Here is a 57,671-nt window from a genome sequence, read left to right as displayed (position 1 = left end):
CATCATTAACTACCTGTTGCAAGCGCTTCATCTCGTTGATAAACCTCTCGACATTCTGACGAACCCCGACGCTTTCTGGGGACTTGCGGTTTCTACGGCCATCTGGAAAGAGGCGGGATGGTGGACGATTATCTTTCTTGCGGCACTTGCCGGTATCGACCCGTCGCTCTATGAGGCTGCGGAAATCGATGGAGCGGGGAGGCTTAAGCGAATTCTCTATATTACGCTGCCTGGACTGAAGAACGCAAGCATCGTCGTTTTGATTCTAACCATTGGAAGTATGCTTGGCGGCGGATTAGTCGGGTCGAACTTCGAACAGTCGATGCTGCTTGGCAATACATTAAACAGCGAGACGTCGCAGATCATCCAAACGTATGCCTTCACGATTGGACTCGCTCAAGGGAGATTCTCGTTCGCGACTGCAATTGACTTGATGCAATCCGTCATTTCGGTTATCCTGATTTTCACCAGCAACGCCATCGCCAAACGGCTGTCGGGAACCGGATTGTTCTAGCACGACAAGAAAAAAGAGGTGGTTCATTTTGCGCAGAAGAAAAACAGTCGAGGATCGCGTGCTGGATTCCATTATAGCAATCGTCCTAGTCATTATCGTTTTCATTACGGTATATCCGTTCTATTACATTTTGTTGATCACGTTTAACGCCGGCACCGACACAGCCGCTGGAGGCATGTATCTATGGCCTAGAAGCTTCACACTCGGTAACTATCTTTATTTTCTCGAAAATCCGAAATGGATCAAATCGCTAGGCATCTCGGTGCTCCGAACCGTCTTGGGGACAGTGCTTGCAGTTCTCTTTACTTGTCTGGTCGCTTATGGACTGAGCAAGAAAGATTTGATCTTTCGCAAAGGCTACTTCTTAATTGTCATCGTTTCCATGAATTTTTCAGGTGGATTGATCTCTTACTATATTGTTTTGAAGAGCCTAAAGCTGATCAATACATTCGGCGTATATGTGATTCCGAGCATGCTGAATCTGTTCTTTCTGCTGATTGCGATCTCTTTTTTCAGGGAAATCCCCGATGAGCTTGGGGAGTCAGCCCGGATGGATGGAGCTTCCGAGATTCATATTTTCCTGAAAATCATTCTTCCGGTCTCCATGCCGCTGCTGGCGACAATGAGTCTATTCTTGGGCTCAGGTCAGTGGAACTCATGGCTCGATTCGGCTTATTTCGTCCAGGACGAGAACTTACGTACGCTTACTTATCGGATGATGCAAGTCATCAATCAGTCAATGGTACCTTCAGGAGAAGCACAGATGGCCGCCATGTCAAGATCGAGTGTCACACCCTTTTCTATCCAGGCTACGGCTATGGTTGTCTCGATCGTTCCTATTCTCTGCGTGTATCCATTTCTGCAAAAGCATTTTGTATCAGGTATCATGCTTGGTTCCGTCAAGGGTTGAAAAAGAATGTTTTTATAGCATTTTGATTAGGACATGAATCAGGGTGCTCTAAAATAATAAGTAATTATGAAGGGGGAAAGAAAATGAATAAAAGAACTCAAATGACTACCAAACTTGTGGTTGCCCCACTCCTGATAGGAGGCATACTTGCGGGCTGCAGCACGAGTACGGATCAAGGAGGCAAAGTGAGCAGCACTCCAACGGCATCCACTGCCACTGTGAGTACAAGCGGGAACTCGAGTTCCTGTACATCGCCTGTTGAGTTAAACATGTTCGTCGATGCGACCTGGTATCCGTTTCAGGAATGGTCGGGCGAAATTCCGGAAGCGATTACAAAAGCAACCTGTGTGAAGCCAAAAGTCACTGTTGCTACTGATGACAAGCAGCTGGCTTTGATGACGGCTTCCGGTGATTTGCCGGATATCGTGGTATCTTTCAACTTCAAACTGATGTCAGATGCGAAACTCAGTCTTCCGTACAATCAAATCTTTCCAAAGTACGCTCCAGATGTAAAATTTGACCCGATTAAAGCGCTAGTTAGTACCGTAACTGACGGCAACTATTACGCTATCCGCAATGATTTCTCAACAGAAGCCGAATGGAAGGCCAATCCCTACGCACATATGATGGTACCGGGACTTGCCATGCGCAAAGATATTTTGGAGGAAATCGGAAATCCAGCCATCAAGTCGATTGACGACCTTAATAAGGTTTTCGCCGATGTTAAAGCTAAGCACCCTGAGATGACGCCATTAATCCTGAACCCGAATTGGCAAAGACCGTTCTTTGATACGCAGTTCGGTGCTCAAGGCGGGTTTGTCGACAAGAACGGCAAAATTGAATATTACCTCAGACAGGATGAGGTACGCAAGTCGATGCTGTATATGAACAGTTTATATCGCAACGGCTTTGTCACATCAGAAAATTTCGCGTATAAGAACGAGACGGAGACTGAACAAATGGTACTCGCGGGCAAAGGCTATGCATACACGTGGACCTATTCCGGCGCGGACCGCCTCAATGCAGACTCAAAAGATAAAAACCTCAAGTTCGTTCAACTCGCGGAGCCGCTCGGACCAAACGCATCCATTATAAGTACAGGGACTGGCGGACTCGGCATGTACGTAACTAAGAACAATAAGAATGTCGAGGCGACCGTGAGGCTTCTCAAATACTTATTTTCGGAAGATGGTTGGAGAACAGCGGAGTGGGGAATTAAAGATAAGGACTGGACTTGGAACGCAGCGGGATATCCGGAATTTAATTATGATGTCCAAAATGTTGAACTTCTTAAGAAGAAAGGTGTTTATTGGTGGGGCGTGCCTACGGAGAGCGGTGTTGGTATGGCACTAGGTTCCTACAAGAAAGGTTCGGAAACGACGCGACAAGGAGAAGCCTACTCGAAAATCACGAAGTATAACCCCGCGATCGGCATGATCAATCCAGATACCGATTCTCCAGAGCAGATTATTCGGGCGAATATCGATAATATGGTGAAAACGGAAGTCACGAAAGTGTATCTTTCTCAATCGGAAGCGGAAGCCGCAAAAGCTTACGATGACATGCTGAGCAAGGCTGAGAAAATTGGGATCGCCAAGCTGGAAGATTGGGCTACAAAGCAATACGGACCGTTGAAGGAAAAGTACGATAGTTTGACGAAAGCAAAATAAGAGATCAAACAAACTCATACGGAATGTCGGCATGCTTAAAACGTCGACCATTCCGTATGAGTTCGTTCATTTCGGAAACGGAGCTGTGATGAATATGCGCATGAGTACTAAAATGATAGTAGGCTATATCCTTCTGATCATTATTCCGTTTCTTACTTTTGCATATTTTGTTTATAGCCAAATGAATGACAAGTTTATTACGCAATATCAATTAGCTAATCAGCAAAACATTGAGCAATTGGCTGTTAATCTTGACGCTAGTCTAGTTAAGATCGAATCACTTTACTCGATATATCAGAATAATAACGCCTTAATTGAATTTTTACGAGGCGATTACACCAATGATCGAGATTTAATTTACGCCTATCTGAAAGAAATCGTACCAGCTATTTCATTTTCTTATCTTGGAGAGAAGTTTGTTCGGAATCTTACCATATACCCTAAATACGAAGAACGTTTATTGAACGTTACAGGTTTTAAGGCTTATCGCGAATTGGAAGATGTCATTAAAGACTCTGAGTGGAAGGAAATGGGGCCGAAAAAAGGGTTATGGACAATCGATTCCACCACTGAAGTACCAACACTGGCTTACTTTCACAAGATTTATAACGAATCGTACTCTAACGATCTTGGTGTACTTCAAATTACTGTCCAATCCATATTCTTTGAGGAGTTCCTCCAACAACTTCGGAGCCTTCACCCTAACAATTCAATCTTATTGGTGAATCAAGAGGGCAACATCGTGTATCAAAAAATGGACAATGCTTTTAAGAAAAATCAACTAACGGAGATTAAGTCTTCCGCCCTTGCGAATGGGAGCAAAACGTTTATGACTGATCGCAACCAAATGCTTATCAATTCAACGGGCTTGTCGAGACTGGGGCTTACGATTATTGAAATTAACAAGAAGGATGCCTTGTTTACGTTGCTCCGCCATAAGATCTGGTGGATAACGGGAGGCTTTGCCTTGCTTGCCTTGTTGACCATTCTGTATTACGTTTTTGTTTCTTCCCTAACCAAACGACTCATTCTATTGTCGCGACATATGCGCCGGGTAGAAGCGGATTCCTTAAATCATCCATACACCGGGCGTGCAGGAAAAGATGAGGTCGGATTTCTGATCTTGAATTACAATGGCATGATTAATCGAATTGATGAACTTGTAAACCGTGTCCAAAAAGTAGAATTGCTGAAGAAAGAAGCTGAGTTTAGAATGCTGCAAGCACAAATTCAGCCCCATTTTTTATATAATACACTGGAAACGATGCGTATGCTGGCCAGGGCGAGCGGTGACTCCACTGTTGCGGATATGGCGTATTCCCTTGGGGATCTTTTGCGTTACAGTTTGACCAAACAAGATGAAACGACTCTTCAGGATGAATTGAACAATGTAAAAAGGTACCTTTCCATCCATCAAATTCGGATGCGAGATCTTCACTATGAGATATCCCCCCAAGAAGGGTTGATGGCGTTGAAATGTCCGCGGTTTATTTTACAGCCGTTAGTAGAAAACAGTATCATTCATGGTCTATCGAAGCGAAGAGGAGCCAAACGAATCACCATACAATTTGCCATCGAGCAGGATTACGCGATCATCGAGGTATCTGACAACGGATCAGGTATACCCGAAGATAAGTTGATATTACTGCGACAAGCACTTGCAGGCGAAGCTGTTAGCGGTATTTTTGAGAAACAAGGAACGGGCATTGGCCTTACAAATGTAGCCGAACGGGTGAAAGCGTATTTCGGCGGGCATTCAGGCGTGATGTTTAACAGCGCTCCTGGTGAAGGAACAGTTTGCTCACTTAGACTTTATTTAAAGGAGAACGGCGATGCTGAAGTTAATGATCGTGGACGATGAACAGATTATTTTGGCTGGCATCCGGGACATGGTAGAAAATGAAAATACCGCTTTCACCAAAATTGTTACGGCTAACGATGGTATCGAAGCGCTTGAAATTATGGATTACTTTCGTCCTGACTTGATAATAACTGACATTCAGATGCCTGAAATGGATGGTTTGACTTTTATTCGCGAGGCTCAAAAGAAAGATGTCTCCCGCTTTATCATTCTCTCGGGATATGATGAGTTTAAATATGCACGTGAGGGAATTCGCTTGCAAGTCAAAGAATACTTGTTGAAACCTATTAATCAGTTGGAGTTAGCCGAATTATTAAAAAGAATGGCAATTGATATTATGGAAGAGAAACAAGCCATTCAGATAAAAACGCAAGAAGCTGGGGAACCACAAGGGACCTCAAATGACAATATCAGAATCTTAATTGACTATATCAAGACAAATTATATGAAGGATATTTCTCTTAATGACGCTGCCTCCTTATTGGATCAGCATCCCGTGTATGTAGGGCAATTATTTAAAAAGGAAACAGGTAACACATTCAACTTTTCTTTGAATGAAATTCGAGTGGAGAAGGCTAAACAGCTACTGATCGGAATGAAGGGAATGTCCATGGACAAGATTGCGACTCACGTTGGTTACGAAAACCGGCGAACATTTTATAAAGTCTTTCGCAAATATACGGGGCAGACACCAGGTGAATACAGGGAAGCAATCCAAGTTGGACAATGTTGACAATTCAAATGTGGAATGTGTATTAGCAGCCAATACGATGCAGGTTTATTGCAATTCAAACCCATCGAGCTATTGAGGCAGAGCAGCCCCGATTCCGATGCCACCAATACTAATCAGCATGATCAGTATCTCAGTGAATGAACGAATCCGTTTAAGAAAAGGCTTGTTGTTACAAAGAGTAAGCCACAAAAAGCAATCCATTTCATCAACTTCATGTTTCTTCCAATCGTTTTCCCAATAATAAAAGAAGCTAAGCATAGACCTCCTTGTGGGTATGGGAGTTCTGCCGCTTCAATTCATCGAAGGAATAAGCTGGAATGCACTTGGTCATACGGGTCATGAAACATTCGATATAACAGGCTTGAGCAATGATGTTCAACCAGGTTCAACAGCTATTGTAACTGTAACTCGTGAAGATGGTACAACGTTTAATTTTAACGTATTAGTACTTTTGGATAGCTTGGTCGATGTAGATTACTATCGCAATGGCGGTATTCTGCAAACCGTTCTCCGTCAGATGATCGCGGAAAATTAGAAGCTAAGAGAGATTGACCTTATTTTCATATTGAGGAGCTGATTATGGGTTGTATTAATTCAATAAATAACAGCGAAAAAAGTAAGAATACTGAGGATCAGGCAGAAGAACAGAATAATCAAAGAGAATGATAACGGATCGCTTCGGATTACGGGGGCAGTCGAGCTGTTGGACGCTGAGGGCAACCAGTTCGAGCACAAACAAACGTTCTCGTTGTGCCGATGTGGTGGATCAAACAACAAGCCTTTCTGCGACGGCACCCATAAGTCTATGGGTTTTGAGAACACACCAAGAGCGAAGAAAGAGTAAATAAACGTCAGGCGCATCCGGAGAAAGGACACTTTGTTTTTATACATGGTTGGCAGCTAAGCAATAAACAGATGGAGTATAGTTGATGTTCTTCCAGCAAAGGGATACCGCTGTAATTCAAATAAGCCAATGGGCTAGTTGACGAGTGCATCGGATGTGTTAATGTATTCCATGGCAGCCGTGGTGTAAAGCCCTAGCATGCTTGCACTCATGAAGCGGACCGCGGGCTCGAATCCCCTCGGCTCCACCATTCGAGCGAAGCCTCTATGACACTGCCGATGATCGGCAATTCTACGGTAGGAATCGAAGGAGCGTATCGGTAGGCTTCCTCGGTCAGTCTAGCCGTCTTCACCTCTTGCGCCACGACGCAAATGGACGGCTTTAATACAGATTCCAGTGTTTCTGACAATCGTTTGATACGCATTAGTGTCAAAGAAGGCACGGACGTTCCATTAAAAGATCTATAAACTCCCTCGCTGCTTTCTCCATATAGCGGTCTTTAAGATAAATCACTCCTATTTCCCTACGTAGAGAAGGATTCGTAATGGGAATCATACTCAAATCTTGATGAGGGTACATCTCTAAAAGTGTTTTAGACAAAATGGATACTCCTGCACCTGATCGGATCAGCATCAACAAGGATCTAATGGTTGAGGTCTCAATTTTTGGTTTTAAATCAAAGCCGAGGCTTGAACATGTCGAATCGATCATCTTACGACAACGATGAGTGCTTGGGAACATAATAACGGGTTCTTTCTTTATCTCTTCAAAAGAAATGGTTTTGTGGTCAGCAAAGGGATGATCAGACTTCACCACAAAATAATAATCTTCTACATAAAGAGGTACTATTCTTAATCGTTCATCCTCCACAGGTAGAATGGTAACAGCGAAGTCGAGTTTGTTTAGGATGAGTGGTTCTATAACATCTACTAAGCCATTTAGCTTGATTTGAATTTTTGGGTGTTTTTTATGGAAGTCGACCAGCAAACTGGATACTAACTCATTGATCTCTCCAATTAGCGCTCCAATAGACAGTGTACCACGCTCAATGTGCTGCAACTCAAAAATCTCTTCACGCGCTCCAGTCAAGGAACTGAAAATAGTGCTGCAATGATTGTATAAAATACTCCCAGCCTCCGTGATCGCGATTTTTTTACCGATTCGACTAAATAGGGGAATGCCCATCTCGTCCTCGAGAAGCTTGATCTGATAGCTTAACGTAGGCTGCGTAATTCCTAAACTCTCAGCTGCACGGGTAAAATGAAGCTCCTCGCATATCGCTTTAAAACACTCCAGTTGTCTAAACTCCAGGGAACCCCCCTCCTTTTACGCGTACGTCTTCTATTTATTGTAGGTTAAGAAAATTAATTTATCAATAGAGTGATTTTTATTGAAACGATAGAAGAATTCTATTAACCTGCGAAACCAAAACGGGTCGCACAATAAGCATCATTTAAATTTTCGATGGTTATTATTCAAATTAACATATTGATCTATTGATCCTTTTTTCACTACAATATTTACATGCAATCAAGAAAGGAGGATAGAACATATGAGATCAGGAGGTAGAACTAAATTTCTTCATATTCAGCAAGCCTGATTTTTAACAAAGAGTTTTCCTGTTGAGCCAGGAAACGCTATACGTCTAGCTCAAGGCGTCTGGATTGTACCGCACCTACATTATCGACAAAACAGAAGGGGTTAAATTATCATGTCCAAAATGCTTGTTATCAATGCTCACACACATGTAGATCGCAACAATCAATTAGTTACTGGGTACTGAACCACTTCTTAAGAGGTATATAATCAGCTAAATCCTAAGGAAACCGTGGAGCAAATCAACCTGTAGGACGAACAGATTCCCCTTGTGGACTGTGCTGTATTAAGCGCCAGAGATAAGCTTCGGAAGGGAGAGCCCCTTATCATACGAAGTCTATACGCCAATAAGAAGGAGATGAATTGCGGAGAGGTAGGCGACATTCGCGGTACTTCAAAATCGAATAATTCGTATCATTTACGCAATTTAAGGGAGGCGAAATTATCAAGGTACGAAAAGAATCTCAAACGAGGTATATGAGTATCGATAGGAAGACCTTTGAAACTTACTTACCCGGATTTCTGGATAAGTTTTAGAAAGAAATTCTTTTTTTGTTCACTAGTTCAATATTAATCGAACTATTAAAATAACAACAAAGGGTGAATAACATGAATAAATTAACAGCTTTATTTTTCGTCATCATGTTTCTTATCGGTACGGATACATTTATAATTTCTCCGCTTATCCCCACTCTTCAGGAATTGTTTCACATCCGGACCGAATATGCCGGTTGGATGGTGGGAGCCTACGCTTTAGGTTATGCCATTTTTGCACTCATTGCCGGTCCGCTTTCCGATGGGTGGGATCGCAAAAAAGTAATGCTTTTTGGGATGTTTTGCTTCTCGATTTCAACCATCTTATGCGGCTTTGCCTTTAATTTTTGGTCGATGTTTTTATTCCGAGCTTTGGCCGGATTCGGCGCAGCGTTTACAACGCCTCAAATCTGGGCTTCCATCCCGACTTTGTTTCCTGCGCAGAAGGTCGCCAAAGTATTCGGAATTGTAATGGCGGGCTTGGCTTCTGCCCAAGCGTTCGGCATACCTATTGGAGGTTTGCTTGCTGCAACTCATTGGTCTTATCCTTTCTATACAATCGGCGCATGTTCGCTGCTAGCGACGGTATTTATCTTTTACACTTTGCCCGCAATGAAACCGAATCAAGATCAAAGAACCAAGATGCCAATCTTTAAAAGATATGTCCTTCTATTGAATAGCCGAATGGCGAGAAGATCTTTCCTGGCTCATTTCTTGTTTCAATGCGGATTCATGGCTGCTTTTGCTTTCATTGGAAAATGGATGACAGACCGCTTTGAGCTTTCGGTCGATCACGTGGGGTTCGTGATGATTTTTCTGGGTCTTGGGAATATGGTGGGGAGCATCGGCGGTGTTTATGTGATCAAAATATTGGGTCGTTTGAACACACTGGTAATTGGCTTTGTTGTCTCCATTGCATGTTTTCTAGTTTTACCTCACTTGTCGTCGGTTTCGGCTTTCGAAGGTGCATACTTTTTCGTATTCGCTAACATGGGAATATCATTTCCGCTAATCATGGGACTTCTGACTTCATTAAATCCGACGATCCGTGGCACGATCACAAGCATGGCCAATTCAGCCATGTACGCTGCGACAACACTCGGTTCTTGGATCGCAGGCTTGCTTTATGCGACTTTTAACGGTTTTACCGCCGTTGGCCTATTTGCGGCTCTCTGCATTGTCGGTTCATTGTTAGCTTTTTTTTCAAGTGGCATTTTACCTGTCCAGGAGAAAACAAAAAAGGAGCTTGTAGAATCATAAATGCATAGTAACTCAAATGGATATTCTTAATCTTCCAAAATTCAACATCCTAAGTATTCGTGAGAATGAATTTGATTTTCTTATCCAGGTGGTGACGAACTCTCCACCTTTAACATGTCCTCATTGTGGATGCCTAACGAACCTCTACAAGCACGATAACAGGGAACAGATTTGTATGGACTTGCCTATTCGCGGCAAGCGTGTAGAACTTCTAATAAAGCGTCAGAGGTATCGCTGTAGAGTCTGCAATCGAACCTTTTGGGAACGCTTAGACCACACCATAGACGAGAAGCGAAGCTGCACCAAACGATTATTGTTTTATGTAGAGAAGCAAAGCCTTAAACGCACGTTTGTCAGCATATCTGACGATGTTGGATTGAATGAAAAAACGGTTCGTAACATCTTTCGTGATTACATTAATCGTGTTAAAGAAACGCTTCGGTTTGAAACTCCTAATTGGCTTGGGATTAACGAAATACACATTATCAAGCCAAGGTGCGTTTTAACCAACTTGGAGGAACATACTTTGTTAGACGTTCTGCCCAATCGTAACAAGGAAACCGTTGTAAACTTTCTCTCACGCCTTACAAATAGAGAACGAATAAAATACGTCGTAATGGATATGTGCAAACCGTATAAGGACGCTGTGAGGGCTGTATTGCCAAAAGCTATTATCATCGTCGATAAGTTTCCCGTTCTCTGTATGGCAAACCAAGCGTTAGAAACCATCCGCAAACAGCTTAAAAAGAGCTTATCGCCGAAGGAACGGCGTGGGCTTATGAACGACCGCTTTATCCTCTTTAAACGCCATAAAGAGCTTACAGTGATGGATAGGATACTGCTTGACCTCTGGACGAATCATTACCCGTCTCTCGGCCTTGCGTATAACTTGAAGGAATCTTTCTTTGACTTATGGGATAGTGACAGCAGACAAAAGGCATACCTCAAATATCACGATTGGAAAGCTAAGTTACCAAATGAACTCCATGCGGCGTTTGAGCCTCTTACAAAGGCTATGGAGAACTGGGAAGAAGAGATATTCGCCTACTTCGATCATCGCGTCACCAACGTTTATACCGAGTCACTGAATAACCTTATCCGTATCACTAACCGTTTAGGTAGGGGCTATTTATTCGAAGCCCTACGAGCCAAAATTCTCTTTACAGAGGAGCTTGCAAAGCAACGTAAGCCAAAGTATCAGTGGCGGACCGATACCTACGTTCCGGAAGAAAACTTCCCAATGTGCAAAATGCCCTACGTTACTCGTGAACCGGAAGAAACAACTTTGCTTGGTATTGATATTCTCACCTTAATTGAGAAATTGGAAAAGGGCGAATTATAAGCACTTTTCCACCATAAATTCTCCGATTTTGTTTGACAAATCAGTATCGCAAGATTTATTGAAGATTCGATCAATAGACGATTAAGTTATCGTTAATAAACCAAAAGGAATGATTATATAATGTCCAAAATGCTAGTTATCAATGCCCACCCCCAAGTGGAGTCGCAACAATCCATTAGTTTGCTCGTACTGAACCACTTCCTGAGCATATATAAGCAGCTAAATCCAACGGAAACCGTGGAGCAAATCAACCTGTACGACGAACAGATTCCACTTGTGGACCGTACGGTATTAAGCGCCAGTGATAAACTTCGGAAGGGAGAGCCCCTTACTGATGCCGAACAGCAAGTCACGGATCGAAGGAACGAGATACTTAAACAGTTCAAAGATTCGACAAAATATGTCGTTGCGATGCCACTGCACAATTTTAACATTCCTTCTAAACTGAAGGATTACATGGATACGATTATTATTCCGCGCGAGACGTATAAATTTACCGAGAACGGCTCCGTCGGATTGTTATACGACGGCCGCAGCATACTCGTTATTCAAGGGAGCGGCTCCGTCTATACGAACGATGATTGGTATACGGAGGTTGAATATTCGCACAAGTACCTTAAATCTATGTTTAATTTCCTTGGGATCGAGGATTATCAAATCATTAGGGCGCAAGGGACGGCCATCTTAAAATGGGAGGAAATTCTGGACAAAGCATACCGTGAAGCGGAGGAAGCGGCCCAACGTTTGACTGCAGTCAACCATAAGGTTACCGATTAAAGATAATGTCGGCAAAGGGTTCAATCCCCAGCGCCGGCATTTTTTCATCATAACAGGCGTTTAACCGCATATTCCATTCAGGTTCTATCGGTCCTTGACGGCAGCTAACTTCAAGTGGAGAAGAAGCGGCAGTAACTTTTTGGATATTTAATCGGCTCAAGCAAAACTACAGGTCCGTCGGAGTTATCGTCAGCAAAATCGTCATCCAAACTTCAAGGATTTCATCATGTAGAAGAATTTCTTGTTTGATTTTCATGACTCTCCTTACGTTATCGAACTCCACAAAAAAATGTATAAAACGTGCTCATTCTTCAACGAAAACAAAAAAGGAGCTGCTGCAAGCAACTCCTGCATGAAAAATTAAATTGACATGAACTTGTTTCCATAACTATTGTCCTGGTGCTCCGTGTTTACGAATTACCGCTCCCTTATGAGACAAAGGGGTCATGGTACGAAGCTACTCACTTTTAACCAATATTAAGCAGAATGTTACATAGTTGTTCTGGAGTTGAATAGAACGGCGAATGGTCTGTATCCAACGTGAATACTTCCTTGCAGGGAGATGCGGCTTGCATTTGCCTCTGCATGTCGATTGGTATGGCATTATCACGAAGGGCTTCAATGTAGTAACGAGGGACTTGACCAAAATTTTTTTGCGTCAGGCTCACCGGTGTCACAAATGGACTCGTGGCTTGCACCTGTATCCGAGATACTGCCCCGGCTACATCCTCATCTAGGCAATTGTTGAAGAACGTATCCTTTGCTTTGTCTGCGGGAACGGTAATTGTGCTCCCCTCTTCAGAGACCCGCATATTGGGATTAGGCGGAATCACGAGCATATTTTGACCATTCTGTAATAGAAATGCGGTTAAATAAACGAGCGATTTAATTCGATTCGGACGGTACTCGGCTGCTTGCGATACAACAATCCCGCCCATGCTGTGTCCGACTAGAATAACCTCTTGATCAAGTCCATCAATAGCAGCTACCACACGATTTGCATACAAGTCGAGCGTCACCTCTGAAATTGGGGTTTGGTCTTCTCCGTGTCCGGGTAAATCGATAGCAATTACACGATGACCGGCGGTTTCTAACAAAGGAACGATTTTTTCCCAACACCAAGCTCCGTGCCACGCGCCGTGAATGAGTAGATAAGTAGACAACGAAATCACCTCTGAATAATATGTTATAATACGTGAAGTTAAATTTCACACCTGATAACAAGGGACCAAGCCACCTCGCAGTCAGCAGGCAGACGACAAGGGTGAACTGCAGCAAATGAACTGTTTCAAACAGCAAAAACCCGAAGAGAAATAACCATTTAACTGCAATTATTTATGCATTTTGGCCAAGATTTTTTCTAACGATTTTTGAAACAACCCTCCATTTCTGCCGCGGGGAAAAAAATATTCTAAAGATTTCAGAACAACATAAATAGAGCTGCCCGGGTTAAGGGGCTCCATTTATGTTGTTAATTGCTAAAATTTAGTTTCATAGTTCAATTATTATTGAACTATTGAACAAAAAAGAATTTCTTTCTACAACGTATCCAATACCGTGAATATCTCCCACTTCCCCGCAATTCATCTCCTTCTTATTGGCAATAGAGTTCGTATGATCTCCAATCTGGTTTCATCAGCTAATGCCTTAAATATTCTCGCCCTATGCTCATCATTCATTATTTTTTGAGTTAGAGTAGTCATAAAGCCATTGTACTAAGAAATAGATACAGATCAAGTCTTTAGAGAAATACCACCATATTCTCCGATTTATAAGTGAAATGTTTTGAGTTTGTCTTCACTATAAAATCCGAAGACCCGAAAAATAAAACGCATTTACAGGCAAAGCGATGTCTTAGCAAGTGAAAGCCCCCGTCCCATCCTCAACATAAAGAGTCCACAATCAGAGGTCAGAAAGAAAAGCAATACATTCAGCGAAAAGTTTAACTAAGTACAATTGCTCAATAAACGGGAGCAGGCGCCGCGGCGATTTGCTCCTGTTCGTTGTAGTAACGGGAGTTTAGTGCGGATTAAATCAGGTACTAAAAAAGACCTCATAATACGAACGGGCAGATTACTTATAATACACCCACGGTATGGCACTTCTTTCTACAAAGTAGGAATACACGATTCAATCAGTTCTATCTAAAGTCCGTCTTACGGGCATTTTCCTGATTGATTTTTTCAAATCACATTAGAGTGCCTCTTCAAGCATGGTCACATAATTCCAGCACAAGTAATTCGATTTATTTCATCTATAAATATGATCGAAAAAGCGTTATTGATATATGTCTTGAATAAAATTAAAGTTAAGAAACAAAGTATGCAGGTTCAGATGTAGTAGAGATATTAGAGGGAAATGGGGATAATTATCAATTTGAAGGAGATGTTACATATGAGTCAGCTTACTGTAGTATCGTTGTGGAGATATCCCGTTAAATCCATGATGGGTGAAGAATTAAATGCAACCCATATCACAGAAAAAGGGGTTGTTGGAGATCGTAAGTTTGCTTTAATTGATACATCAACAGGTAAACTTGCGAATGCCAAGAATCCCTTAAAATGGCCGAACATGTTCGATTATCGGGCTGCCTATGTTGAACCGCCTCAAGATCCGGCGAACCTTCCTGTGGTTAGAATCACTTTTCCCGATGGCAATTGGGGTGTGACAACAGATGGAGACTTAAATCAAAGGCTGACGGACAAACTTTCCAGGCCGGTCCAAATAGCCACGCTTTCGTCTGAAACCGATGGTGTTCAATTTGAAGGATATATACCTGATATTGAAGGACTGAACAATCGGAATACCATTTTTACACGCAGTTCTCCGGAAGGAACTTTTTATGATATTGATATCATTCACTTATTAACAACGGCAAGTCTAAACCAATTGAGGGGGCTTATTCCGGAAAGCCGGATTGAAGTCAAACGTTTCAGGACCAATATTGTAATCGATGTACCGGATGAAGAAGGATTTGTTGAAAACAGTTGGATTGGCAAAAATATACGAATAGGCGATGAAGTTATGCTTCAAGTTACGCAACCTTGTATCCGATGCATTATGACTACCTTGTCTCAAGGTGATCTGCCTAATGACCCATCAATTTTGCGGGCAGCAGTCAAGCATAATGAGGGAGCCATGGGCGTTTATGCGAAGGTGATCCAAACAGGTCGAATTCGTCGTGGAGATAAAATCGTAATTGAATAGAATAGCCATTCATGGAATAAATCCGTTTTCGCGAGCATCGAGTAAATAAACGCCACCTAGTTGGCCAAATAAAAAAGTCCAATGGCTAAAATCAATTAGCTCATTGGGCTTTTTTGCGGGATTACTTCGGATGAAGCAGCTTCGTTTTCTTATCGGAAGCCTCGTAAGCGGACAGTATAGATGATAATAATCCGGGGAAACGTAATTCTAGATCCTCGGTTCTCAAGGATATGAGCCGCTGGGTGCCTTGTACGCGAACGCTTACGACGCCAGCTTCTCTTAATGTGCGGTAATGATGGGACATCGTGGATTTCACAACGGGTACTTCGATGTCTCCGCAAGGCCGTTCACATCCTTCGTGGAGCTCCGAAACGATTAACAAGCGTATGGGATCGCTCAGTGCATATAAAACAGTGGATAATTGAATGTCAGCACGGTCTGGATGATATAAATGCTTCACTCGAAATCCTCCTTATTTTTTTGAGTATATCATTCAATTATAACATAACCCGTGTTATTATTCTATTGTACTATTATTATCGAACTAACGAAATTAAGACGGGAGTGAAGTATTAACCATGCAAGAAGTGCATAATTCAAAGTGGTTAACATTGAATTATGAAACATGCTTTTTTTAAAGAAAGAAGGGATCAGCGTGGAGAAAGACAGATTATGGAGTCGGGATTTCGTAACGATAAGTTTAAGTCATTTTTTTATCTTCATGACTTTTTATATGTTAGTCGTGACCTTGCCGCAATTTGTACTCGATGAGCTTCATGGAAGTAAGCAAAGCATTGGACTTGTTATCACGTTTTTTGTCATTACTGCGGTCATTTCCAGACCTTTAACCGGAAAGTGGCTAGAAGAGATAAACAGACGAAAACTTTTAATTATTTCATTAATTATTTCTACATTATGTAGTTTGTCGTATATATGGATTGACAACTATTCTGTCCTACTCGTATTGCGGTTTATTCATGGTTTTGCTTTTGGAATGGTGACTACGTCCACTTCAGCCATTGTTCTGGATACTATCCCTGAACATCGGAAAGGAGAGGGAGTTGGCTATTTTAGTTTGTTTATGAGTCTCGCGATGGTCATTGGGCCTTTTGTTGGCCTATGGATAACAACGCATACTAGCTATGGAATCATGTTCTTTGCGGTTGTTGTATTTTCGCTGCTGTCCCTGTTGTTCGGGGTGCTTACAAGCTTCCCGAAATACGTGGACCGTTCAACATCAAACGCAGTTGTCAAAGGGTTTCGACGTTACATCGAGACGTCGGCGATACCCATTTCCATAGCCGGCTTTTTTCTTGCGTTTTCTTATGGTGCCTTATCTACATTTATCTCCGTATACGCCAAAACGCTTGGGCTGGAGCGTATTGCCAGCTACTTTTTTGTCATTCTCGCATTGATGATCCTCCTAACTAGACCTTTTACCGGGCGATTATTCGATCGAAAAGGAGAGCATGTCCTTGCTTATCCAGGAATCATCTTATTCATCTTCGGCATGATCTGGTTAAGCCAAGCTTATTCGGCACCTGTATTTCTTATTACGTCAGGAATTATTGGACTCGGATATGGTGCTATCTTCCCTAGCTTTATGACCATTGCGGTTAAAGCTTCACCAGGTCATCGCAGAGGAATCGCTATCAGTACGTTTTTAGTGTTTTTTGACTCAGGGTATGGAATAGGCTCCTATTTGCTCGGTATTCTTGCTGCGAAGACAAACTATCACATGATGTTCCTTATAGGTGGATTTATCATGATTTTAACTCTTGTAATCTATTACTTATTCCATCATCGGCGTCAGACAAAGGAAAGACTTAAATCTGAAATGTAGACCGAAGTGAAAGGCATATTAAAAGCCCTTTCTCCACCATAAATTCCGCATACCTTAAAAACATCGCCAAGCAAATTGTGGTGATGTTTTTGTTTGCAAGGGGAATGGTTGGGGTTACAAGACGGAACTGAACGATGTTCATGGATGAATCAAGATCGGCGCCGATCTTTTGTGAAGTAATGTAGAGTAATCATAATAGTCCGTATAGTTGTCCGCTGCAAGAGAGAAAATAAATCGAATTTAAAAATCAGGAAAGAATTGTGAATAATAATGGATTCAGTACCTCATGTATGGAAAGAGCTTAATGAATCATCCGATTTTGTTTATTTCTATCACAAAACCAACACGGAGCCTTATTTCATTGGCTATTTTAAATCACTCACTGAGTCAAAAGTCTTGAACGAACATATCCTTGGTTCCTTGAGCAAGGATTTGGATGTTTCTTTGGATGATTTGTACAAGTTGATCCCGGTTGCCGAAAAAGAAATGTCTTCCGATTGGAATTACATTCGATATAAATTATTGCGTGGATATGTAGCCATACAACATGGTCTTCAAAATACTAATTGCCTATTGATCAATGCCGTTTTATCAAAGGGCCGCAACGTAACCAAACCCGAAATCGAATTTAACGTGGAAGGACCGAAAGAAGCCTTTGTTGAATCGCTGGACACCAATCTTAACCTGATCCGCAAGCGAATTCCCATTCCCAAGTTAAGAATAAAAGAGATCATTGTAGGTAGTGTGTCCGAGTCGAGAGTGGCCATTTGTTACATGGATGGAATTACGAATGAACAATATGTAAATACATGTATCCAGCGTTTAGAGAACTTACAATTCGATATGGTGTCAGATATAACCTTGGTTCAACAAATGATCGAAGATAATTCAAACTCCATCTTTCCTCAGTTGCTTGGGACCGAAAGGACGGATCGCGTTGCTTGGAGCTTAACACTAGGGCAGGTTTGTATTTTGATTGACGGGTCCCCGACTGCGATTCTAGGACCTGTTACCTTGGGATTATTTTTCACCTCCTATGAAGATTATTTTCTGCCATGGATCATCGGCTCTATCATTCGGTTGATCCGCATTATTTCTGTTGTGTTTTCCGTCTTGGCCTCATCCGTATATGTTGCTGTTATGACATATCATGGTCACGGTATTTCAAATATTTTTTTGCCCACGATTATTTCCTCCAGGATAAATGTACCTTTTCCTCCTGTTGTGGAAGTGCTCATTATGGAGCTTGTCATTGAACTGTTACGGGAAGCAGGTGCTAGATTACCTACCAAAATCGGACAAACAATCGGTATTGTTGGGGGGATCGTACTCGGTACCGCGGCTGTTGAAGCCGCTCTGACCAGCAACTTTTTATTAATCATTGTGGCGTTGTCGGCTATGGCTTCTTTCACAACTCCCGTTTATCGCATGAGTACAACCATACGTATTCTTCGGTTTCCGTTTATTATCGCAGCACAAGTATGGGGGTTATTAGGTATTTTCATTTGTGCCCTTGCCGTTATTACCCATTTGTTGCGATTGACTTCTCTCGGGATGCCTTACCTAGTTCCTTTTTATCCTTTTCGGATTTCAAACCTGTACGATACGGTAATACGTCCTCCATTTTCAAAATTTCATCATCGACCAAGTTTTTTCAGAACGAAAAATTCAGTAAGATTCGATAAGAGAAATGCAAACTTAAAAAAAGACATCGACGAATGATTCAGTTTTGGGAGTGAAAATAGTTGAATTCAACAGTTAATGAAAGGTATACCGTATCACCCTATCTAATTTTCGTTGTGATTCAATCGATGCAGTTCGGGTTAGGATTTCTGTCCATGGCGATCAAGCCTATTCAATTGGCCGGCCAAGATGCCTGGGTTTCCGTCCTCCTTTGCGCAATCATTATACATGTCGTCATATATATGATTTATCGAATTCTCAACCATAATGAGGCGGACCTTATACATATCCATCAACAGTTTTTCGGAAAATGGGCGGGCGGTGGTCTTAACCTTATCTTTATCGGATATTTCCTGCTGAATTCTACTTATCAAATTCGGCTTTTTATTGAAGTTATACAAGTATGGATATTTCCTGATATGAAAACTTGGCCGCTGGCTTTAGTTTTACTCTTGCTTACGTATTACATGGTTGCAGGAGGATTTCGAGTTATCGTTGGCATCTGTTTGCTTAGCTTATTAAGCAATATTCTTTTTGTATCTGCACTTTTTACGGCACCATTTTTTCATTTCAGCAATTTATTGCCCATAATGGATCATTCGCCAAGCGATATCATCAAAGCATCAAAGGAATTGACCTTTTCTTATATGGGCGTGGAGATGATATTTTTTTGTTACTCTTTCATCAAAACACCAAAAAAGTCTCAAAGGTGGGCACATTGGGGAAATATAACCATAACAACACTTTATCTTGTCGAAATCTTCATTCAATTGTTACTGTTCAAATCTGAACAATTATCAACAGAAATTTGGCCGGCATTATCGAAATATAAATTTATTCAATTTCCTTTCATTGAACATTTTGAATTTATCGGCGCATCTGCAACGATATTACGGTTATTTCCTATCGTATGCTTATGTCTTTGGGCTTCAAGCCGAATGATGAAGTTAATGTTCACTATAAAACAATTGACAGTCCTACCGATATTTTTGATTCTGATTTTCATTGCCGTATGTTTGATTCCAGATCGAAACAGTATTGAAGTTGTTCAATCGTGGTTATCAAAGATCGGATTATGCATTATTTATGTGTACATCCCATTGATGTACATACTCGATATAGTCAGAATGAAAGTGAGAAGAACGGTATGAGTCGGGTTTTATTCGGACTACTGGCTGCCTGCTTATTGTTAACAGGATGTGTGAAACAACAAATTTTGGATAGAATAAATCTTTTTATTGTCTCTGCATTCGATGAGTCAACAAAGAATCAAATCGAAATTACGTTGGCGGTGCCCAAGTTTCAATCCGGAAAACCCGGTTCTGTTTCAACCGAGTTGTTCTCAAAAGTGGGTCATACAAGCTTGGGTATCAGAGAATTAATGAGTATGCAGTTAGATCGGCCCCTGAATCCAGGGAAACTTTCTGTGGTTTTGTATGGAAAAGATATGGCAGCAAATGGGCTGGCAAAAGAATTGGATGTGTTTTTGCGCAATGCTTTTTTTTCGCGCAGAATGTACTTGGCCGTTGTCGATGGAAGCGCAAAGAAACTGTTGGAAGAAAACTTCAGTTCAAAGGAAGAAAAAGGGATGTTTTTGTACAATTTACTCGATACAACTACACGTAAGGGGCTTCTTCCAAGCCAAAATCTTCACGAATTCGAATATTCCCTTATAGGTAAAGGAATGGACCCGTTTTTGCCGCTCCTTAAATTGCAAAACGGTCAAGTAATGATTTCGGGTACAGCTTTATTTAAGAATGATAAGTATGTAGTATCCCTCAATGAAAAACAGTCGCGGCTCATGAAACTTCTTCTTACTAATATGAATCACGGTACCCTTGAGGTAAAGCTTGACGATGAGTCTTACCTTGCAGTGGAGAACATCGGGTCAAAAGTGAGTTATCGAATCAATCCAGATCCGAAAAGTCCAAATGTGATGATCAACCTTGTCTTAAACGCTAAAATTAGAGATGCAAGGGAGGTTCGTCTTCCAAAACAAGAGCTCCAAAGAATCAAAGATAGTTTAGAAAATGATCTTCACACAACCGGATTGGATCTAATAAAGTTGTTTAAAAAAGAAGGGATCGATCCACTCGGATTAGGTGATTTCGTACGGAGTAAAACACGAAATTGGAATGAAGAAGAATGGAAAAAAGTTTATCCAACGATGAACGTTGGTTTGTATGTAAAGGTGAATCTCACGGAAACGGGGATCAAGAAATAGAGGACCCTTGATGAAGAAGATGAAAGCTAAAAAACACTAAGTTTCCAAGTATTATCATTGGCAGCTTAGTGTTTTTTTATATGCTAAGACATACGACGCTTTGTCATTTAGCTGCCATTATAGATTAGGATAAAAATCACTGCTCCTTTTTGTCTTTACCGCTAAAGTAAACGATAACAACACTGTATTAGCGTTTTGACAACATATTTCCCATATCGCACGACTGTCTGAGTTTTGCTATGCGGACATACAAGACCATCTTTATGCTTCTGCTCGGCTCTCGTTTTCCATAATCATCCAATGAGTCGGTAAGTTTTTTTAATTCCTTCAAATCTCACGGGTCTATCATCTCCGTGGTCCGGATCGCGGGGGCATATGACTCCGGAGATGATTTTGCCGCCGGTTATGCTGCCTCGAGCGAGGCGCCTGATCTTGCTTTCGGCCGCTTTGCTGCGCTAACGAACGCATCTTGTCAATTGTAAGACATTGACCGAAAATGGTGGTAAGGGTTTGGGTGGAAGTTGTCTTGGCTCTCGTGAAAAACCCCCTTGCAACGGCGAAATGAAGTCCGCCGTCGCAAGGGGGTTTTTCATGACGAGGATTGTATGGCATCCTCCAATCGGAATTAACGATTCTACAAGTTCGTCTCCCAATGCGTTTTAATCGGACAGACAGGTCCCCGACCCGATTATGGAGAAGGAGTTACAGACTCGGTAGAACTGTCTTGGACGAATATCGATTTGAAAATAGCGGTTTGGTCTTCTAATTCTCCCGTCTCTGGATTGAAACTATTGGCGATAATACCCAGGTTATAGTTGCCATCCTTAAGCTGCTTGATCACGTTGTCTCCTTCTGGTGATAAATACTCATCAACATACGTTCCGTCAAAGTCGGGAATCGTAATCTTTCCGGCAGGGAGATAGTTGAGTTTCTCCGTATCATCTTTTACCTCAATGTCGTTGAAATACGAAACATAGCCAAGGAATTTTTCATCCAACCCGTACAGGCCAATAAGGATGTAGTTCACGGTGTTGGAATGGAGCGTAAAGGAAATATCCACGGGCTTATCGGAAGTTACCGTATTATTCGACAGTTTAATATCTTGAATCGCAAAGCTGTTATTCGCGGAATCGTCCTCTCCTACGTGTATTACGAAAGGCAGATGCAAAGGCGGAATGCCGGATTTGGCATTCGTGAGAAGAACTTCACCCTCATAGACGCCCGGCGGGGCTTTCGCTTTCGTTTTCGCCGTCAACGTCAGTCGATGCCTGTCGTACGACCCGACGGTGATTTTGTTCGAATTACCGGTATCAAGCCCGTCCAGCGTCACCTTGATGTCTTTCACGTTCGGCGTAGGAATCGCACGGGTCGGATCCGGATCGGATGTCACTTTCGGATGCATCACGACTTGGGCCGTGTATGTCAGCGAGCCGCCTGACGTATTTTTGAGCTGCAACGGTTTCGACGCCTCGGAACCTGCTTGAATCATGCCGAAGCTTAAGTTGGGCGCTTCGCTGTCCATCGTAATGGGATTATATTGGTTATCGTAAATCGTGATCTTGTCGAGCGCTTGCAGAATAGCGGGTGTTTTCAGGGCGTTGACGATGTTCACACGTCCCGATCCTTGCGAATAGACATCGTACATGGTGCCATCTTTATTGATTTCGTCTGCGGTGTTCGCCAGAGCCGCGCGAACGTCGGCCGGCGACCAATCCTGGTGCTTTTCTTTCACCAACAAGGCGAGACCCGCAACGTGCGGCGATGCCATGCTGGTTCCGCTCTCTCTGGCGTAGGCGTGTTCATAGCTTTGACTAGGATTCACTTTCCCGTAAGCGGGGAAAGTCGAGTAAATGTTAACGCCAGGCGCGCTGACATCCGGCTTGATGCCGTAATTGCCGTCGGAGTTCGGGCCGCGCGAGCTGAACTCCGCAACCTTATCGCCTTTGAGCTGGATTACTTTAATGTCAGAAGCGAATGTAAACTGCAAGGTGCCCCACATTTGTAGCTGGCGGGCGATCGAGCGACCCAGTTGTCCTGGCATATCGATGAGCGGAATGTAATCATGACCGTCGCCGAGAGCGGCAATGGAGCCGATCGGGCCATTGCGTCCGGGAATGTTATCGTCAAGATTGGGAACGGAAACACCGTTTTCTACTTTGTCAATACCGTTGAAAATAATGATCGCTTTGGCGCCCATCTTTTTTGCGGTTTTGACTTTTTCCTCGAAGGAGATGAGTCCCCGAGAGATGAACACGATTTTATCCTTAAACATGGTAGGATCTGAAGTATAGTCCGTCTCTCTTCCCAAGCCGACATAGACGGCTTCCACAGGTTTCGTTCCGAAGATGGAGCCGAAGACCGTTTGGCCGGATTGCCAAGCGACAAGTCTTAGGAGGTTCGACTGGGCTAAGACCGAATCCTTGACCGACACTTCATATTGCACGCTTGGGCTGGTGGCCGCAGCGACGGAGATCGCAAGCTGCGCAGAAGCGGGAGAGCCCATGGAATAATAGTAGTGGCCCGAGCTGCCGTCGTTTCCGTTGGCCACTACGGCGATGACGCCTGCCAGCACGGCATTGTTTACGGCAATCGAATCCGGAGAGTTGGCGTCTTTGGCCAAGGCGCTTCCCAAAGACAAGTTGATGACGTCCATATGATCTTCTACGGCATGCTCAATGCCGTTGATGATTTGGGCCGACGTCCCGGTAGGCGCTTCGGCTGTGTAATCGTCATCCTTCACTCCCAAAACTTTGTACGAGTGCAGTTCAGCCTCGTAGGCAACGCCTTTCTGATTGAAATCGCCGGTTACGTTTACCGCTCTGCCGACGATGGTTCCCGAAACGTGCGTGCCGTGCGCGGAACCGGCATAGCCGCCAAAGTAGCCTCGCGGGAGATCCTCATAAGGATCCAGATCTTGGTTAAAAGAGTCATAGCCGTAAACTGGACCGTTTGAACTTTGTTGGAACGCGCCCTTCAAATCCGGATGAGCGTAATCCACGCCGGTGTCGAGGACGCCCACCTTTAGTCCTTTTCCTGTAAAGCCCATCTCCCATGCTTTGTCCACACCGATCTGTTTCAGCGGAACCATATCATTCTTGTCAAGGGTTTCGGAAGCGAGGGAATCTGGTTCGGAAATCGGGTGATAGATGAGGTTGGGATGGATCGCCTGAACCCCCGGGATTTTAGCCAATTTCTGAATTTGATTGGCGTTCACCGTCACTTCCATTCCGTTCAATACGGTATCGAACTTGTAATTAACGGAGAGGTCGATGCCTTGCGCTTTGGCGGCGACCAAAAATGCCGTTTGTTCATCGGCGACCTTCTCCTGCGTGAACTCTTGGGCCAACATGCGGTTGCCTTGCTTGGCGGCATAAATGCCGACAGCAGCAGGTTGTACGCTCAGACGGACGATGACTTTGATTTTTTTCGACGAAGAAGTGTCGATGCCCGGTGCGATGAAGGCGCTTGCATCCGGTTTGGAATTTTTGTCCGCGATACGCTGTAAGGAGGCTTCCAGCAGTCGCTTTTGCAAGCTTTTCAGGTTATCCGACTGGGAAGATTGAGCAGGGCCGGCAGCAAAAACGCTTTGGCCCGCAAGGCTTCCGATGATTACGGAAGCGGTAAGAATAGCGATCGTTTTTTTAAATGATTTGATCAAGTTCAGTACCTCATTTCGAACAGGATAGTCATCTTGTCTAAGCGGCTGAGAGTGAGAGTGCCGAAAATCAGTTCAGCACGTTGATCGCGTCGATCGTGACGATTTGGCCGGAAGAGCTGGCATTTCGATCTCCGATATTTACGACTTTGATTGTGTGAATGCCCCAGTCAAGCTTATCTGACGTAAATACCGGAACTTGGTATTGAATGGACATGCTATACAAATCTACCGTCTTAACCGGATTGCCGTCGATAAAGATTTGCGCTTTCCCGCGATTACTGCCTGTGTTGGACATCAGCGTTACGCGGGTTCCGGTAAAGACGAACTCTGCCGCACTATTCTTCGACGACGTAAATCTCTCATTGCCTTTTGTAAATCTTGAACCGAACATCGTACCCCATGCGCCGTTATAACTTACGTTGATATCGCTCGATGCAATCAAGTTCGAGACGACGAAGGCATCGACGTTAATCCACGAGCCTTTGGCTGCCGAATCATGCTGGCCGGTCCATTGGATTTTGATCGTATGACGTCCCGCAGGCAGCCATTTCTTGAAAAGCGATTGATGATGCAATACGGTCGTGCTATAGAGCGACGGCGAAGCTACTTTGACATCGTCGATATACACATCGGCAATCCCCTGACTCGGGTTTTTGGTACCGATCCATTCGATCAGGTTTCCTTTGAAGCCGAACTCCACGCTGCCTTCGGATTGAATCTGTTTGATCGTTCCGCCCGAAAACGGTGAATCCGAAAGGGTTGACCAATTTCCGTTAAAGCGAAGGGCGGGATTCGAATCTTGGAACGTACCCCATTGGTTGCCTGTCGTTACACTTAGCTTATAGCTGCCTGAGCCGGCCGTTGCCATGACATTGACGTAATATGTCCCCGCAGCTGGTACAGTGTACACGATTTCTTCCTTCGAACTGCCAGGAGACTTGGACACCCCTACTAATCCATTTTTGGTAGAAATGGTTGTGGCAGCAGGACCGAATAAAGCAAGGTCGAAGTCAGTAGTTGCTCCGCCCGAGAGGGAGAGGGTGATGGTCTCGCCTGCCTTCAGGTCGAGGGCGTAGACAGCATTCTTTCTATTGCCCGCGCCAAACGTCTTTCCGTTGGAGTCAAGCGTCCCGCTTGTCATGGAATCTTGCAGCGGCGTGCCTGGGATGTCGGTGTCCCAAAGGGCCCGGAAAGCGTTGATCATCCTGCCGCTTACGGTGATGTTGCTCAAGGAGCTAAGCGGCGTGCCGCTGTTCATTAACCGGCTCTTCACTTCACCGGCGCTCATCGAGGGGTTATAGCTCCATACGAGAGCAGCCACGCCCGCAGCGTTAGCAGCCGCGAAAGGAGTACCCGTTTTATACCGGTAATAGCCTTCCGGATATTCCAGGTTGATCTTCGTAATCGAAGGATCGCTAGACACGGTTAAGTCGAAGAAAGCATTAATACTTGTTAGGTAATAGGGTTGAATACCAGGTTTCGTTCTGTAATCATAAATTGTATATTCTACCGGGAGAATGGTGCCGGTATCATGATCGAAGCCGGTCTGCCCTTGTTGGACGAGATGCAGCGTCTTCGTTACGAAATCGGAATCTTTAATGTGATCGATCGCATTCTGACCGGATAGGAGCAGATGACCGCCGCCGTTCAAGTAAGCCGTCAAGTTCCGTTGATCTGAATCCAATAAAAAGTTGGGATTTTCGGTCTCGAGAGTTCCCGTAGACCAAATGACAACATCGTATTTATTGAGCGTAGCTAAATCAGGTCCCACTTGAGCTTGAGTGTCCGTCTCAAACAAAGAGTAGCCGTCATATCCGCCATCGTGAAGCAGGTTCTTATAAACGTTCTTCACTCTCGTCGTTTCGTCGACTCCATCTTCATCGTAGACAAGGCCGGTTACGCTGACATTGGCAGCACTTGTACTAAATGGACCAATCCCAAAGTTCCCGGTGATATTGTCTTGTACAAGAAGGATGTCCGTTTTCCCGTTACCGTCGCGGTCTTGATTCAAATAGTTCATGGCCGTATCGAACATATCTTGTCGCTGCTTCGGATCATAAACGATTTTCGGATCATCCGCATTAAAGCCTTTGATCGGCACTTGCTCGAAGCCCATGCCGTTATAGATCGCTTTGTATGTTCCATTGTTAATCTCTGCGGCAAAACCGATCCGTTGGTCGGGGGATGCAGCAGCAACATAATCTCCCGGCGCAGCCACGTCTACAGACTGTTTGCCGTAGCCGGCGAATTCTGCCAAATTTCCGCCTCTGTCGACGGCGGTCAAGTTCAGAACGTTTCCGAACTTGAAAGAGCCCGGATAGGTCGGAAAGATATCCGTATTGGCTCTATCATGATAAAATTGATCGCCCGCGCCCGTCACGAAGAGCATGGACGAATTTTTGACCGCTTCGCGCAACGATTCGCTGTAATAACTGCTCGTGGCGCCGAAAACGGCAATCTTTGCGCCCTTGTTCTGCGCATACTCAATCGCTATGATCGCATCTTCAATCGTTCCGCCTTGTTCATCCGTAACGAATTTGAGCGGCATCACTTTCACATTCGGCGCAATGCCCGTGATCCCGGTGTTGTTCATCTTAGCCGCGATGATGCTGGCGAGCCAAGTGCCTGCGTAATCGGTATATTTATCGGAAGTATCGAACAATGTGTTGTCGTTATGGAAGAAATCCCAACCGTACACATCGTCGACAACGCCGTTGCCGTCATCGTCCGCACGGTTACCGGCGATTTCTTTGGCATTGATCCAAATATTATCCTTCAGATCGGGCAGATTCGTATCGACACCCGAACCGATCAAGGCCACGATAAGGTCGTTGCTGCCTTTCGTAAGGGCCCAAGCTTCGGGTGCGTCCATATCGATGTCGGGTGTGCCGCCGGGAGCATTTCCATTCAGGGTCTGACCTTGGTTATTCAGCGACCATTGATCCTGGTAAAGTGGGTCGTTAGGAGTGATCGGGTCAGGCGCATTGTTGTATTCTTTCGCGTATGTAGTGATCGCCTGATTCACTTCGACGGCTTTTATGGTTTCGGGTGAATGCACGTAATCGACTTTATTCTTGATATTATCGGATTTGATATTAGGGGATTGCACGTAATAATCGGGCTCGGCGTACAGAACATCCGGATTGGCGGATAGTTCTTCGACCACGCTTTTTACATCCGCTCCGCCCGAGAGGTTCCATACCTCGGCTTGGATAAGCGAAAGTGGCTTAACGCTCACAATTTTGTCTTTCATCGCGCTCAATAGCGATTCGTGAGATTTCGTACTAGATTTGTATTTTACAATAACACGGTTCGGTGCAAATGCTGCGGGATCCATCGAAGTTGTTGTTGATACCTTACTGGTTGGATATTGCGCTTGATCGGTTGCGACTGTGGCTGAACCCATACCGAAAGCGGGTTGAACCGTGCCTAGCAAGCAAAACATAGACACGATCATAATGAAAAGCTTTCTTTCTTGCCGTCTCAAGGCTGTCACGTCCTTTATAGTAAATATATACGCTTGCACTTCAATCGAACCCATAAAACATTAGAACTCCATTCTCATATTCATTGATCACGCTGCTATATCGTTATTTTTACACTCTATCACCTACTCTCTCGTAATGATTGCGTTTTCATTTTGTGGATTTTGCGCAATATAGTTTGGGTGTCTCAAAATATAATTCTATATTTAATTTAAATTAACATTATGTAGTTTGTGTGTATTAATCGTTATTTTTTTAATAAAAGAAATAATATTCCGTATTTCATTTCATGTATTGTTAGCAGCATTCACATCTCGTAACCCATCATTAACAAAGGAGGTACTCTTTGCATCCTCTCTTCTAGGAATTGTACACACTGAAGTTAACTGAGGCAGTACACAGGAAATACACATCCTTCAAATAAAATCAATTTTGAATATGAGAGCGAGGTTGTAGGGCGGAGGGCTCAATCGGTCAAATGGATGGCTTTCTCGCGTGCAATGGCATATTAGACTATAAGTTTGAGGTAAATAGATGAAAGAACTCTTTTTCCTTGTTCTTAGGTATGTTCATGGTAGGACAAACTCTATTCTACGCAAAGGGTTCCAGATGGATAAGCTGGTTCTGTTTGCTTATGCGCTAACGTATTTTTGAAAATTTGGATTGTTTATTTCATTTACAAAAATATCATATAATTCTTTTTTGTATAAAATAATTATGTATAGGTATTTTTGCCCATTTGCAAATATATACAATCTGGCTCATACCGTTTGAATAAACGAATTAGAATCACATGGGATGCTTTCCAAATATAGACATAGTGAACTAGCACATTTGAGATCTATAGGTAGAAGTGCTTATTGTTTTATTTTTCCAACGCGGAATATAATCAGTTTTGCAACTGGACGACAAAAAACGACTAGGCGTTTCGTCACAGTTGAACCCCTCGGGGGCAACAACTTAGGAGGAAAATTAAGAATGGGTATACCAGTTAAAAGTATTCGCAAGAAATTTGGTCAGATCATTTCTTTATCCATTGCTGTATCCATGGTGCTTAGCTTATTTGACATGGTACCTACCCCACAGGCATCAGCCGCAAATGCCGCCAACCCTTCTCACTTACTATCCTATGAGGGAGCAACTTACGCTTCATCGATGGAGGGAGGATTAACGCCCGACAAAGCGGTGGATGGAGACATGAACTCCCGCTGGGGCAGCGCCTTTAGTGCAGACCCGCAGTGGATTTATATTGACCTCGGTGCTGCAGCACACATTGACCAGGTTATTCTCCGTTGGGAGAACGCCTATTCCAAATCGTATAAGATTCAAGTATCCGACGATGAGGCACAGTGGAAAGATATTTATGCAACTACTACTGGAGACGGTGGTGTGGATACGATTGCCCTGACAGGATCCGGACGTTACATTCGTATGTTGTCTCTCGAGCGTGCCGGAAATTATGGAGTCTCGCTCCATGAATTCGAGGTATACGGTACAGGCGGAAGCAATCCCCAGCCGATCGTTCTTGGTGAGGATGTCGCTCTAAATAAATCAGTTGTCGTCTCCTCCTACCAAATAGCCAGCAAAGATAAACCCCTCTTGATCCCGCAAAATGCCGTAGACGGGGATAAGGACACGCGTTGGTCTTCCAAAGACACCAGCGATGAGTGGTTGTATGTCGACCTGGGCAGTGTTCACACCGTAGGTCGCATCAGACTGCTGTGGGAAAACGCAGCCGGCAGAATCTACGACCTCCAAGTATCTGACGATGCCGTCAACTGGAACACGATTTACAGAGAAATGAACGGGAAAGAAGGTTTAATGGACACTCCCGTTTATGCCAGCGGCCGTTATGTGAGAGTGAAAGGGATCAGCAGAACGACAAGCTTCGGCTACTCCCTATTCAATTTTTCCGTTTACGATTACGTGCCAGGGGATGCCAAACCGACCTATACCATTCCGACACTGCCAACCGCTTCTACAGTTGCCGTCGGTCAGGGCAGCTACTTAACCAGTGATATTACAATGCCGCAGCCTAGACCTCCCGTTAACAAAACGGACAATATCGCTGCACCAATTGCCTCCAACGATTGGTGGCAATCCGTCTTGATTAAAGATTTGAGTGACAGTCTCATCACACTTCCGCTTAAATCCAAATATACCAATCAAGGCCTGAGCATCTTGAACCCCGGCGCGGGCTGGGTGGACGAAAGCGGAAATTCGCAGTATGCAGGCGGAGATCCTGATTTTTACTTGATGTCCGGTAACATCAGTGCATCCCGCATTAAGAACAAAATTTCCGGGTATAGCGACTGGTCCGCCACTGTCATATTAAGCGACAACGAGACAGAAAAAATGAAAACGACTTTTGTCAAAGGCTCGCCGTATCTTTACTCCGAGTTTAGCGATCCTACTACGCCTGAACTTTATTTCCCAGCTGCTACTCAATTTTTTGATGACAGCAACAATGCGATCTTAACATCCGAAGGTGCTATTATAACGGCTGACCATATCGGGTTTACCGTGACGAACGTGGACGGTGCTCCGAAACCACAAACAGTGATCAGGTACTACGGTGTATTCGCGCCTGAAGGCTCCACCTTCACAAAAGTCGGCGGTAAAATCAAAATCCGACTAGGCAGCGGACAAAATTATTTGTCATTGTCTACGATTCCCACTGCTGGCGACTTGAACTACTTCTATAAACATGCATATGCGTTCGTCACGAATACGACGGTCACTCCGGGCTTTAACGAGCAAACCTCCGAGGTCACGACCAAATTCGATGTCACGATCGATCAAAAGCGTGCAGATCTGGCACCCACAACCTTGATGGCACTGCTACCACATCAATGGAAAATTACCACTTCATCGCTTACGAATCTGACATACCCGTCCATTCGGGGTGCGTTGAAGCTGCATGAAGGAAACTCCTTTACCACGGTAGACAGATTTTATGGGATCGTTCCCCAATTTACCGAACCGGGAGACCCGACTTATTCACGAGAAGCCTTATTAGAGCAATTGGACTTCCTGGATGAGTCGACTTCAAAAAATATCATGGCTGGGGATGCATATTGGCAAGGTAAAGTGCTTCATCCGCTGGCTATGGGCGTTTTGATCGCTGATCAAATCGGTGATACGTATTATAAGAATGTTTTCCTAAGCAGAATGAAAACCATATTAACCGACTGGTATACTTACACGAAGGGCGAACCGGAATACTTCATGTATTACGATCCGACCTGGGGCACCATGTATTACAAATCGAGTGAGTTTGGTGCCAATACTGGCCTGACGGATCACCATTTCACCTACGGCTATTTTGTGTTTGCTTCCGCCGTCCTGGCGACTTACGATCAGGATTTCAAGGACAATTACGGCGACATGGTTGAGCACCTTATTCGTGATTACGCCAACCCGTCGAAAAACGATCCGCTCTATCCATTCCTCCGCAACTTCGATCCATATGAAGGTCATTCATGGGCTGGTGGGTATGGGGACAATAACAGCGGGAATAACCAAGAGGCAGCCGGAGAGTCACTGTTCGGTTGGGTCGGGGAATACATGTGGAGCCTGCTTTCCGGCAACACAGCCAATCGCGATATCGCCATTTTCGGCTTTACGACCGAACTGAAAGCTGTAGAGCAATACTGGTTCAATTATGACAACGACAACTGGCTGCCAGGGTTTAAGCACAAATCGGTCGGCCAAGTATACGGAAGTGCGTATAACTTCGGCACTTTTTTTAGCGGAGATCCGGTTCATGTGTACGGCATCCACTGGCTGCCAACCGGAGAATATTTGACAAGCTATGGCTTCGATCCAGCAAAAGCCGCCACGTTGTATAACGGTATGGTTGCGGACAAAAAAGGCCCTGAGGATACGTGGTATCATATCGTATGGCCGATTCAGTCGCTAAGCGATCCGCAAGCGGTACTTAACAAATGGACGCTTGAAGGTACCCAGAAAAATGAAATATTCGACACCTATTGGTTCGTACATAACATGGCGACTTTGGGGCAGCGATCCAATGACATTTGGGCGACCGGTTGGTCAAGTGCCACGGTATATAAAAAAGGTTCAATCTACTCTTCCGTGATCTGGAATCCGACGAACGCTCCTGTTATGGTCACTTTCCGCAACGCAAATGGAGTAACAGGCTCTGCCATCGTAGGTCCGAAAATGTTGGTAAAAGTTGATCCGACGAAAGTCAGCGACTTGAATCAAAAAATAGCTCCACAATTAACGCCCGATTCTTCACAGAATACGACGGGTCAACCCATCGAATTGACCTATGCGGACCATGCAGCATGGAGAAGCACAATCAACGAGGTAAAGGTGAATGGGACGAAAGTGGATGCTTCGCAATACAGCATAGTACCAGGTAAAATCACCTTGCATGGAGCATTATTTTCAAATGAGGACCTCTATACGATTACCATCGTGTCGGACGGGTATCCGGACGCTACGATTCAGCAAAATGTGATCACGAGTTCAACTGTGAACCTTGCACTGAACAAAGCGACCGTTACTTCCGAAAATCCGGTTAAAGCTGGAAGCTACGCTGTAGACGGGCTGCTAGATACACGTTGGGAATCTGAATTCAGCGATCCGCAGTTTATTACAGTCGATTTAGGCTCGGAATACAAATTAAGTCATGTACATTTGAACTGGGAAAATGCCGCTGGCAAGAGCTATACCATCCAGGTTTCTTTGGATGGCGTAACTTGGAAGACCGTTTATTCCACAACAAGAGGACATGCTGGTATCGATGACATCACATTCCCGGCTGAGAATGCAAGGTATGTGAAAATGAACGGTACAACACGGACAACGCAATACGGATTCTCACTCTTGGAGTTTGAAGTATACGGAAGTGCCTCGGGCAAGCAACCCGCACCGGTATTAACGGCAGATTCAACGATGAATACGATTGGTCAAGCGATCGACATCACCTATGCGGACAATGCGGCATGGAGAAACGCGATCTATGCAATAAAGGTGAATGGAATGAATGTGGACGCAGCCCAATACAGCGTAACACCAGGTAAAATCACCTTGAATGCTGATTTATTCACAGAGGAAAACAGCAGCTACGCGATTACCGTTCAGGCGACCGGATTTGAGGAAGTGACTGTTAGGCAGGATATCATCACCAAATCGACTGTTAACCTTGCGTTGAACAAACCGACGACCACATCCGAGAACCCACTGCGAGGTGGAAAAGAAGCGGTGGATGGAAATAAGGGTTCACGCTGGGAATCCGCATTCAGCGATCCTCAGTTTATCACGATTGATTTGGGCTGGGAGCACAAGGTAAATCATGTGCTTTTGAACTGGGAAAATGCAGCCGCCAAGAGCTATACGATTCAGGTTTCCTTGGACGGAGCAAATTGGAAGACAGTCTATTCGACAACGACAGGTGACGCAGGAATCGATGATCTTACGTTTGCTCCTGAGAGCGCAAGATATGTCAAGATGAGCGGCACGACACGGACAACGCCATATGGTTACTCGCTTTGGGAGTTTGAAGTGTACGGTACCTCCACGGGTACACCAACAATACCAGCACCACCAACACCATTAGCAGCACCTGAAATGCATGCAGATACGATATTGAACATGATCGGTCAGCCAGTTGAGATCACCTATGCAGACGATGCGGCATGGAGAGAGGCGATCAACGCGGTGAAGTTAAACGGAACAATATTAAACGCTGGGCAATATAGCGTAACACCTGGGAAAATTACCTTGGTACCCTCCTTATTTCCAGAGGCTAACAGCTATACCATCAGCATTCAGGCAACTGGCTATAATGAAGTTTCCGTTCAGCAGGATGTCAGCAAGAACACGAACGTGGAAGTTAATCTTGCTTTGAACAAACCGACGACCACGTCCGAGAACCCACTGCGAGGTGGAAAAGAAGCGGTGGATGGAAATAAGGGTTCACGCTGGGAATCCGCATTCAGCGACCTGCAGTTTATTACGGTTGATTTGGGCTCAGAGTACAAGGTAAATCATGTGCTCTTGAACTGGGAAAACGCAGCTGCAAAAAGCTACACGATTCAGGTTTCTGTAGATGGCTCAACTTGGAAGACGGTCTATTCGACAACGACGGGTAAACCAGGAATCGATGATCTTACGTTTGCTCCTGAGAGCGCAAGATATGTCATGATGAGCGGCACGACACGGACAACGCAATACGGATATTCGCTTTGGGAGTTTGAAGTGTACGACAGCTCAACAGGCACACCAACACCAACGCCAGAACCATCTGCTCCACTAACACCTGTTTTAACTGCTGATACAGTAGTGAACACAACTTATCAGCCGATCGAAATTACCTTCGCAGACGATGGGATATGGAGAGATGCGATCAACGCTGTGAAGTTAAACGGAATTACATTAAATGCCGAGCAATATTGCGTAACACCTGGAATGATAACCTTGTATGATTCCTTGTTTACAACGGCCGACATGTATACGATCAGCATCCAGGCTGCTGGCTATAAGGATGTTTCCATTCAGCAGAATATCACCATGGACTTAAAAGTTAATCTTGCTTTGAACAAACCGACATTTACGTCCAAGAGTCCGCTTCAGGGCGGCAATTATGCGGTCGATGGAAACAAGAGATCCAGATGGGAGTCCGCATTTAGCGATCCGCAATGGATCAGCGTTGATCTGGGAACACCCGTCTTGATTAGTGGAGTGCTTCTTAACTGGGAAAACGCTTCTGCAAAAGCGTATTCAATCGAAGTTTCCGCAGATGGCGAGTCCTGGACGCCCGTGTATTCCTCGACAACCGGTGATGGTGGCATTGATCAAATAGACTTTAGCCCCACCAACGCCAGGTTTGTAAAGATTAACGGCACTAAACGTAATACCCAATACGGCTACTCATTATGGGAATTAGCAATATATCAATAAAGAAGAGCGTGTGTGTAAAATTGCAAGGTATATAGCTAAGGTCGGGGGGCACCTGTAACAAGGGCTCCTCTGTCCTTTCTTAAGGTCATAGGATGGATATTATTCCGTTGGTTTCATTCCCCCCTCATTGTGATGGCTTATGCTTCAATTACGTGTTTACAAAAATCATACCTCCGCATCCACAAGGACGCGGAGGTTTTCTTGTACATCCCGACTCAGCCCGCCTTTTCCTCCGCGATGGTGCGGGCGATCCAGACGTCCGCTCCAGTCCGCGAGTCACCCCAGCACCGTCTCCGCCGCAATAGAGGACGGCGATTTTCGTCTCCACCGTGTCGCTCAGCTTCGGCCGGGCGGATGTCATTTATGGGCTAATGTTCTTGTTATCCGACAAGTCTTTCTGTCTCTATAGAACGTTTTGTGGTGAGCCGCGATAATAAACATCCTCACAAAATAATGCAGTCGTTTTTTTTGTTAAAAAGAAAATAAAATATTTCATGTAAAATAATGTGACATAGCAACCTTGACACACTTTAATCCGTCTAGAATTGTACAAGAGGTACTCTATGTGAATAGTATGTTATTAACGTAGGTTATTTCTTGAGTACGAGAGCGAGGTTGTTCAGCATGAATAAAACTATTCTTTTAGTTGAGGATGATATACGAATGAGGGAGATCGTAGTAGACTATTTTTCAAAAGAAGTTTTTCGAGTTATTGTAGCTGAGAATGGTAGAGAAGCGATGGAGCTTTTTGGAATAGAGGCAATAGATTTGGTCTTACTAGACATTATGATACCTGAGCTAGATGGTTGGTCGGTTTGTAAAAAGTTAAGAAAAATTTCGGACGTACCTATCATCATGTTAACCTCGCGAGCAGAAGAAGAGGATAAATTAATGGGATATGATCTGGGTGCAGATGACTATGTAACCAAGCCCTTTAGCCCAAGGGTATTGGTAGCCAAGGCCAAAACACTTCTAAAAAGGGCGGAGGGCTCAATCGGTCAAACGGATGGTTTTATTGCGTACAAAGGCATAGAAATAAACAGACTCTCCCGTACCGCAAAAATGGACAATGAAAAAATCGATCTTGCACCAAAGGAATACGAGTTGCTAGTTTATTTATTGGAGAACAAAGGGATTGTATTAACGAGAGAAAGCATTATGAGCAGGGTTTGGGGCTATGACTTTATTGGTGATTTAAGGGCTGTTGATACCCATATTAAGAAGCTTAGGAATAAGCTTGGGGAAAAATCAAGCTATATCTCCACCGTAATAGGATCTGGCTATAAGTTCGAGGTAATTAGGTGATAAAACGAAGCGTAACTTTTAAGCTATTTATCATTACTCTGTTATCTTTTTCCTTGTTCTTAGGGATCTTCATGGTAGGACAGAGTCTATTCTATAAAAGCTTCTATTTATATATGAAAAAATCCAAATTAGAAAATAGTATTGAGAAATTCAGCATGATGTATGAAAATGAAAAATGGGATAGCGAAGCTAGCACTCGAAACGTTAACAAATTTGCTGTCCAAAACAATTCTCAGATCGCTATATTGGATGAAAATGAGGACATAAAGTTTAGTCCTGCCTATGGAATCGTTGTGGAAACGATGGACAAGACGAAACTAAAGATTCTCCTAAACAATATTGTTTATTTGGAGGGTTTTCAAAACTTAAAGCTGACTTTGGGTTCTCAAATAGAGGTAGAGGATATTTTTCATGATAAGCTAAATCAAATCATTTACCTTTCTAGTATAAAAAATGATAATGTCACAACAGGTGCTCTAATTGAAGGTACTTTAACAAGTACAAGTCAAACAACGATTCCACAACAAGCAGTAATAAATAAAGAACTGATTACAGCAGAAATGAGTGAGTTGCTTTCTCTTAAGAAAATTAGCGGGAAAATAATTGCTTTGGATATCCCAACTCAAATATCACAAATGGGCAGTTATAGTAGAGGATTGTTGGAGTCATCAATTGACTATTGGAAGGGACTCCAACTGCTGAATAAAATTAAAATAGAGCCTGGAAAAACCAATCAGTTTCACTATACTAACCCTTTAAATGGCATGGATAATATCGTGTTTGTTAGACCTGTAAGCAAAGAAAATGGAATTTCGTCGGAATATGTTTTTGCGGTATCTTCCCTTCAGCCTGTTGGAGAAGCTGTTGATGTGCTGAGAGATTACTATTTTTATGCATTTCTAGTTGCCTTATTATTTATTGCGGTGATGGCTTTACTTTTCTCCAAAATCCTCTCAAAGCCATTCATTAAGATGAATCAAGTTGCTACCAGAATGGCGAATTTGGATTTTTCGGAAGAGGTTCCTGTAAAATCGATGGATGAATTTGGAAATATGGCGGTTAGCTTAAATCGTTTATCTAAAAATCTCGGTACTAGTCTAAATGAATTAAAGATTGCCAATGAACAGCTCCAACGTGATATCGAAAAAGAAAAACTGCTTGAAGTCATGCGCAAAGAATTCGTGGCCAGTGTCTCTCATGAACTCAAAACACCTCTGGGAATCATCAAGGGATTTGCCGAAGGGGTTAAGGATCATATAGCGGAGCATAAAAGAGAGCATTACATTGATGTAATACTTGATGAGATTGATAATATGAATGAATTGGTGCTGGATTTACTGGACTTGGCCGAGCTTGAATCCAAATCTTACAAGTTAGATTTGGGTTGCTTTCCTATCATGGATCTTATTCATAATGTGAAAGATAGGCTTACCAAACCAATTAACGAGAAAAAGCTCAAATTGAACCTTGAAAATGAAGGAGAAGATCTTAAAGTCTTTGGGGATTTAAGAAGATTAGAGCAGGTTATAACAAACATTTTGAGTAATGCGATCAGACATACCTATTACGAAGGATTTATTCAAATAAATGTGCAACAAATACAAAATTCTGTTTGTATCTCTGTGGAAAATAGCGGAAAGCAAATTGGAGATGACGATCTAAAATTAATCTGGGATCGATTCTACAGGGCAGAAAAATCTCGAGATCGAAAAACAGGGGGCACCGGACTCGGCTTATCCATCGTAAAGAATATACTTGAGATGCACGGAAGTAAGTTTGGTGTTGAAAATACAAAGCATGGTGTTCGGTTCTATTTCACTTTAACGAGTCCTTCATTTACCTCTTTAGACTTGCAGAAGCAAGTAAATCTGGTCTTAGGATAACTGTCCCAATTTATTCCATCTACTGCACGCATTCTCCACGCAGCCATTGGAGGTTTTCGCTCCCATTAAATTTAACGACCAAGATGTCCTCATCCCGGTCGGGTTCATGAAATATGGGGGATAATTATATTGGCAAAGGAACTCAGTTTATTAAAGTAACGAGGAACGATAGTGAAGGAGCAGCTCGCCGCAGCTCCTATTTTTATTGTCCCCGCCTGGTATGAGAGCGATGTCAGGTATTTGAAATGAGCTACTAAGACACGATGCCTGAGTTGGCGAATAGGATTGCCTCGGTGGTTTCCCAGAGCTTCGGTAGGAACTGCATGACGTCCTCTGCACGGCGGATGAAAGAGTCGGTGGAGGTGATGCCGAGGTCGACGATGATAGCCTCAAAGTCTGGAGCGAATAAACGTTGTAGGTCCGGTGAGGCGTCTGCGACCAAAATCTTGTGGCAGCGCGCAAAGGTTGCGACGATCCAGAAGACCGCCTCACGGTGGTAGCCGGCCCGGATGAGTTCACGGCTTCCGTCGATTGCAATTTGTCGAGTTGTGGCGGTGATGTCGGTGCTAAAGAAGAAAGGTGTTTTGGCCACAGCTGCAGCGGTGTCGAATGCCAGGGCGAGCTTGTCGAGATGATGTTCGACGCGCTGGGGGGTCAGATGAGCGCAGCCAAGCAGTTTCAGCAGATCTGGGTAGAGGTCAGCGTGGCCGTATTTCGTAAGAACGTCGCGTGCGGCGAGGTAGCGGAGCCGCACAGTAGGGTTGCGAAGTGCGGCCACAAGGAGGACGTGCGTTGTTATGCCGGTCGGGAATAACCACGCCGTCACCAGGTCGTGAAACGGTGCAGAAGTATCTATAGCTTGCAGCGCGTTCTCGATCTTCTGCCGAGCGTTCTCACATCGGCGACGTACCCACACCCGCTCAGCAAAGTGGCGAGATACCTGTGTTTGCAGTCTGCGCAGATGTCCGGTGGGGTCAGCAATGATCGAATCCACGCGGAAACTGCTTGCAAGGTGATAGGACGTCAGAACCTCATCGACCGAGGCGAGTTCGTTCCAAGACAAATACATGGCCTCCAAAAGGATGCCGTCGTAGACGAACTTCCCAAGCTTGAGTGGGGGCTCAGCATGTGTGGTAACGATCACGACATCGATATCGGAGGCTGCCGACAACTCAGCGTCATCAGGCAGCCCTACCGTCGAGCCGCTGAAATACGCCCCATGGAAACAAGCTTCTAGGCTGGCGTGGTGCATGACCCATTTAGCCGCTGCAGTTCGCGCGGACCCGACTTTCACGGAAGCTTGTTGAAGCTTATGACTTATCTTTATTTCATTATGTTTCGCCAAGTGAATTCCCCCAACAACTGATTTTTTGAACGTCTTCATGCAAGTCTAACTTTAAAATGAGGATTGGGCTGCTCCTATGAATAAGTCATTAGCTTATCTATTTAATAATAAGAGTTTAGCACCAGAATATAGAATATGTGATAGAGCTCCTTTTTATAATGTTTAAAAGTCAAAGTTCCATTGTAAATGGAGTATAAATCAATTTCATATTCTTAAGGTTAAATTTTTTGACATTGTTTTCACAGATTTTGTCGAATGATAACAAGTGAAAATTCCGCATTTATCGGCAAAATACGACGATAATAGGATGTGAAAAATAATAGATACTAGATCAAAAAAATCCATCTACTATTCGGGAAAGTTCATTGAAAACGCTATCATCGTAATTTAAAATATGTTTAACTCATAGCAGTCCAATTTATTCCAGTAGTGATATATCTAATTATGTGAGAGGAGTCGATTGGAAGAATGGTAATGAAAAAAACATGGGGGCAAACAACCAGCTCCGTCCTGATGCTAACGATGATTCTAACTGCTTGCAGCTCTTCTGCACCGGCAGGCGGCAAGACAGATGCAACGAAGGGACCAACGTCTAAGGCTGGAAATGGAGAGGTTATCAAATTAAAGTGGAGTACTTGGGGTAATCCGGGAGAATTAAAGCGCTTTTACGAACTGACAGATCAGTATAACAAAGATCATCCGAATGTGAAGTGGGAGCTGGTAGCCGTACCAAACGATGGCTACGAAGAGAAGATCATTACTCAACTTCAGGGTGGTACGGCGCCAGACGCCTTTTATGCTGGAGATCAAACTGTCGTTAAACTCATTAGTAACGGTTCAATCGAAGAATTGACACCGTTGATGAAAGTAGGCAATGGCCCAATCAAAGCCGAGGATTTTGCTGAAGGACTATGGGGCGGTTCGAAGAAAGGCGATAAAATATATGGAGTTACAGTTGACTGTAATCCGTTAGTCATGTACTACAACAAGACAGTATTGACTGAAGCGGGTATCACCGACGATCCACAGAAATTGTACGAATCAGGGCAGTGGAACTGGAAGAAGCTACAAGAGTTAACGGAACAGCTAAAGTCTAAAAATAAATATGGTCTTGTACTTGAAGATTGGTCATCCCCAGTCTATTCATGGGTAACGTTAAACGGAGGTAAAGCTTACGATAAGCCTCAGGATGGCAAATTCATTGGAGATCAGGATCCGAAAACGGTAGAAGCATTCCAATATCTTGCGGAAAACACAAAGAACAAAAACTTTGTATTTTCAGGTTCACTTCCTAAAGGACAAGGCCCAGATGCTATGTTCATGTCGAACCAAGTCGGATTTGGAATTGCTGGTCGTTGGTGGGTTCCGCAGTTTAATGCAAACACTTCTTTAAAATACGATATAGTCCCACTGCCAACTAACACAGGCAAAAAAATGGAACCAGCTGGCATTCCAACAGCGTACATGGTTATGAATAAAAAGACGGCTCATGCTAAAGAGACTTATGAGTTTCTATCTTACTTTGTTTCCAAGGATGGTCAAAACTTCCGTCTTAAAGGGGGAAATGCAGTTCCTTCGATTAGCGGTGTAGATGATCTCGTATTGGATAAGAATGCACAACCGGCACATGCTCAATATTTCCTCGATGCTCGTGAGGTTGGTTATGCTCTATGGCCTTCCGAATCAGGTGTTCCTGGAGCTTCCGATATTGTGAAAGATAACTACGACCTCTTGTTGTTAGGCAAACAGGATGCTCAGACGACATTAAAGAAAATAAGCGAAGGTGTTAATAAGAAGATCGACGAAGTAAAAGCGAAAAAATAGGATGCATGTACGGTAATGTGAGGAGGGAAGGATGTTTGTATTCCGTCCCTCCTTTTTATTTTTTTGAAACCATTTAAATGGGAGGACTTGCATGAACCGTAAACGTGCTAATACATTCTGGGGGTATTTCTTTATTGCCCCACAATTAATCGGACTGCTTTCCTTTTCACTTATCCCTCTGATCACAACCTTTGTTTTAAGTACATTAGATTGGGATGGATTTCAGCCTGCGACTTTTATTGGATTTAATAATTTCAGTTACGCCTTTCATAATCCCGATTTCCAGAAGGCACTAGTGAATACCCTTTATTATTCCTTATTAACGGTCCCAATGGGTATTTTTCTTGCGATATTGGTCGCTGTTGCTTTGAATAAAGTGAGATATCGTGTTATGTATCGGTTGTTTTTCTTCATGCCAGTAGTTACAAGTTCTGTCGCTGTCGCGATTGTATGGATGTGGCTGCTCAATGGTGACTTCGGTATCATCAATTTTCTGCTGCATAGCTTGTTCGGCATTAAGGGTCCACAATGGTTGACCAACTTGAACCTCGTCCTGCCATCCTTGGCGATTGTGAGCATTTGGCAAAAATTAGGTTTTAACATGATCATTTTTCTGGCTGGTTTACAAGGAATATCCAGAGATTACTATGAGGCTTCCATGATCGATGGTGCATCAAGGTCACAGCAATTCTGGAAAATTACTGTGCCCCTTTTGTCGCCAACTACCTTGTTTGTTACCATTATTGGCATTATTGACTCGTTTAAAATCTTCGATACGGCTTTCGTAATGACGAGCGGTGGCCCAGCAAAAGCTAGTTATACGATTGTATATCATTTGTACGAGCTAGCCTTCAAAAATTTTCAATTCGGACGCAGTGCGGCAGCGGCTACTATGCTTTTTGTTATCATTTTGACTTTCACCATTGCACAGACCTATATTTCACGCAAATGGGTCCATTACGCGGATTAAGGAGGATTTCGCATGAAAACGGTATATCAGAAATTAGTTCCGGCAGGAACAGTACCTAGTAAACGAAAGAGCAACCATATAGGTAGTAAAGTATCAACCATCCTTCTGCATGTTCTGTTAATTCTAGCCTCTGTAGTCATGTTTGGCCCGTTTTTATGGATGGCATTTAGCGGGTTAAAAGACTTAGCCCAGATCTTTCAAGTGCCACCGACCTTATTTCCGAATCCATGGAGATGGGAGAATATTAACCGATCTCTAACAGCTATGCCATTTGATAAGGCTTACATAAACAGTGCTTATATTTCTGTGATTGTGGTACTGAGTCAATTGTTAACATGCTCTATGGCTGCTTTTTCATTTGCTAAAATTGATTTTCCCTTTCGTAATGTTCTCTTTATCCTGTTTCTTTCCATGTTGATGGTTCCCGAACAGGTTACGATTGTTCCACTATACATCATTTTAAAAAATCTGGGCTGGCTCGATACGCATTTATCGCTCATTGTTCCGGATGCATTGTTCAGTGCTTTTGGTGTATTTTTATTGAGGCAGTTTTTTATGGGTATCCCACGTGATCTATCAGAAGCAGCCTATGTTGATGGTGCGAACATGTGGAAGATTTACTGGCGTATCATGGTTCCCCTCATTCGTCCAGCTCTAGCTTCGTTAGCGATAGTTTCATTCTTGGGAAATTGGAACAGTTTTTTTAAGCCCGTCATTTTCCTGAGCTCAACCGACAACTTCACCGTACCTTTGATGCTTAGTACGTTTAAGGGACTCTATGTGACTGACTGGACTTTAATGATGTCCGGTTCTGCTATTGCCGTCATGCCCGTACTGCTCGTTTATCTTGTTCTCCAGCGAAATATTATCGAGGGCATTTCTATGACGGGTATTAAGGGTTAATGTGAAAATAAACATTAATCGGATAATTTTCTTCCAAGCGTTCGTCAGGAACGATGTGTTGGACACGTGGGTCAGCGTATTCTTGGCGGTATTCTGTCGCTGTCATACCGTAATAGGCGGTAAAAGCTCGTGAAAAATAATGATTCTCAGCATATCCACACTGCGAGGCGATTTCTTTAATGCTTAGTGTACTATGACGAAGCATATGAGAAGCGCGTTCTAGCCGCAGTTGAATGATCATTTGACGCAATGGAATTCCGATGACACGCACGAAGACTCTAGTTAGGTGTTCATGAGATATCTGGCAATGGACTGCAATTTCGGCTACTGTGATAGGCTCAAGGAGTCTATTACGAATATAGGTTAATGCTTTGCTCACCACGAGCGGATAGGAGGGGTCGGATACGGCCTCTTTTTTATTTTTTAAATATTTCATAGAGGGGTTTGAAGTGTTTTTGCTTTTATTGCTTACGTATTCAAGTTCGCTAAGCAGAGCTGACAATAAGATATTGCACCGATGGGTAGCTTTCTCTTCATGAGAGATGTGGAGGATCTGGCTGATTATTGCCGATAGTAGTCCACCCTCCCTAACCGGTATTACATCACAATACATCGTACTAAAAAGCGTAGGCGCAAACCATTCACCGCCACTGAAATGCATAAAAAGATGACGAGTAGCTGCAGTCTCCCCGAAATGATAGCTGTGAGTTTCCCCTGCCTTTGTAAGGACCCAACTGGGCTGATTCAATGTATAAACTTGATCTCCATTTCGGTAGATGGTTCCATTTCCCTGAGGGAAAAACACCAACTCGTTATCGTCTAAAATACGTGGTCCCAGCTTCCAGTTACGTCGAACAATAAAGTCACCGCAGTAGTGTAAAGTAGGCAGTTTTTCATTCAATTGGAGGCACCCCTTCTGATCAAATAAATCCATTGAAATCCTTTCTTAATCTATTGTAAACGAATTCATATTAAGAGAAAATGAAAATATTCAGCGCTCGTTATAGGAGGGAATAAAGTTGGAAATTTCATTTACAGGAATTGCTAATCCACATTCAATTGGTGCTTTTGGTGTTGATGCGAACGCTAAGATACTGCAGAGATATAGATTCATTCATGAGCGTCTTATGTTTATAAGTGCAGCTCAGCTGCCTGCACGACATAACTGGGATATCAAAACTGCGATGGGACGACACATTTATGAGGATGCAGAAGCAGCGGATCAGCTTCGTACTCGTGTGAGCCATCTGCGTACGCCTCTTGCTAACGTTGGGCAGGAACCAGATCCAGCTTTAACGCTGCTTATGGACGAAATTCTTCATGCTCGTACAGATTCCGAATGGTTAGCTGGCGTGTATACAGTGATTAAACCAGCGCTTATTGAAGCCTATAGGAGCCATATACAACGTACACAACAAATTGTAGATCAACCGACTATTCGTATATTACGCTCAATCCTTCTCGATCTGGAGGAACAAGTAAATTGGGGGGAAGCGGTAATTGCTCACCTGAAGAACGAGGGGGAGTGGGAAGAGGCTGGTTCAGAAGAACTGTGTACGTTATTAAAGCGATGCATCCTTGCAGCAGGTGGAATGAGCAACGAAATGAAAAGGTCTTCTGAAATACCAGAACGTATAAGATCATTCCAGGTCTATCAATTGCCCAAAAAATCGCAACGAGAAGCAGGTATGGGTGAAACAACCCTTTACCGTACAAGCATGGGAATGAAATTCGAGAAGCCGAATGAGGACAGACTTGTCGGTATGATGAGAGTACGTCAGGAAGAGATGACGGCGGCGGAACTGATTGCGGCTGTGTTATGGTCACAAAAAGGAATGCCATGGGCATTCTATCGGGACTTAGCAAGGCACTTGTGGGATGAGGTTCGGCATGCGTTGTTTGGTCAAGCAGCACTGGAGGCTGAAGGGTTGAATTGGCGTTCACGCCCGCAATATACGTCTGATTATGATATCAATATAGAAAAAATCCCGAGTGCGCAATACGCGTGGCTAAGTATTGGGATCGAAGAAGGGGCGATGAAGCGACCGGGGAAAGTAGGGGAATATGAATTCTGCAGAGATCAAGTGAAGCATCCATTAATGACGCAGTTCCAGGATTACGATTGGGCAGATGAGGTGGTTCATGCATCCTTCGGCCGTACATGGACTCCGGAGCTATTTGGTGAAGAACTAGGGTTTATACGTGAAGTTGCTAAGCATGAGTTAGATCATTTTTTCAGTGAAGTTCGAAAGGCAGAAGAGATAGCTGCTGCCGAAGATGAAATATAGAGATTTTCAAACCAACTGGAGCAGTCTAAATGCGCATTATTCTAACGATAATCTATAGCTCAATAAACATCAGGAGGGAATAACATTGAAAATTGCTCCAGACAGGTTTGAGTTTGGAATCGAAAAAGAATATGCAATCGTTTATAAAGAACGTGACTTCGTAAGTTACTTATTAGCATCACAACAGATTACAAATAAAATAAAGTCTATGTCGGATATTCATGAAAATCTAGTAAAAAAAGTGGGTTATTTGTTTAGCAAAGGCTGGGAGATTCATCCTGAATATTCCAATGCCTTAATAGAAGTCGTATCTCCTCCTTACACATTGGATTGTTTTGATGAAATAATAGATGGTTTTCAAGTTTTTGAGGAAGTTGTATGTCATTTGTTAATAGACTTTAAAGAAAAAAACACAAATCTAAAAGGAGAGATTTTATTAACAGATAAATTTAGTTCTTCGACAGATACATTCATTAACTTTAAAAAAGAAAAAATCACTGATATTAAACAAATTATTCTTACGGATGAAGTTGTTACTTTTGTAGGAATTGAAAATCTAATTCCCAGTTCCTTTAAGAAAATTAATGATTTAAATTTACTTTATGCGGGGTTTATTTCTACTCATGTTACACTACATCCTAAATATAGTTCAAGATGGGACATTAAACATGAGGCAGAATACTTTTGGAGCTTATTAGATCTTCTGTTTTCGTCTGAATATGATATAAATGACAATACCTTTTATTATAAAGGTAAAGAGGAAATCCGGTGTTCAACAACACCTCGAAGCGAACTAATATCATGGGCGGATACGACAAGTATCTTCTATGAAAAAAGTATTAAACAAATAATGGAAGGTGATGCTCAAGAGAAAATTGATGCGTATAATCTTTTTTTAAATGAACAACACAAAGGAAACCGAACTTATTTAGCAAAAATAAAACATATTGAAGAATGGACATTATTTGAAATTAGAAGGTTCCATAGTGGAATATCAATTAACTATATGAAAGAGTTTTTATTAAATGCAAGTCAGATTATAATAAATCCATAAAAACAGACGCCTCTGCGAGGGAGTTGCAGAACTTGCTCTGGAACACCCAAAAAGACACCGGGCATCACAAGAGTCTACACGCTTGTGATGCCCGGTGTCTTTACATTAATTAGTTGTTAAGGAAGTTAATCAAAGCGGTATTGAATTGTTCAGGGTGAGTCGCGTTCAAACCATGAGGTCCACCTTCAATTACGACGAGTTGACTGCCTGCAACAGCTTCGTTGGAAAGTTGACCGCTTACCTCAAGCGGCACAACCGCATCGGAATCGCCATGGATAACAAGCAATGGAATATCAAATTTCGCCAAATCGCCACGGAAATCCGTTCGGCCGAAGGCAGCAATGCAATCCAGCGTCCCCTTTGGAGAAGCGTAAGTAGCAATATCAAGGTTGTAAACACGGAAGGACTCGCTGACCAGGTCGGTTCTATCCCCTGCTTTAAAGAAATTGTGAGTGAAGCCATCAAGGAAGGCGATGCGATCTTTTTTCAAACCGTCTTGGAAGCCCTGAATGGTGCTTTCATCCAGACCACCTTCCGGATGCTCAGCGGATTTGTAGAAGAATGGAGGAACCGCAGCAGCCAATACGGCTTTTTTGACACGGCTTGTTCCGTATGTGCCAACGTAACGGGCAACCTCTCCGCCACCCATCGAAAATCCGACCAGTGTCACGTCCTTAAGGTCCAGATATTCAATCAGCTTATGGAGATCCGTCGCAAACGTATCATAGTTGTAACCGTTCCATGGTTGGGAGGACTGTCCGAATCCACGGCGGTCATATGTAATTACGCGGTAACCTGCATCGATGAGCGCTGGAACTTGGCTCTCCCACGAGCGCCCGCTCAGCGGCCAGCCATGGATCAAAACGACAGGTTTGCCTGCGCCAAGATCCTCAAAATATAATTCAATGGGTTGTTCGTTTTCTGTTCCGACTGTTAATTTAGGCATGTTTCATACTTCCTTTCGAATTGGTGTTCCACAAACGGAGAGAGTGAAAATTAATTGACTGTCTTTTTTGGGATAAGTCGCTTATCCTCCGTGGCCGCCAAACATCGTTTGCGCATAAACAATACCCGCACCGTAGGCGCCACTGTGTTGCATAGCAATCTCCAGAACGGCATCATACGTTTCTTGACGCGCCCAATCGCGCTGATACTCAAGAAGAACAGACAGCCAAGTCACGGGAATGGCTCCTGCTTGAATCATGCGTTGAACGGACATGTCATGCGCTTCTGTCGTCGTCCCGCCTGAAGCATCCGTTACGATGTATACTTCATATCCATCTTTGATGGCTGAAACTACAGGGAAAGCAAGACAAACTTCTGTCCACAGAGCTGCCATAATCAGCTTCTTGCGACCTGTTTTCTTCACTGCTTCCACGAAGTTTTCGTCTTCCCAGGAGTTCATTGTTGTTCGGTCAATCGGTTTTTGATCAGGAAATACAGCTTGAATATGCGGATGAATAGGGCCAGAAAACGATTCGGCAGCAACCGTTGTAAGAATAATAGGTGCATTGAAAACTTTAGCTGCTTTAGCAAGTCCAACCGTATTGTTAATGATCGTTTGGCGATCGGCGCTTTGTACGCCAAAAAGCATTTGAGGCTGATGGTCTACTAGAATAATAGCGGAATTGTCAGCTGTAAGTAGATCGGTCTTTCCGTTAAACATACAAAAATCCCTACTTTCTATATATGATTACAACAGATCCACAAATTTGAAAACCTGCTGCATGTAATTAGTCTATTGAAATGCAAACAGACGAACAATCTTCATTTTTCTATAATACCCATAGACAAAAACTATATACTTTAAAAATATTATTAAAATAATATATAAGTGATTCCTATGGCTGGTATAGAGAAAGCCTTATTGATAGAAAGAATCCTGACTTATAGACTTATATAGAAGGTAAACGATTGAACAATCAGTCGAATGGAGTATATGGGTGAATACTTGTAGGAACATCATCATTGACCAAATTGAAGGAGGAAAACTAGTATGTGGGGTTCAATATTTCTCGCTTTAGCTGCTGGTATTGTCATTGGCGTTGTTTTTCAATCGCTTAAAATTCCCTCTCCGGCGCCGCCTTTTTTGGGATTGCTTGGTCTCTTTGGCATGTTTTTAGGACAACGGTTGATACCATGGATACAACTTTGGTTAAGCCGCAAATAACACCTAATAAATTTCAAAGGAGAAACAAAAACATGTCTGAGAAAACGACGATTGTTGAAGCAAACCTAGTTCCTAATAAATGACAAAGGAGAACAAAATCATGTCTGAGAAACCAACGATTGTTGAAGCAAGCCTAGTCATTCATAATGCCCGTATCGTGACGATGGACGACGCTAATCCATCAGCCACAGCAGTTGCAGTTAACGGCGACCATTTCCTGGCCGTGGGGGATGATGCCGAAATCATGAAATATGTTGGGCCTTCCACGCAAGTTGTGAACGCCAACAAACGAATGTTAATTCCAGGCTTGAACGATTCTCATATTCATCTTATTCGAGGCGGTCTCAATTATAATCTCGAACTTCGATGGGATGGCGTGCCATCCGTTGCGGATGCCTTGCGGATGCTGAAAAAGCAGGTGGATCGTACGCCAGCACCTCACTGGGTTCGTGTTGTTGGCGGCTGGACAGAATTCCAATTCGTGGAACGCCGAATGCCAACTTTGGATGAAATCAATCGAATTGCTCCGCATACACCGGTATTTATCCTCAATCTTTACCGTCAGGCTTTTTTGAATAAAGCGGCCTTGCGAGTCATCGGATATACGAAAGATACGCCGAATCCGCCAGGTGGAGAAATCCAAAGGGATAGCCAAGGGAATCCAACAGGAATGCTCATCGCTAGACCTAATGCTACTATTTTGTATGCGACCTTAGCGAAAGGACCGAAGCTTTCATACGAGGATCAAATCAATTCAACCCGATTGTTCATGAGGGAATTGAATCGATTCGGAGTCACAAGCGTGATTGACGCTGGCGGAGGCTTTCAGAACTATCCCGATGATTATCAGGTTTTTGATGAACTTGATAGACGCGGAGAGATTACGGTTCGCACGGCGTATAATTTATTCACTCAGCATCCCAAAAATGAATTGAGTGATTTTAAAGCATGGACTGCTACGACGCAGCCGTACACAGGCAGTTCCTACTATCGTCATAATGGTGCAGGTGAAATGCTTGTTTATAGCGCAGCAGACTTCGAAGATTTTGTTGAACCCCGTCCGGAACTTCCCGCTGTACTGGAAGATGATCTCTTCGGTGTTACCCAGCACCTCGTAGAGCAGCGTTGGCCATTTCGTCTTCATGCCACTTATGGGGAATCGATATCGCGTTTTCTCGATGTATTTGAGCGCGTGAATAAAGAGGTTCCGTTCAAAGACTTGCGCTGGATTCTGGACCATGCGGAAACGATTCAGGAGAAGGATTTGGAGCGCGTCGTCGCATTAGGCGGTTCGATCGCTGTTCAAAGCCGAATGGCTTTTCAAGGTGAATATTTCGTCGATCGATACGGGGCCGAAGCAGCAGAAAATGCGCCTCCGATCACCAAGATGATTAAAGCCGGATTGCGTGTTGGGGTAGGGACAGATGCAACCAGAGTAGCCAGTTATAATCCTTGGGTTGCCTTATACTGGTTAGTAACGGGTAAGACACTTGGTGGGCTAGTCTTGTACCCTGCTTCCAATCGTGTAGAGAGGCATGAAGCGCTTCGCATGTATACATCAGGAAATGCATGGTTTTCCAAGGAAGAAAATGTGAAAGGGCAAATCAAAGCGGGTCAATATGCTGATTTATCGATTCTTTCTGATAACTTCTTTCTTGTCTCCGAAGAAGCAATTAAAAAAATTGAATCCGTCTTCACTGTTGTAGGAGGCAAGATTGTCTATGGTACTAACGAATTTCAGCCTTTGTCGCCGCCAGCTCCCCAAGCAAGTCCAGACTGGTCTCCGCATAATATCTTTGGCGGTTACTACAATGGAACAAATTACGGAGGAGGCGGAGCGGGAGTTCATGCACCTCAAAAGGCGCACCATCATCATGGATGCAACCATCACCATGGCAGTGGCTTCTGTGACCTGGATTGCTTCGTTTTCTAAATATGCTTCACCAAAATAATCCAATAGGGGCGAGATCATCATGTCTGAAGTAACGATCAAAGTAAACGATAATGGGCCATTGCGTATTACAGGCAAAGTAGAAATGGTGGATGCGGTGGGCAACCGTTTTGAGACCAAGGAAAGTTTTATTCTTTGCCGGTGCGGTTTATCCAGTCAAAAACCGTTCTGCGATTTGACTCATAAAGGTAAGTTTGAAAGTGCTCCTCGAGCTTAGATTAAAAGATCAATATCGATCTGTTTATATTTCGTATAGCCTTATAGTTGGAAATGTTGCTAAATTCGAAAGGAGCTTTTTGATGACAGAAAAAATAACGGAAGTGCTTAACACCCAGATCGCTAACTGGAGTCTATTGTTCACCAAACTTCATAACTATCACTGGTATGTTAAAGGGGCGCAGTTCTTCACTTTGCACTTGAAGTTCGAAGAACTTTATACGGAAGCTGCACTTCATGTGGACAATCTTGCCGAGCGTCTGCTGGCATTAGGCGGTAGTCCGGTAGCGACACTTCATGAAATTATCGAAAAAGCTACATTAAAAGATGCAGCAGGCAATGAGAATGCAAATGACATGGTCCGCACGCTTGTTGCTGATTTTGGGATCATTGTGGGTGAGCTTAAAGAGGGTATGAGTATTGCAGACCGTGAAGGCGATGAGACAACTGGGGATATGCTTTTGGCCATTCATAGCTCCCTGGAAAAGCATGTATGGATGTTGAAATCGTACTTAGGATAATTGAGATTTTTCCAAAGAATAATGGATTACTGGAAGACCTGAAAGAGAGCAGCCTTAAAAAGCTGCCTTTCTTGCAGGTCTTTCCTTCTAATGTGACTTACACATTGCTAATAGCAAAAAAAAGAGCAGTTCCCCAGCTATCATTTGCTGTGTGAACTGCTCTCTTTTTGACGGATCGTATTAAGTCAACTGTGGAACTCTCAAACCAAGCCCCTCGGCGATCGCTTGCCCCCATTCAGGATCTGCTTGAAAGAAGTGAGAGATTTGGCGGAGTTTGATTTCATCTTTCTCCACCGGCTTCATAGCATTTACTATGTTATATACTAATCGTCCGCGTTCTTCTACACTAAGCAATCGATACAGGTCGCCGGCTTGCGTGTAATGATCATCCTGGTCATATGGGACGCTATCGGCTGAACCGGTTATCTTAAACGGGGCTGTCTTGTACGTTTCCGATTCGGCAGCTCCGCCATAACTATTTGGTTCATAGTATATCGAGTTTCCCCCATTACGATCGGAACGCATCTGTCCGTCTCGCTGGTTGTTATTCACTTCTACGATAGGTTTATTGATAGGCAGTGTATGATGGTTCGTGCCGACCCGATAGCGATGAGCATCGGCATAGGCGAATAAACGGCCTTGAAGCATTTTATCCGGAGAAGCCTCAATACCGGATACGAACGCCCCAGGGGAGAAGGTTGCTTGCTCAACTTCGGCAAAATAATTGTCCGGGTTTCGGTTGAGGACCATGCGTCCAACCTCGATAAGAGGGTAATCTTTCTGCGACCACACTTTCGTTACATCGAAAGGATCGAAACGATAGGTATCGGCATCTTCCATCGGCATTATTTGTACATACAGCTTCCATGCGGGGAAGTCACCTTTGTCAATGGCGTTAAATAAATCCTCGATATGATAATCTGGGTTTTCACCGGCCAGCTTGGCGGCAAGCTCGACATCCAGGTTCTTCACGCCTTGTTCCGTTTTAAAATGATATTTGACCCAAATGCCTTGTCCGTCCGCATTGACCCACTTAAACGTATGGCTTCCGAAGCCATGCATATGACGGAGAGTCGCAGGAATACCACGATCGGACATCAAGATAGTGACTTGATGCAAGGATTCGGGAGACAAGGACCAGAAATCCCAAACAGCATTGGGGTTTTTCAGATGAGTTTGAGGGTGGCGTTTCTGGGTATGAATGAAATCCGGAAATTTAATGGCATCCCGAATGAAGAAGACAGGCGTGTTATTGCCCACTAAATCATAGTTTCCTTCTTCCGTATAAAACTTTACAGCAAAGCCACGCGGGTCACGTACGGTATCTGCCGATCCCAGTTCACCTGCTACCGTGGAGAAGCGTATAAAAATCGGTGTACGTTTGCCAACCTCAGACAAAAAGCGGGCCTTTGTATAGGTGGAAACATCGTTGGTTACTTCAAAATATCCGTGTGCGCCGGCACCTTTGGCATGCACAACACGTTCGGGGACGCGTTCCCGGTTGAAATGGGCAAGCTTTTCCAGAAGGTGGACGTCTTGAATAAGGGTTGGACCGCGTGAGCCGGCAGTCAAGGAGTTCTGATTATCTCCAACAGGAGCGCCCCAACTTGTTGTTAAATGGCCATTTTGAGCTTCCATGTACAAACCTCCAAAGTAATAAATGAGTACAACGATGAGCCTTGGTGAACCGGATACGATCCCGAATCATTTCGCTGATTTCGCGTAGGTCTCGTTTTGGGATGATGCTGAGTAACTGCGTGGTTCTTCTAAACGAATAAACAAGGGGACAATCAAGCTCAACCCTAACAATCCAGCTAATACCTCAAAAGAGAGTAAATAGCCTCCGTGATTGATTAGATAAATCGAAAGAATCGGCCCAAGTGATGCACCTATGAACACCATAAACATGTGGAACGAAACCGCGATCGCCCGGATCTCCCCAGCAATTTGACCAATTAGTGAGATCAATGCGGGAAGAGCCATAGAAATTCCAATAATAAACACGACGCTCATCGAAACTAAAAAAATGAGGTTAGGCCAGAGGCCTAACAATCCCAAGCCGATTCCACCAAAGATCAATCCACACCATAAAACGTTTTTGACTCCCATTTTCGCAACCAATTTTCCATCAAACGGTGCTACAAGCATTCCGATAATACCAACCGCACGGACCCATAGAATATCTTGGTGACTTAATCCGAAGAGCGAACTGTTTAAATAACTTCCAAGTGTCGTGAAAAAACCAACAAGCGAAATAAAGAGCGCAGCAGAAATGATGTAGCAAAGAGGTAAACTCTTCCTTTTAAATATATAGCCTATTCGCAAAAAGGCAGAAAGAAAGCTGCCATCTGGTTGTTGTGTTTTATCGTTTGGAACAAAAAAGGTAATCAAGATAAAGGATATTAAATACACCGCAAAAAGAATATAGAAAATATAAGACCAACTAAAGAATAAAACAATATAGCTGCTATATATTTGTCCAACGATACTTGCCATTAAAAATGCGGTACTGATGAACCCAATAATGGTTATTCTTCTTTTAACCGGAAACATTTCCATGGCGTAGGCTAAGACAGACGGAGGGAACATGGATGCTGCTAAACCCTGGATGGCTCGAAGGGCAACAAGCCAAGAAAAGCTGCTGACACTTCCGATTAGAGGAGTTATTACAGTTAGCAATAGTAACCCTGACAACATCATTTTTTTTCGCCCAAAACGATCGGATAAAACGCCAAAGAACAGACCTCCACCTGCAAAAGCAAACGAAAAGGCACTGCCAGCCCAAGCAGCTTGAGAAGACGACACCTTGAATACGTCTGCAAAAACCGTTATTAACGGGATCGTTAAATACACACAAGATACTACAACTAAACTACACCAGAAAAGGACGATGGTAATGAATGAGAAATTTGACGAGTTGGACAACGGTTCGTTAGCCAAGATCCTACCCCCTTGTTCTTCAAATTTTTTAAATGGATTATTTATGTTCAGCTAACCAAGCGGCTATTTTTTGAGCATCATCCCCTTTGAGGATAGTTTTGAACCTTATTAAGAACGTATCTGAGTATTACATGGAAACATCATGCGTATGGTTATTATGAATGTCCATTGCTTTTACGTTAGTAAAAACATTGACCGCAAATATCAAGATACCGGTTCCAGCTACTGCTTCACCGATACGCTTTAACGTGGTAATCCAATCTGGAGCGTAGCCATGAGCCATTAACGTGAGGGTAATAAGCATGATGGGCAGGCCGATACCTTGCAACCAGAAGTGCCACTTCGCTAGAGGCGATTCTGCTGCTTTGGGAAATCGAAGATAGGTAAATCCGCAAAGAGCCAATGTTGCCCACCCGAAAAGATTTGCATGAGCATGTACGCTTGTTAATGCAAAGTTAAGTGTTGTACCCATGTAAATACCGATGCAAATACCAATCAAAATATAAACGACTGCCATTTTTAAAAAACGTACTCCCATAGAATTTCCCCCTTGTTAATGTGATAAAGAACAATTCATCCGGCCGGGAATTATCCTAAAACTTAAACTTCTTTCAATTGGAAGTTTATTCAACTTTATCTTATAAGCACTGATAGGCAACTATCAATATGAATCTGACTATATCTCATATAGATATTGCTTATATTAGCTTCGCCCTTGAAGATATAGCTAATGACTATACATGATATAGAAATAATGGAATTGTTTATGAATAATAATTTCAATATGATAGTACATAAACAATTAAAAGATCATGCGAGGAGTGTTTGCAAAATGGAAAAACAAACAGAAGGAATTCACCATATAACGGCTTTTGTAAAGAATGCCCAAAAAAATGTGGACTTTTATGCAGGGGTACTAGGTTTGAGACTTGTAAAAAAAACGATCAACTTCGACGCTCCGGAAGTTTACCATTTATATTTCGGTAATGAAGCAGGCAGTCCAGGCACCATAATTACATTCTTTCCCTATGAAGGTCATAAAGGGCGTATTGGCGGAGGGCAGGTAGGTGTAACAACATATGTCATTCCTTTAGGTGCACTCGATTTTTGGAAAGAGCGCCTTGAAAGCTATCATGTTCCTTATTCTTTGAAGACGAGGTTTGATGAGAATTACTTAACATTTTCAGATCCAGATGGCTTACAACTAGAGATTGTAGAGCGTGAGGAAGGGGATTTGAGTCAGTGGTCGTTCGGTGGTGTTTCAATTGATAAAGCTATCAAAGGTTTTGGCGGCGCTGTCCTGTATAGTACCGCACCCGAAAAAACGATGAATGTCTTAGAGCAAGTCTTGGGTCTTCAAAAGGTGAACCAAGAAGGGGATTTTATTCGCTATAGATCGACAGGGAGTGTTGGTAATGTTATTGACGTAAACATTGCGGCAATGGAGTGGGGCATAAGTGGAGCTGGTACGGTTCATCATATTGCATGGCGCGCAAAGGATTATGAAGACCACGAAGCATGGAGAAGCCATGTTGAGAATAGCGGCTTCCACCCTACACCGATCATTGATCGGCAGTATTTCCATGCCATTTATTTTAGGGAAGAAGGCGGCATCTTGTTTGAAATCGCGACAGACCCGCCAGGTTTTGCTAAGGATGAGCCTCAAGATCACTTAGGTGAGGCATTAATGCTGCCAGAATGGTTCGAAAGCAATCGTGGTGAAATTGAAAAGAACTTGCCTCCCATTCAAGTGCGTGAATTGGAGTCGTTCAAGCCATGAAATATATTTTTCGAAAAGGCTCAAGTCCGAAGCTGCCGACGCTTCTTTTATTACATGGCACGGGCGGGACGGAATACGATTTATTGCCGATTGCTCAAAGGATCGCCCCAGACTCCAATGCTCTAAGTATCAGAGGCAACGTTCAGGAGAATGGCATGGCTCGATTTTTCAGGAGATTGGCTGAGGGTGTGTTTGACGAGGAGGACCTTTTGTTTCGAACGGAAGAGTTGAACGGATTCATTGATCAAGCAGCGAACCAATATGAATTCGACCGCCAGAATGTCGTGGCCGTAGGGTATTCTAACGGTGCGAACATTGCAGGGAGCCTCTTGTTTCATTGTAAGAATGCATTAAGAGGTGCGATTCTATTCCATCCTATGGTTCCTCGTCGGGGTATAATACTTCCCGAATTAGCTCAAATCCCTATATTTATTGGTGCCGGAACGAATGATCCGATCTCTTCTCAACAAGAAACCAGAGAACTGCAGTCGCTATTGGAAGGTGCAGGCTCTTCCGTTGAAATACACTGGGAACATGCGGGTCATCAGTTAACGCACCAAGAAGTCAATGCGGCAGCTCAATGGTTCAAAAAGCATTTCTATTCCTAACCTGTTCTCATACTTTATATGTGGAAGAAGGGTAACATTGATATCGATCAATCCCAACAATCAAACGGAACGGGACAATTATAAGCTGCTAAGCGGGAGCATTCTTCCTCGGCCGATTGCGTTTGTGACGACTCTATCGACAGACGGTATACTGAATGCTGCCCCTTTCAGCTATTTTAATATCGTTACTTCGAATCCTCCCATGCTCTCGATTTCCGTACAACGGCAACAGGGCAAACAGAAAGACACCTCAAGAAATGCGATAGAAAAGGGAGCGTTTGTCGTTCACATCTCAGATGAGTCGAATATTGAGGCCGTCAATCAAACGGCGGTCAACCTGCCGTCACACGAAAGTGAAGTCGAATGGGCCCGCTTAACTCCTGTTCCTAGTACAGCAATTGATGTTCCAGGTGTAGCTGAAGCCAAGATTAGAATGGAGTGTGTCCTCGAGCAGGCGATACCTCTTGGAGGGAATACAGCAATGCCAGGTTGCGATCTATTGATCGGGCGCATCGTTCACTTCCATATTCATGAATCTTTATATCAGGAAGGCCGGATTGATCCTAATAAACTTCAGCCGGTAAGTCGGCTCGCAGGAGATTCCTATTCGAAGCTCGGAGAACGATTTTCAATAAAGCGACCCCAGTAAACAGCGTTTGCGCGAGCGATGTTTCAGAAGTAATCCGATTTTATAAAAAACCTAGTAAAAGAAGAGCCTGCTTCCAATTTGAAGTGCACCCCTTAGAATAGACATTGGAAAAACCCCTGGGTTAAACCGATGAAAATTCTAGGGGGTGCATTTTTTATGCCAGCGAAAAAAGGACAAAAGTATAAGGCTT

At 43.5% G+C, this 57,671-nt stretch carries 42 protein-coding genes and 2 pseudogenes (1 of these 44 running past the window's edge); 30 read left to right on the top strand and 14 right to left on the bottom strand.

The features are described 5' to 3' along the window. From AC58U0_RS15085 to AC58U0_RS15055, 7 genes and pseudogenes are all read left to right on the top strand, one after another. A protein-coding gene (locus tag AC58U0_RS15085; protein ID WP_497379758.1) for an ABC transporter permease crosses the window boundary here: on the top strand, nucleotides 1-514 show its 3' portion. It extends 428 nt beyond the left edge of the window; 514 of the gene's 942 nt are visible here — the last part of the coding sequence; the start codon falls outside the window, past its left edge; it ends in the stop codon at nucleotides 512-514. A 28-nt stretch (nucleotides 515-542) separates the two neighbouring features. Beyond that, complete coding sequence (locus tag AC58U0_RS15080) at nucleotides 543-1,424, top strand: carbohydrate ABC transporter permease (RefSeq protein WP_497379757.1); 882 nt, start codon at nucleotides 543-545, stop codon at nucleotides 1,422-1,424. 83 nt (nucleotides 1,425-1,507) lie between these two features. After that, nucleotides 1,508-3,094, top strand: coding sequence for a type 2 periplasmic-binding domain-containing protein (locus tag AC58U0_RS15075; RefSeq protein WP_497379756.1), 1,587 nt, complete (start codon nucleotides 1,508-1,510; stop codon nucleotides 3,092-3,094). Nucleotides 3,095-3,125: 31 nt separating this feature from the next. After that, complete coding sequence (locus AC58U0_RS15070) at nucleotides 3,126-4,955, top strand: sensor histidine kinase (protein ID WP_497379755.1); 1,830 nt, start codon at nucleotides 3,126-3,128, stop codon at nucleotides 4,953-4,955. Further along, nucleotides 4,939-5,688 (top strand): response regulator transcription factor, encoded by a 750-nt coding sequence (locus AC58U0_RS15065; RefSeq protein WP_497379926.1) that lies wholly within the window; start codon nucleotides 4,939-4,941, stop codon nucleotides 5,686-5,688. Before AC58U0_RS15070 ends, AC58U0_RS15065 begins: the two co-directional genes overlap by 17 nt. A gap of 265 nt (nucleotides 5,689-5,953) precedes the next feature. Further along, nucleotides 5,954-6,223: pseudogene (locus tag AC58U0_RS15060) on the top strand (hypothetical protein); the annotation flags it as partial. A 96-nt stretch (nucleotides 6,224-6,319) separates the two neighbouring features. After that, a complete protein-coding gene (locus AC58U0_RS15055) occupies nucleotides 6,320-6,532 on the top strand; it encodes a CDGSH iron-sulfur domain-containing protein (protein ID WP_497379925.1) in 213 nt (70 codons plus the stop codon). A 208-nt stretch (nucleotides 6,533-6,740) separates the two neighbouring features. On the opposite strand, the gene AC58U0_RS15050 is transcribed toward AC58U0_RS15055, so the two are convergent. Both AC58U0_RS15050 and AC58U0_RS15045 read right to left on the bottom strand, forming a co-directional pair. Then, the gene (locus AC58U0_RS15050) at nucleotides 6,741-6,956 is read right to left on the bottom strand and encodes an AraC family transcriptional regulator N-terminal domain-containing protein (protein WP_497379924.1); all 216 of its coding nucleotides are present in this window, start codon (nucleotides 6,954-6,956) and stop codon (nucleotides 6,741-6,743) included. A 5-nt stretch (nucleotides 6,957-6,961) separates the two neighbouring features. Then, on the bottom strand, nucleotides 6,962-7,828 hold the full coding sequence (locus AC58U0_RS15045) for a LysR family transcriptional regulator (protein WP_497379923.1): 867 nt from the start codon (nucleotides 7,826-7,828) through the stop codon (nucleotides 6,962-6,964). A 909-nt stretch (nucleotides 7,829-8,737) separates the two neighbouring features. On the opposite strand from AC58U0_RS15045, the gene AC58U0_RS15040 reads away from it, so the two are divergent. The 3 genes from AC58U0_RS15040 to AC58U0_RS15030 all read left to right on the top strand — a co-directional run bounded on the left by AC58U0_RS15040 (nucleotide 8,738) and on the right by AC58U0_RS15030 (nucleotide 12,041). Beyond that, nucleotides 8,738-9,922, top strand: a complete 1,185-nt coding sequence (locus AC58U0_RS15040) for an MFS transporter (RefSeq protein ID WP_497379754.1) — start codon at nucleotides 8,738-8,740, stop codon at nucleotides 9,920-9,922. Nucleotides 9,923-9,938: 16 nt separating this feature from the next. Beyond that, nucleotides 9,939-11,264 (top strand): ISL3 family transposase, encoded by a 1,326-nt coding sequence (locus AC58U0_RS15035; RefSeq protein ID WP_497379753.1) that lies wholly within the window; start codon nucleotides 9,939-9,941, stop codon nucleotides 11,262-11,264. Between the two features lie 120 nt (nucleotides 11,265-11,384). Then, nucleotides 11,385-12,041, top strand: coding sequence for an FMN-dependent NADH-azoreductase (locus AC58U0_RS15030; protein ID WP_497379752.1), 657 nt, complete (start codon nucleotides 11,385-11,387; stop codon nucleotides 12,039-12,041). 467 nt (nucleotides 12,042-12,508) lie between these two features. Here the strand turns inward: AC58U0_RS15030 and AC58U0_RS15025 are convergent, their stop codons facing one another. Beyond that, complete coding sequence (locus AC58U0_RS15025) at nucleotides 12,509-13,204, bottom strand: alpha/beta fold hydrolase (RefSeq protein WP_497379751.1); 696 nt, start codon at nucleotides 13,202-13,204, stop codon at nucleotides 12,509-12,511. 1,231 nt (nucleotides 13,205-14,435) lie between these two features. Here AC58U0_RS15025 and AC58U0_RS15020 point away from each other — a divergent pair. Then, on the top strand, nucleotides 14,436-15,248 hold the full coding sequence (locus AC58U0_RS15020; RefSeq protein ID WP_497379750.1) for an MOSC domain-containing protein: 813 nt from the start codon (nucleotides 14,436-14,438) through the stop codon (nucleotides 15,246-15,248). Between the two features lie 121 nt (nucleotides 15,249-15,369). On the opposite strand, the gene AC58U0_RS15015 is transcribed toward AC58U0_RS15020, so the two are convergent. Continuing rightward, nucleotides 15,370-15,708 carry an ArsR/SmtB family transcription factor gene (locus tag AC58U0_RS15015; RefSeq protein WP_497379749.1) on the bottom strand — a complete coding sequence of 113 codons (339 nt, stop codon included), beginning with the start codon at nucleotides 15,706-15,708 and terminating at the stop codon, nucleotides 15,370-15,372. A 195-nt stretch (nucleotides 15,709-15,903) separates the two neighbouring features. Here AC58U0_RS15015 and AC58U0_RS15010 point away from each other — a divergent pair, with 195 nt between their 5' ends. The 4 genes from AC58U0_RS15010 (at nucleotide 15,904) to AC58U0_RS14995 (ending at nucleotide 20,998) form a co-directional block, all read left to right on the top strand. Continuing rightward, nucleotides 15,904-17,091, top strand: coding sequence for an MFS transporter (locus AC58U0_RS15010; RefSeq protein ID WP_497379748.1), 1,188 nt, complete (start codon nucleotides 15,904-15,906; stop codon nucleotides 17,089-17,091). Between the two features lie 270 nt (nucleotides 17,092-17,361). Then, nucleotides 17,362-18,813, top strand: coding sequence for a spore germination protein (locus AC58U0_RS15005; protein ID WP_497379747.1), 1,452 nt, complete (start codon nucleotides 17,362-17,364; stop codon nucleotides 18,811-18,813). 23 nt (nucleotides 18,814-18,836) lie between these two features. Continuing rightward, nucleotides 18,837-19,925: a GerAB/ArcD/ProY family transporter gene (locus AC58U0_RS15000; RefSeq protein ID WP_497379746.1), complete on the top strand. Its 1,089-nt coding sequence runs from the start codon at nucleotides 18,837-18,839 to the stop codon at nucleotides 19,923-19,925. Further along, nucleotides 19,850-20,998 carry a Ger(x)C family spore germination protein gene (locus AC58U0_RS14995; protein ID WP_497379922.1) on the top strand — a complete coding sequence of 383 codons (1,149 nt, stop codon included), beginning with the start codon at nucleotides 19,850-19,852 and terminating at the stop codon, nucleotides 20,996-20,998. The genes AC58U0_RS15000 and AC58U0_RS14995 overlap by 76 nt, the downstream gene beginning before the upstream one ends. Nucleotides 20,999-21,189: 191 nt before the next feature. Here AC58U0_RS14995 and AC58U0_RS14990 read toward each other — a convergent pair. The 3 genes and pseudogenes from AC58U0_RS14990 to AC58U0_RS14980 form a co-directional block, all read right to left on the bottom strand. Continuing rightward, nucleotides 21,190-21,329: pseudogene (locus AC58U0_RS14990) on the bottom strand (IS1595 family transposase); the annotation flags it as partial. 357 nt (nucleotides 21,330-21,686) lie between these two features. Then, nucleotides 21,687-24,656 carry a S8 family serine peptidase gene (locus AC58U0_RS14985; RefSeq protein ID WP_497379745.1) on the bottom strand — a complete coding sequence of 990 codons (2,970 nt, stop codon included), beginning with the start codon at nucleotides 24,654-24,656 and terminating at the stop codon, nucleotides 21,687-21,689. Nucleotides 24,657-24,723: 67 nt separating this feature from the next. Beyond that, nucleotides 24,724-28,197, bottom strand: a complete 3,474-nt coding sequence (locus AC58U0_RS14980; protein ID WP_497379743.1) for a S8 family serine peptidase — start codon at nucleotides 28,195-28,197, stop codon at nucleotides 24,724-24,726. A 922-nt stretch (nucleotides 28,198-29,119) separates the two neighbouring features. On the opposite strand from AC58U0_RS14980, the gene AC58U0_RS14975 reads away from it, so the two are divergent. The 3 genes from AC58U0_RS14975 to AC58U0_RS14965 all read left to right on the top strand — a co-directional run bounded on the left by AC58U0_RS14975 (nucleotide 29,120) and on the right by AC58U0_RS14965 (nucleotide 38,262). Beyond that, entirely contained in the window at nucleotides 29,120-35,074 is a 5,955-nt protein-coding gene (locus AC58U0_RS14975) for a galactose-binding domain-containing protein (RefSeq protein ID WP_497379742.1), read from the top strand. A 624-nt stretch (nucleotides 35,075-35,698) separates the two neighbouring features. Further along, nucleotides 35,699-36,379: a response regulator transcription factor gene (locus AC58U0_RS14970; RefSeq protein ID WP_497379741.1), complete on the top strand. Its 681-nt coding sequence runs from the start codon at nucleotides 35,699-35,701 to the stop codon at nucleotides 36,377-36,379. A gap of 113 nt (nucleotides 36,380-36,492) precedes the next feature. Next, the gene (locus AC58U0_RS14965; RefSeq protein WP_497379740.1) at nucleotides 36,493-38,262 is read left to right on the top strand and encodes a sensor histidine kinase; all 1,770 of its coding nucleotides are present in this window, start codon (nucleotides 36,493-36,495) and stop codon (nucleotides 38,260-38,262) included. 253 nt (nucleotides 38,263-38,515) lie between these two features. On the opposite strand, the gene AC58U0_RS14960 is transcribed toward AC58U0_RS14965, so the two are convergent. Next, complete coding sequence (locus AC58U0_RS14960) at nucleotides 38,516-39,607, bottom strand: hypothetical protein (RefSeq protein ID WP_497379739.1); 1,092 nt, start codon at nucleotides 39,605-39,607, stop codon at nucleotides 38,516-38,518. A 474-nt stretch (nucleotides 39,608-40,081) separates the two neighbouring features. On the opposite strand from AC58U0_RS14960, the gene AC58U0_RS14955 reads away from it, so the two are divergent. The 3 genes from AC58U0_RS14955 (at nucleotide 40,082) to AC58U0_RS14945 (ending at nucleotide 43,304) form a co-directional block, all read left to right on the top strand. Beyond that, nucleotides 40,082-41,431 (top strand): ABC transporter substrate-binding protein, encoded by a 1,350-nt coding sequence (locus tag AC58U0_RS14955; RefSeq protein WP_497379738.1) that lies wholly within the window; start codon nucleotides 40,082-40,084, stop codon nucleotides 41,429-41,431. Between the two features lie 91 nt (nucleotides 41,432-41,522). Continuing rightward, nucleotides 41,523-42,401 carry a carbohydrate ABC transporter permease gene (locus AC58U0_RS14950; RefSeq protein ID WP_497379737.1) on the top strand — a complete coding sequence of 293 codons (879 nt, stop codon included), beginning with the start codon at nucleotides 41,523-41,525 and terminating at the stop codon, nucleotides 42,399-42,401. A 12-nt stretch (nucleotides 42,402-42,413) separates the two neighbouring features. Continuing rightward, nucleotides 42,414-43,304 carry a carbohydrate ABC transporter permease gene (locus AC58U0_RS14945; RefSeq protein ID WP_497379736.1) on the top strand — a complete coding sequence of 297 codons (891 nt, stop codon included), beginning with the start codon at nucleotides 42,414-42,416 and terminating at the stop codon, nucleotides 43,302-43,304. Here the strand turns inward: AC58U0_RS14945 and AC58U0_RS14940 are convergent. Continuing rightward, nucleotides 43,294-44,205 (bottom strand): helix-turn-helix domain-containing protein, encoded by a 912-nt coding sequence (locus AC58U0_RS14940; RefSeq protein ID WP_497379735.1) that lies wholly within the window; start codon nucleotides 44,203-44,205, stop codon nucleotides 43,294-43,296. The two genes, AC58U0_RS14945 and AC58U0_RS14940, sit on opposite strands and share 11 nt — an antisense overlap. Nucleotides 44,206-44,323: 118 nt before the next feature. Here AC58U0_RS14940 and AC58U0_RS14935 point away from each other — a divergent pair, with 118 nt between their 5' ends. Both AC58U0_RS14935 and AC58U0_RS14930 read left to right on the top strand, forming a co-directional pair. After that, complete coding sequence (locus AC58U0_RS14935) at nucleotides 44,324-45,592, top strand: hypothetical protein (protein WP_497379734.1); 1,269 nt, start codon at nucleotides 44,324-44,326, stop codon at nucleotides 45,590-45,592. A gap of 85 nt (nucleotides 45,593-45,677) precedes the next feature. After that, the gene (locus AC58U0_RS14930) at nucleotides 45,678-46,646 is read left to right on the top strand and encodes a hypothetical protein (protein ID WP_497379733.1); all 969 of its coding nucleotides are present in this window, start codon (nucleotides 45,678-45,680) and stop codon (nucleotides 46,644-46,646) included. 109 nt (nucleotides 46,647-46,755) lie between these two features. Here the strand turns inward: AC58U0_RS14930 and AC58U0_RS14925 are convergent, their stop codons facing one another. Both AC58U0_RS14925 and AC58U0_RS14920 read right to left on the bottom strand, forming a co-directional pair. Next, nucleotides 46,756-47,592, bottom strand: a complete 837-nt coding sequence (locus tag AC58U0_RS14925; RefSeq protein WP_497379732.1) for an alpha/beta fold hydrolase — start codon at nucleotides 47,590-47,592, stop codon at nucleotides 46,756-46,758. Nucleotides 47,593-47,673: 81 nt separating this feature from the next. Beyond that, a complete protein-coding gene (locus AC58U0_RS14920; protein ID WP_261304943.1) occupies nucleotides 47,674-48,312 on the bottom strand; it encodes a hydrolase in 639 nt (212 codons plus the stop codon). Nucleotides 48,313-48,642: 330 nt separating this feature from the next. On the opposite strand from AC58U0_RS14920, the gene AC58U0_RS14915 reads away from it, so the two are divergent. The 4 genes from AC58U0_RS14915 to AC58U0_RS14900 all read left to right on the top strand — a co-directional run bounded on the left by AC58U0_RS14915 (nucleotide 48,643) and on the right by AC58U0_RS14900 (nucleotide 51,504). After that, nucleotides 48,643-48,816: a XapX domain-containing protein gene (locus AC58U0_RS14915; protein ID WP_261304944.1), complete on the top strand. Its 174-nt coding sequence runs from the start codon at nucleotides 48,643-48,645 to the stop codon at nucleotides 48,814-48,816. 100 nt (nucleotides 48,817-48,916) lie between these two features. Beyond that, nucleotides 48,917-50,749, top strand: coding sequence for an amidohydrolase (locus tag AC58U0_RS14910; protein WP_497379731.1), 1,833 nt, complete (start codon nucleotides 48,917-48,919; stop codon nucleotides 50,747-50,749). 40 nt (nucleotides 50,750-50,789) lie between these two features. Further along, entirely contained in the window at nucleotides 50,790-50,984 is a 195-nt protein-coding gene (locus AC58U0_RS14905; protein WP_057305706.1) for a CDGSH iron-sulfur domain-containing protein, read from the top strand. Nucleotides 50,985-51,066: 82 nt separating this feature from the next. Further along, a complete protein-coding gene (locus AC58U0_RS14900) occupies nucleotides 51,067-51,504 on the top strand; it encodes a Dps family protein (protein WP_497379730.1) in 438 nt (145 codons plus the stop codon). A gap of 180 nt (nucleotides 51,505-51,684) precedes the next feature. On the opposite strand, the gene katA is transcribed toward AC58U0_RS14900, so the two are convergent. The 3 genes from katA to AC58U0_RS14885 all read right to left on the bottom strand — a co-directional run bounded on the left by katA (nucleotide 51,685) and on the right by AC58U0_RS14885 (nucleotide 54,982). Further along, nucleotides 51,685-53,142: a catalase KatA gene (gene katA, locus AC58U0_RS14895; RefSeq protein WP_497379729.1), complete on the bottom strand. Its 1,458-nt coding sequence runs from the start codon at nucleotides 53,140-53,142 to the stop codon at nucleotides 51,685-51,687. 66 nt (nucleotides 53,143-53,208) lie between these two features. Further along, nucleotides 53,209-54,444 carry an MFS transporter gene (locus tag AC58U0_RS14890; RefSeq protein ID WP_497379728.1) on the bottom strand — a complete coding sequence of 412 codons (1,236 nt, stop codon included), beginning with the start codon at nucleotides 54,442-54,444 and terminating at the stop codon, nucleotides 53,209-53,211. 127 nt (nucleotides 54,445-54,571) lie between these two features. Next, the gene (locus AC58U0_RS14885; RefSeq protein ID WP_057305702.1) at nucleotides 54,572-54,982 is read right to left on the bottom strand and encodes a heme-copper oxidase family protein; all 411 of its coding nucleotides are present in this window, start codon (nucleotides 54,980-54,982) and stop codon (nucleotides 54,572-54,574) included. A 294-nt stretch (nucleotides 54,983-55,276) separates the two neighbouring features. Here AC58U0_RS14885 and AC58U0_RS14880 point away from each other — a divergent pair, with 294 nt between their 5' ends. The 3 genes from AC58U0_RS14880 to AC58U0_RS14870 are packed head-to-tail and all read left to right on the top strand — an operon-like array spanning nucleotide 55,277 to nucleotide 57,481. Further along, a complete protein-coding gene (locus AC58U0_RS14880) occupies nucleotides 55,277-56,224 on the top strand; it encodes a ring-cleaving dioxygenase (protein WP_261304949.1) in 948 nt (315 codons plus the stop codon). Next, on the top strand, nucleotides 56,221-56,832 hold the full coding sequence (locus AC58U0_RS14875) for an alpha/beta hydrolase (RefSeq protein WP_497379727.1): 612 nt from the start codon (nucleotides 56,221-56,223) through the stop codon (nucleotides 56,830-56,832). Before AC58U0_RS14880 ends, AC58U0_RS14875 begins: the two co-directional genes overlap by 4 nt. A gap of 37 nt (nucleotides 56,833-56,869) precedes the next feature. Then, nucleotides 56,870-57,481, top strand: a complete 612-nt coding sequence (locus tag AC58U0_RS14870; protein WP_497379726.1) for a flavin reductase family protein — start codon at nucleotides 56,870-56,872, stop codon at nucleotides 57,479-57,481. The last annotated feature ends 190 nt before the right edge of the window (nucleotides 57,482-57,671 follow it).

The organism is Paenibacillus sp. J31P190, from assembly GCF_059692075.1.
Note: the sequence above shows the minus strand (reverse complement) of the source record. Positions and strands in the feature narration are given on the sequence as shown.

Bases quoted from the DNA above. Each gene is read 5' to 3' on its own strand.
- AC58U0_RS15075 (WP_497379756.1), top strand. From the start codon at position 1,508: ATGAATAAAAGAACTCAAATGACTACCAAACTTGTGGTTGCCCCACTC.
- AC58U0_RS15070 (WP_497379755.1), top strand. From the start codon at position 3,126: ATGCTTAAAACGTCGACCATTCCGTATGAGTTCGTTCATTTCGGAAAC.
- AC58U0_RS15065 (WP_497379926.1), top strand. From the start codon at position 4,939: ATGATCGTGGACGATGAACAGATTATTTTGGCTGGCATCCGGGACATG.
- AC58U0_RS15050 (WP_497379924.1), bottom strand. From the start codon at position 6,956: ATGCGTATCAAACGATTGTCAGAAACACTGGAATCTGTATTAAAGCCG.
- AC58U0_RS15040 (WP_497379754.1), top strand. From the start codon at position 8,738: ATGAATAAATTAACAGCTTTATTTTTCGTCATCATGTTTCTTATCGGT.
- AC58U0_RS15035 (WP_497379753.1), top strand. From the start codon at position 9,939: ATGGATATTCTTAATCTTCCAAAATTCAACATCCTAAGTATTCGTGAG.
- AC58U0_RS15030 (WP_497379752.1), top strand. From the start codon at position 11,385: ATGTCCAAAATGCTAGTTATCAATGCCCACCCCCAAGTGGAGTCGCAA.
- AC58U0_RS15020 (WP_497379750.1), top strand. From the start codon at position 14,436: ATGAGTCAGCTTACTGTAGTATCGTTGTGGAGATATCCCGTTAAATCC.
- AC58U0_RS15005 (WP_497379747.1), top strand. From the start codon at position 17,362: ATGGATTCAGTACCTCATGTATGGAAAGAGCTTAATGAATCATCCGAT.
- AC58U0_RS14995 (WP_497379922.1), top strand. From the start codon at position 19,850: ATGCATTATTTATGTGTACATCCCATTGATGTACATACTCGATATAGT.
- AC58U0_RS14980 (WP_497379743.1), bottom strand. From the start codon at position 28,197: ATGGGTTCGATTGAAGTGCAAGCGTATATATTTACTATAAAGGACGTG.
- AC58U0_RS14975 (WP_497379742.1), top strand. From the start codon at position 29,120: ATGGGTATACCAGTTAAAAGTATTCGCAAGAAATTTGGTCAGATCATT.
- AC58U0_RS14970 (WP_497379741.1), top strand. From the start codon at position 35,699: ATGAATAAAACTATTCTTTTAGTTGAGGATGATATACGAATGAGGGAG.
- AC58U0_RS14965 (WP_497379740.1), top strand. From the start codon at position 36,493: ATGAAAAAATCCAAATTAGAAAATAGTATTGAGAAATTCAGCATGATG.
- AC58U0_RS14955 (WP_497379738.1), top strand. From the start codon at position 40,082: ATGAAAAAAACATGGGGGCAAACAACCAGCTCCGTCCTGATGCTAACG.
- AC58U0_RS14950 (WP_497379737.1), top strand. From the start codon at position 41,523: ATGAACCGTAAACGTGCTAATACATTCTGGGGGTATTTCTTTATTGCC.
- AC58U0_RS14945 (WP_497379736.1), top strand. From the start codon at position 42,414: ATGAAAACGGTATATCAGAAATTAGTTCCGGCAGGAACAGTACCTAGT.
- AC58U0_RS14925 (WP_497379732.1), bottom strand. From the start codon at position 47,592: ATGCCTAAATTAACAGTCGGAACAGAAAACGAACAACCCATTGAATTA.
- AC58U0_RS14920 (WP_261304943.1), bottom strand. From the start codon at position 48,312: ATGTTTAACGGAAAGACCGATCTACTTACAGCTGACAATTCCGCTATT.
- AC58U0_RS14915 (WP_261304944.1), top strand. From the start codon at position 48,643: ATGTGGGGTTCAATATTTCTCGCTTTAGCTGCTGGTATTGTCATTGGC.
- AC58U0_RS14910 (WP_497379731.1), top strand. From the start codon at position 48,917: ATGTCTGAGAAACCAACGATTGTTGAAGCAAGCCTAGTCATTCATAAT.
- AC58U0_RS14905 (WP_057305706.1), top strand. From the start codon at position 50,790: ATGTCTGAAGTAACGATCAAAGTAAACGATAATGGGCCATTGCGTATT.
- AC58U0_RS14900 (WP_497379730.1), top strand. From the start codon at position 51,067: ATGACAGAAAAAATAACGGAAGTGCTTAACACCCAGATCGCTAACTGG.
- katA (WP_497379729.1), bottom strand. From the start codon at position 53,142: ATGGAAGCTCAAAATGGCCATTTAACAACAAGTTGGGGCGCTCCTGTT.
- AC58U0_RS14885 (WP_057305702.1), bottom strand. From the start codon at position 54,982: ATGGGAGTACGTTTTTTAAAAATGGCAGTCGTTTATATTTTGATTGGT.
- AC58U0_RS14880 (WP_261304949.1), top strand. From the start codon at position 55,277: ATGGAAAAACAAACAGAAGGAATTCACCATATAACGGCTTTTGTAAAG.
- AC58U0_RS14875 (WP_497379727.1), top strand. From the start codon at position 56,221: ATGAAATATATTTTTCGAAAAGGCTCAAGTCCGAAGCTGCCGACGCTT.